Origin of the sequence: Paenirhodobacter hankyongi (assembly GCF_003664585.1) — a bacterium.
Classification (GTDB): Bacteria; Pseudomonadota; Alphaproteobacteria; order Rhodobacterales; family Rhodobacteraceae; genus Rhodobacter; species Rhodobacter hankyongi.
In genome coordinates, this window is the sequence record NZ_RCHI01000015.1 from 55,767 (window position 1) to 101,849 (window position 46,083).

The following is a 46,083-nucleotide window of genomic DNA, read 5'->3' on the forward strand; positions in this document are numbered from 1 at the left end:
GGCGGTGTCGCAAACGAGACGCGGGTTTCCGATAGTGGAGCGCGGCGGCCTGTCGCGGCGGCGCCCCCTTGCACCGGGGGGCCGTGCCGCCTACCTTCTTCGGGACGCGGGTGCATGGACCGCGATGGAGTGTGGATGTCGGAGATTGTGTGAGAGGCTCCCTGTCGGGGAGCCGTGACACGAAGCGGGGCGGCCTGAAGGCACGGCCCTGAAGTCTCACATCCAGTCTCAGGATTCCCATGAATATCTCGAAACTCGAACAGCGCGTGCTGCACGTGCTGGCTCAGGGCGGGCTGATCCGCCATGAACGCGGCGAGGGCCGCAAGATTTCCGCCGTCACCTGCTACACCCGCGACGGGCTGGTGCTGTCCGATTGCGATCTGACGCTGTTCCGGCGCCTCAGGGCGCGGCGGCTGATCGCCTCGGGCGGCGGTGCGCCCTACCGGATTTCGCGCCGCGGCCTTGCCGCTGTGCGCGGCCAACTCGACAACCAGTGAGGTCTGCCATGATCATCCGATCCGAAACCGGAACCGCGGCCGAGAGCGCCGCCCTTGCCACGCTCGTCACCCGGGCCTTCGCCACAGCCCCCGTCGCCTCGGGGACCGAGGCCGAGGTGCTGGCGCGGCTGCGCGCAAGCGGCGCGCTGAGCCTGTCGCTGGTCGCCGAGGAGGCGGGGCAGCTGATCGGCCAGATCGCCGCCTCGCCCGCGACGATCGGCGGGGCGGGGGGCTGGGCCTGTCTCGGCCCGCTGGCCGTCGCGCCCGAGGCGCAGGGGCGGGGCATCGGCGGCGCCTTGATGCGCGCGGCGCTGGACCGGCTTGCGGCGCGCGGTGCGGCGGGTGCGGTGCTGGTGGGCGAGCCCGCCTATTACGGCCGCTTCGGCTTTGTCGCCGATCCGGCGGTGGTGCTGGCGGGGGTGCCGGCGCGCTATGTGCTGGTGAAGCCGCTCGCCGGCCCCGCCCCCGCCGGGGCGCTCGTCTGTGCGCCGGCGCTGATGCCCTGAAATGCCGAAGGGCCGCCCCGACGGGCGGCCCTTCTGGGAACGCGGAGACGCGCTCAGATCTGCTTTTCGGGGATATGCACCACCAGCCCGTCTATCTCGGGGGTGACCTTGATCTGGCAGGTCAGGCGCGATTTCACCGGATCGGGATGCCAGGCGAAATCGAGCATGTCCTCTTCCATCGACTCCTTCGCCGGCAGCCGGTCGACCCAGGTCTCGTCGATGTAGACATGGCAGGTCGAGCAGGCGCAGGCGCCGCCGCAATCGGCGTCGATGCCCGGGATGCCGTTGTCGCGCGCGCCTTCCATGACCGTCATGCCCGGCTTCACATCCACCACATGCTCGGTGCCGTTGAATTCGATATAGGTGATCTTCGCCATCGTCTGTATCCCATCCGCTGGCCGCCCGCGCGGCCGTCCGAACCGATGTAGGACATGCCGCAGGCCTTGACCAGAGCCGCGGTGCCGCATCCCTTTTCGCGCCTGCCGCAATCGGCTAGGGTCGCGCAGGAATTCGGCAAAGAGCCCCGGCGATGACCATTTCTGCGCGACTGATCCTGCTGTGCTGTGCCCTCGGCCTTGGCCCGGCCGTGGCCCGTGCCGCCGACGCGGCCGGGCCCGAGCCGGTCGAGCAGAGCCTGGCCGGCGAATGGCGCGACACGCCGCCGCAGCCGGGCGAGGCGGGCTGCTTCGCCCGTCAGACCCGGCCTGCGGTGATCGAGACAGTGACCGAGCAGGAACTGGTCTCGCCCGAGGTCCGCGACCGCGCGACCGGGCAGGTGACGCGACCCGCGACCTATCGCAGCGCCACGCATCAGCGCATCGTCGAGGGCCGGGCAGACATGTGGTTCCCCGCGCCCTGTCCCGAGGCGATGAGTGCGGAGTTCGTCGCCTCGCTGCAGCGCGCGCTGCAGGTGCGCGGGCTTTATGCCGGGCCGGTCAACGGCGTGCTCGACATCCCGACCCATGCCGCGATCCGCGCCTATCAGGCGCCGCGCGGGCTTGCCTCGGCGACGCTCTCGATCCGCGCAGCGCAGGAGATGGGGCTGTTGCCCTGGCTCGAAGACGTGAAGTGAGGCCGTGGCCGAACGGCGGCGCCGGTCAGTCCGCGGCGGCCAGCACCGACGCGCTGTCGATGACCCGCGCGAAATCGGCCTCGAGATGGGCGAGGGTGACATCGAAGATCACCTGCGCGCAGAGGCCTGCCGCCGGCAGGTCGAAGCCGATCACCGCATCGCGGACGACGGTCATGTCAAAGCCCAGATCCGCGCCATGCCGGACCGTGCTGTTGACACAGAACCCGGCCACGGCACCCGTCACCACCAGTTCGGTGATGCCGCGCGCCTGCAGATGCGCCGCCAGATCGGTCGAGGCGAAGGCCGATGAGGTCCGTTTCACGAAAATCGCCTCGCCCTCCAGCGCTTCGGCGCAAGCCATCGGCGGATAGCCCGCGGCCGCCGGATGCAGGGGGGAGTGCGCGGCGTCGTCCCGGTGGCGGACATGCAGCACGGGCCACCCGTTTTGGCGGAAGCCCGCCGCAAGCGCCGCGATCCGCTCGGGCGCCCCGGCGTTCACGCAGTCGCGGCCAGCCGCGATGCGATGCTGCATTTCCATCTGCATGTCGATGATGACGAGGGCTCTCACGCACGGCACTCCCTGAACCTGTGCCGTCGGGATAGCCCGGATGCCGGGCCGACGCAAAGGGCCCGGAGCGGTGATCGCGCTCCGGGCCACTCGTCGTTCCTGTCCGCGCCGCTCGCGCGGCAGCGGGGTGCGGCTCAGCCGTTCACCGGCAGCGCCACGAAGCGCGGTTCGCCGCCACGGCGGATCAGCAGCAGCACCGACTTGCGTCCGGCATCCTTGGCTTCCTTCACCCGGTCCTCGAGGTCGCTCAGCTGCGCCACCGGCTGCTGGCCGGCCTCGGTGATCAGGTCGCCTTCGCGCAGGCCCTGGTCATAGGCGGCCGAGTTCTCGTCGATCGACTTGATGACAAGGCCCTGGGTGCCGGGCTGCAGACCCATCTCCTGGATCAGCGCATCGGTGAGCGGCATCACCGTCATGCCAAGCACCTGCGCCTCGCTCTCGGTGCCGGTCTGGTCCGGCGTCGCAGCGGGGACGGCGTCGCCCTCGGCGGTCTCGCGCCGGCCGAGCGTGACGAGCAGGGTCTGTTCCTTGCCGCCGCGCACCACGATGACACGCACCGCCTGGCCCACCGGTGCATCGGCGACGCGGCGCACGAGGTCCCGGCTGTTCTTCACCTCGCCGCCGTCGAAGTTGACGATGACATCGCCCGCCTGCATGCCCGCGGCCTTCGCCGGGCCTTCCGGCACCTCGGAGACAAGCGCGCCCTCGGGTTTCGCCAGGCCCATGGCATCGGCCATGTCCGGGGTGATTTCCTGGATCTTCACGCCAAGCCAGCCGCGGCGGGTCTCGCCGAACTGCTTGAGCTGGTCGACGACCTTCTTCACCACGTTCGAGGCCATCGAGAAGCCGATGCCGATCGAGCCGCCGTTCGGCGACAGGATCGCGGTGTTCACGCCGACGACCTGACCGTCCATGTTGAACAGCGGCCCGCCCGAGTTGCCGCGGTTGATCGCCGCGTCGGTCTGCAGGTAGTCGTCATAGGTGCCCGAAAGCTCGCGGTTGCGCGCCGAGACGATGCCGGCCGAGACCGAGAAGCCCTGGCCGAGCGGGTTGCCCATGGCCATCACCCAATCGCCGACCCGGGTCTGGTCACTGTCGGCGAAGGTGACGAAGGGCAACGGCTTGTCGCTTTCGACCTTGAGCAGCGCGATATCGGTCTTCGGGTCGGTGCCGACCAGCTTCGCGTCCATCGTCTTGCCGCCATAGAACTCGATCTGGATCTCGTCGGCACCCTCGATGACGTGGTTGTTGGTGACGATGTAGCCGTCTTCCGAGATCACGAAGCCCGAGCCGAGCGCGTTGGAGCGCTGCGGATGGGTCGGGCCGTTCGGGCCGTTCGGCATCTGCTGGAACGGGAAGTCCTTGAACAGGTCCGAGAACGGCGAGCCGTCGGGGAAGACCGGGCCCTGATCGTTCGGCACGGCGACGGTGGTGGTGGTGGTGATCATCACCACCGCCGGGCTCACCTTTTCGGCCAGATCGGCGAAGCTGTCCGGGGCGGCGCGGGCATAGGCCGGCGCGATCGGCGTGAAGGCCAGCGCCGTCGAGATCATCGCGGCCCCCAGGACACCCTTCACAAGCCGGGGCGCACGGATCAGCGCCTTGCGGGTGAACGGGGTTAGGTCGTGTTTCGTCATGCGTCGCTCCCGAAAATCCTCGAGCCGGGCCTGCCGGCGTCTCCCTTGTTAAAACCCCAGGGGACGGGACGTTCAAATGAAAGACCGTCGCGCCGTCTCAATTCGGTGTGAAAGGGGCGAGAGGATCTCGCCTGCTCCGGGCGCCGGGGTCAATGGCTGAAATGTCGCAAGAGCCACAAAAGCACCACGCCGGCGGCGATCGCGGCAAGGCCAAGCTGCCGCCGTCGCTCGCGCCCCATTGCGGCAAGCAGGGCCAGCACCTCCTCGATACGGGAAGGGGCCAGCGCAAGCGCCAGCCCCTCGATCACCAGGACGAGCGCGAGGCCCGTCAGAAGCATCGCCATCACTGACCCGCGGTGGGCGCGGGGCTCTCGCCCGTCGGCACCGCCTCGACCGGACCCAGGCTTTTGACGAAGCGGTCATAGTCGAAGTAGAGGCTCGAGGGTTCGGTCACCAGAGACGAGGTGCCGGGCTTCAGGCTTTCCGCATAGAACTGCAGCGAGCGGGTGAAGGCGAAGAAGGACGGGTCCTTGCCATAGGCCTCGGCATAGATCGCGTTGCGCGCGGCATCGGCCTCGCCGCGGATGATCTCGGCCTGCTTGCGCGCCTCCGAGGTCAGCTCGATCACGGTGCGGTCGGCCGCCGCCCGCACGCGCTGTGCCGCCTCGCCGCCGCGCGCCCGCTCGTCCGCCGCCTCGCGCTCGCGCTCGGCCCGCATCCGGGCATAGGTCGCGGCCAGGTTCTGGTCGGGCAGGTCGGTACGGGTCAGCCGCACGTCGATCACGTCGACGCCAAGCGCCGCAGCTTCGCGCCGGGCGATGTCGCGGATCTGGTTCATCATCGCGGTGCGGTCGTCCGACAGCACCGCGGTCGAGGGAACCGAGCCCATGACCTCGCGGATGGCGTTGTTCAGGATGCCGTCAAGCCGGCTCTTGGCGAAGGTCTCGCCGCCGGTCGACACCGCCTCGCGGAACTTCACCGCGTTGGTGATGCGCCAGCGCGCGAAGGCGTCGACCACCAGACGGCGATCGTCGAGCGGCGTCACCTCGAGCGGCTGGGTCATCAGGCTGAGGATGCGGTCGTCATACTTCACCACCTGCTGGATCAGCGGGATCTTGAGACCCAGGCCGGGCTCGGTGCGCACCGTCTTCACCTCGCCGAACTGCAGCACCAGTGCCTTTTCGCGCTCGTCCACCGTGTAGACCGAGGACAGGCCGAGGGCGATCGCGATCACCCCCACCGGGATCAGGAATTGCGCGCGCATCAGTTGGCCCCCCCGTTCGTCGCAGGCGTGGTCTTGCGAAGCTGGTCAAGCGGCAGATAGGGCTGGACGCCCGACTGCCCGTCGACCACCACCTTGTCGACATCGCCAAGGATGCGGCCCATCGTTTCGTAGAACATCCGTCGCTTCGTCACCTCGGGCGCCTTGCGGTATTCCTCGTAGACCGAGAGGAAGCGTGCCGCCTCGCCCTGCGAGTCGTTCACCACCTGGGCACGATAGGCCTCGGCCTGCTCCTGCAGCTGCGCGGCCTGACCGCGGGCACCGGCGGTCGCCTTGTTCGAATAGGCATCCGCCTCCTTCTCGAGCTTGTCGCGCTCCTGTTGCGCGGCCTGCACGTCGCGGAAGCTGTCGATGACCTCCTTCGGCGGATCGGCGCGGTTGAAGTTCACCCGCACGATGTTGATGCCCACGTCATAGCTGTCGAGCGTCGCCTGCACCGCCGCGCGCAGATCGACCCCGATCGCGCCGCGGTCGCGGTTCAGGATCGGCGCGAGTTCCGAACGCGCAATGATGTCGCGCATCGCGGATTCCGAGACGGCGCGGATCGTGTCTTCGGGATCGGCGAGGTTGAACAGGTATTTCGTCGGGTCCGAGATGTTCCAGACCACCTGGAACTCGATGTCGACGATGTTCTGGTCGCGGGTCAGCATCAGACCGGAATCCATCGAACCGCCGCGCCCGGTGCCCAGTTCCGTGGTGCGTTCGTCGGTGACCGGGATCACCTCGGCCGTCACCACCGGCCAGGGCGCGAAATTGAGCCCCGGGTTGCCGGTCGCGTAATACTTGCCGAACATCAGCTCGATCGAGCGCTCGTTCTGCTGCACCGTGTAGAACGACCCCCAGGCCCAGAGTGCCGCCGCGGCCAGCGCCACGAGGCCGATCGTGCCGCCGGTCATCGCCGGCCCCCTGGGTAGCCCGCCGCCCGGCCGTCCGCCGCCCGAGCCGCCACGCCCGCCCATCAGCACCTTCAGGTGTTCCGAGCCTTTCTTCATGAGATCTTCGATCTCGGGGATCGCGGGCGGCTCGCCTGGCCGCCGCTGTCCGGGCCGTCGATTGTCGTCGCGGTCGTCGCCGTTGCCGCCGCCCGTCCCCCAGGGACCTCCGTTGCTCATTTTCCCTCGCCTTTCATTGTTGTCCCGTCCGAGGTGGGGACTGATTGGTCGATGTCAAGCGTGCCGGACGGGCTTGCGCATCGTCACCAGCTCTTCCGCCATCGTCGGGTGCACCGCGCAGGTCGCGTCGAACTGCTCCTTGGTGGCGCCCATCTTCATCGCGATCGCCGCCAGCTGGATCATCTCGCCCGCCTCCGGTGCGACGATATGACAGCCCAGCACCCGCCGCGTCGCCTTCGACACGACGAGCTTCATCAGCACCTTCTCGTCGCCGCCGGCAAAGGCCGAGCGCATCGGGCGGAAGGCCGAGACATAGACCTCGACCGGCTCGATCTCGCGCGCCGCTTCCTCGCTCAGGCCGCAGGTGCCGAACTCGGGCCGGGTGAAGACGGCCGAGGCGACAAGCTCGTGGTCGGCCTGGCGCGGCGTGGCGCCGAAGACGGTGTCGGCAAAGGCGTGGCCCTCGCGGATCGCGACCGGGGTCAGGGCGATGCGGTCGGTGACGTCGCCCACGGCATAGATCGAGGGCACGTTGGTCTGCGACCAGGCATCGACCGTCACGGCGCCGTTCGGGGCGAGCGTCACGCCCGCCTCGGTCAGACCCAGCCCCGCGGTGTTCGGCACCCGGCCGGTGGCGTAAAGCACGGCGTCGAAGGTCTCGCTGCGGCCGTCGCCGGCGGTGACGACAAGCCCCGCCTCGGTCTTCTTGATGTGCTGCACCACAAGGCCGGTGTGGATCGCGATGCCGCGCGCCGCCATCTTCTCGACGATCAGGTCGCGGCATTCGGCGTCGAAGCCGCGCAGCAGCGGCGAGCGGTTCCACAGCGTCACGCCGGTGCCCAGCCCCTCGAGGATGCAGGCGAATTCGCAGGCGATATAGCCGCCGCCGACGATCAGGATGCGCTTCGGCAGCGCCTCCATCTTGAAGATCTCGTTGGAGGTCATCACGTGTTCGCGGCCGTCGAATTCGGGCACGAAGGGGGTGCCGCCGGTGGCGATCAGGATGTGCTTGGCGCTGACCACCTGGCCATCTGCAAGGCGCACCTCGTGGGGCGAGGCGACGGTGGCGCGCTGATCGAAGACGGTGACGCCGGCGCCCGACTGGCCGCGGCGATAGATCGCCTCGAGACGGTCGAGCTCGGCATCGAGCCTGGCGCGGAAGCCGGTCCAGTCGAAGGCGCCGAGCTCGGCCTGCCAGCCATAGGCGCGCGCCTCTTCCACCGCCGTCGGCATCGACGAGGCAAAGACCATCAGCTTCTTCGGCACGCACCCGCGGATCACGCAGGTGCCGCCCATCCGGTATTCCTCGGCAAGCGCCACCTTCGCGCCATGCTCGGCCGCCGCAATGCGCGCGGCGCGCACCCCGCCCGAACCGCCGCCGATCACGAAGAGGTCGTAGTCGAAGCTCATCTGTCGCCCTTCCGTTTCCTGCCGCATCGCGGCACCGTTGCACAGGACTTAGCGGCGCGGGCCCCGCGGGGCAAGCCGCGGGGTGCGGATTGGCGTCGGGAGCTGTCTGCCGGAACGAAAACGGCCCGGCGTCATGCGCCGGGCCGGGATCGCTCTTCGGGGTCTCTCAGGCGCGGTGCCTCAGTCGAGGTCGGAGAAGATGTTGGCCTCGTCGGCGAAGTCGATGCGCTCATGCGCCACCGTGCCCTCGTTGATGTCGCGGATCTCGACCTTGCCATCGGCGCCGCCGATGATGACGCGGTCGCAGATGTCGATGAACAGGCCGTTCTCGACCACGCCCGGGATCTGGTTCAGCACCAGGCTCAGCTGGCGGGCGTTGGCGATGCGGTTCAGGTGCAGGTCGACGATGTAATTGCCCTCGTCGGTGACGAAGGGCTGCGTGCCGTTCAGCCGCAGCGTGGTCTGCCGGCCCAGCACCTCCATCGAGATCAGCATCTCCTCGATCAGCGCGCGGGTGGTCTGCCAGCCGAAGGGCACCACCTCGACCGGCAGCGGGAAGGCGCCAAGGGCCGCCACTTCCTTCGCCGCATCGGCGATGACGATCATCTGGTCCGAGGCGGTGGCGACGATCTTCTCCTGAAGCAGGGCACCGCCGCCGCCCTTGATCAGGTTGAGCTGGGCGTCGAACTCGTCCGCGCCATCGATCGTCAGATCGAGCCATTTCGCCTCGTCGAGGCCGATCACCTCGATCCCCACCTGGCGCGCCAGATCGGCGGTGCGCGACGAGGTCGGCACGCCGGTGATCCTGAGCCCGTCCTCGCGCACCATCTCGCCCAGACAGCGCACCATCCAGGCCGCGGTCGAGCCGGTGCCGAGGCCGACCTTCATCCCGTCCTCGACATAGTCGACGGCACGGCGGGCGGCGGCGAATTTGGCCTTGTCGATCGGGGAGAGTTCGGCGGGCATGGGCGGGTCTCCTGAAAGCGTCTCGGCCCGCTTATAGACAAGCGCCCCCGCCTGCGCGAGGGCGAATCGTCCCGCCGGCGCGGGCACAGCGCCTTTGCGACGCAAAGTGTCGCTTTCCCGCTGTCCGCCGCGCCCACCCGTGGCAGGATGCGCCGAACAGGGAGACCGGGCGATGTTTCTGAGCGTTTTCGATATCTTCAAGGTCGGGGTCGGGCCGTCCTCCTCGCACACGATGGGGCCGATGGTGGCGGGGGCGCGGTTTCTGGCCCGGCTGCGCGCCTCGCCCTTCGAGGCGCGGGGGCTGCGCGCGCGGCTCTACGGCTCGCTTGCCTTCACCGGCAAGGGGCACGCCACCGACCGCGCCACGATCCTCGGCCTTGCCGGGTTCGAACCCGAAAGCTACGCGGCCGACGCCGCCGAGGCGGCCCTGGCCGCGAACCGCGCGACGCATCTGCTGACCCCGCCGGGCCTTGCGCCGCTGGTCTTCGATCCCGAGCGCGATCTGGTCTTCGACTTCGGCCCGGCGCTTTCGGGCCACGCGAACGGCATGGTGATCGAGGCGCTCGACGCCGAGGGCGATGTGCTGCTGCAGGAGACCTATTATTCGATCGGGGGCGGCTTCGTGCGCACCGCGGCCGAGCTTGCCGCCGTCGACGCGAAGACCCTCGCCGAGCCGTCGCCCGTGCCCTTTCCCTTCCGCACCGCCGAGGAGATGCTGGCGATGGCGCGCGCCTCGGGGCTGACGATCGCGCAGATGAAGCGGCGCAACGAGCGGCGCTTTCGTGACGAGGCGGCGATCGAGGCGGGGCTCGGGCGGATCTGGTCGGTGATGGCCGAGTGCCTCGCGCGCGGGCTGGCGAGCGAGGGGATCCTGCCGGGCGGGCTGAAGGTGAAACGGCGCGCGAAGGCGATCCACGAGGCGCTGCTCGCCGAGCGCGGCCTGAACCTTGCCCCGCCGCATACGGTGAACGACTGGATCTCGTGCTACGCGATGGCGGTGAACGAGGAGAACGCCGCGGGCGGTCAGGTGGTCACGGCGCCGACGAACGGCGCGGCGGGCGTGGTGCCGGCGGTGATCCGCTACTGGCTCGACCATGTGCCGGGCGCCACCGCGGCGCGGGTGGGCGAGTTCCTCCTCACCGCCGCGGCCGTGGGTGGGCTGATCAAGACCAATGCCTCGATCTCGGGAGCCGAATGCGGCTGCCAGGCCGAGGTCGGCTCGGCCGCCGCGATGGCCGCGGCGGGGCTCGCCGCGGTTCTGGGCGGGTCCCCCGAGCAGATCGAGAACGCCGCCGAGATCGCGCTCGAACATCATCTGGGCATGACATGCGATCCGGTGAAGGGGCTGGTGCAGGTGCCCTGCATCGAACGGAACGGCCTTGGCGCGATCAAGGCGATCTCGGCCGCGAGCCTGGCGCTGCGTGGCGACGGCACGCATCTGGTGCCGCTTGATGCCGCGATCGAGACGATGCGCCAGACCGGCCGCGACATGCACGAGCATTACAAGGAGACAAGTCTCGGCGGGCTGGCGGTGAACGTGCCGAACTGCTGAGCGGGGCGCGGGTGGCTGCCGGGGCAGGGGGCTTTGCCCTCACCCCCGGGGACCTTTGAGGCGATTGGAAGCAGAAGACCCTTCGCGCTTTCTCCTTGCCGGAAATACCTCGGGGGTGAATTGGCGCAGCCAAGAGGGGGCAGCGCCCCCTCCCTTTCTCACAGAAGGATCGGTTCCATCACCTCGGGCTCGATCACCTCGGCCTTCGGCAACCCGGCCTTCAGCGCCGCGGCGGTCTGCTCGAGCAGCGGGAAGGTGCGGTAGTGGCAGGGGATCACGGTGCGGAAGTCGAAGTATTTCCGCGCGGCCCAGGCGGCGGCCTTCATGTCCATGGTGAAATGGCCGCCGGCGCAGAGGATGCCGATGTCGGGGCGGTGGTAGTCCGCCATCCATTCCATGTCGGCCATGATCGTGGTGTCGCCCGAGACATAAACGACATGGCCCTCGCCCGCGATCATGTAGCCCGACTCGGTGCCGGCATAGACCGGCCCCTGCGGCCCGGACAGCGACGAGGAATGCGAGGCGGGCACCATCGTCACATGCGCGCCGCCCAGGTTGACCGTGCCGCCCTTGTTGAAGCCGATGCCCTCGATCCCCTCGCGTTCCTGCCACCAGGCGACGGTGTCGTAGATCCCGACGACGGGGATGTTCAGCTCCTTCGCAATCGCCAGCGTGTCGGCCGAATGATCGCCGTGGCCGTGGGTGAGCAGGATATGCGTCGCCCCGGCGATCGCCTCGGCGCGGCGGGCGGCGGGGAACATCGGGTTGCCGGTGATCCAGGGGTCGATCAGGATCACCGCCTTCTCGATCTCCATGCGGAAGCCGGAATGGCCAAGCCAGGTCAGTTTCATCGGGACACCTCCATCGGTTCCGCCCGAGTCTAGCGCGCCCGGCGGCGAAGGGAAGCCACGCTTGCAGCCCGGGCGCATGGGCGCTAAACCCGGGCCAAGACAATCGGAGAGTTTCATGTCCATCGACATCGATACCGCCCGCAAGGTGGCGCATCTGGCGCGCATTGCCGTGGCCGAGGAAAACCTGCCCAAGCTCGCGCAGGATCTGAGCGGCATCCTGACCTTCATGGAACAGCTGAACGAGGTCGACGTCGAGGGCATCGAGCCGATGACCTCGGTCACGCCGATGCGGCTCAAGCGCCGCGAGGACGTGGTCACCGACGGTGGCTATGCCGAGAAGATCCTGAAAAACGCCCCCGATGCCCGCGAGGGCTTCTTTGCCGTGCCGAAGGTGGTCGAATGAGCCTGAACCAGCTGACGATTTCCGCCGCCCGCGACGCGCTGCGCAAGGGCGAGGTCACCTCGGTCGAGATCACCGAAAGCTGCCTTGCCGCGATCGACGGCGCCGATGCTCTGAACGCCTGGTGCGCCAAGACCCCCGAGATCGCGCTGGCGCAGGCGAAGGCCGCGGATGCGCGGATCAAGGCGGGCGATGCGCCCGGCATGTGCGGCATTCCGCTGGGCATCAAGGATCTCTTCTGCACCAGGGGCGTCGCCACCCAGGCCGCCTCGCGCATTCTCGCGGGCTTCAAGCCCGAGTATGAATCGACCGTCACCCAGAACCTGTGGGATGCCGGCGCGGTGATGCTGGGCAAGGTGTCGATGGACGAGTTCGCCATGGGCTCCTCGACCGAGACCGCCTGCTATGGCCCCGCGGTGAACCCCTGGAAGATCGACGACCGGCAGCTGACGCCGGGCGGCTCCTCGGGCGGGTCGGCCGCGGCCGTTGCCGCCGATCTGTGCCTTGCCGCGACCGGCACCGACACCGGCGGCTCGATCCGCCAGCCGGCCGCCTTCACCGGCATCGTCGGCATCAAGCCGACCTATGGCCGCGTGAGCCGCTGGGGCGTCGTCGCCTTCGCCTCGAGCCTCGATCAGGCCGGGCCGATGACCAAGACCGTGCGCGATGCGGCGATCATGCTGCAGGCGATGGCTTCGGTCGACCCGAAGGATTCGACCTCGGCCGAGATCCCGGTGCCCGATTTCGAGGCGGCGCTGACCGGCGACATCCGCGGCAAGAAGATCGGCATTCCGCGCGAATACCGGATCGAGGGCATGCCCGAGGAGATCGGCAAGCTCTGGGACGAGGGCACCGCGATGCTGCGCGACGCGGGCGCCGAGATCGTCGATATCTCGCTGCCGCACACGAAATACGCGCTGCCCGCCTATTACGTGATCGCCCCGGCCGAGGCCTCGTCGAACCTCGCGCGCTATGACGGTGTGCGCTATGGCTATCGCGCCAAGCTCGGTGCCGGCGACGGCATCGTCGAGATGTACGAGAAGACCCGCGCCGAGGGCTTCGGCCCCGAGGTGCAACGCCGCATCATGATCGGCACCTATGTGCTGTCAGCGGGCTTCTACGACGCCTATTACAACCGCGCCCGCCGGGTCCGCGCGCTGATCAAGCGCGACTTCGAGCAGGTCTTCGCGGCCGGTGTCGACGCAATCCTGACGCCGGCAACGCCGTCCTCGGCCTTTGGGCTCGGCGAGATGGCCGATGCCTCGCCGGTCGAGATGTATCTCAACGACGTCTTCACCGTGACGGTGAACCTGGCCGGCCTGCCGGGGATCTCGGTGCCGGTCGGACTCGACGCCAAGGGGCTGCCGATGGGGCTGCAACTGATCGGCCGGCCCTGGGGCGAGGGCGATCTGCTCAATCATGCTCTTGTCTTGGAGCGCGCGGCAGGGTTCACTCACAAACCGTCGAAGTGGTGGTAAGAGGAGAGACCGATGCGCAAGGCGCCGCTGCTCGTTCTGGCCGGAATGCTGCTGGCGGGCTGCCAGCCCGATGTGCCGAATTCGGCAGGCGGGGTCGGTTTCGGCACCTATGAAGACTATCTGCACCAGCGCGAGAGCCAGCTGAAGGGCTCGGGCGCGCAGGCGTCGTCTGCCACGCCGGCGGATGGCGGCTATGGCGCCTCGGGCTATGGTGCGACGCCGGTGACCTCGGCCGCCGGCATGGCGGCGCAGGGGGCGACCGGCGCCGATGCGACCGCGACCGGCGGCACCGGCTCGATCGGGGCGGACACGCTGGCCGCCCTGCGCGCCACCGCGCCCGCGGGCGACAGCGGCCCGGCCGAGAGCTCGGCGCCGGCCGCCGCCACCGGCGGCGTCGGCGCCCCGCTCAACGCGATGTCGCAGGCCGCGGTGCCGACGACGGGGGGCGCCGGCCCGAACCTGGCCGCCTATGCGCTCTCGGCGACCAATGCGCCCGGTCAGTCGGTCTGGCCGCGCGGCGGGATCCGGTTGAGCTCGTCGGAAAAGGCCTGTGCGAAATACATCTCGCCCGATCTGGCGCAGATGGCCTTCCTGAAGAAGGGCGGGCCGCAGAAGGACCCGCTCAACCTCGACCCGGATGGCGACGGCTTTGCCTGCGGCTGGGATCCGCGCCCGTTCCAGGCGGCGCGGCAGTAGCCCCGTGTTGCCCTCGCCCAATTTCGGCGAGCGGCGCGGGGGGGCGCGCCCCGAGCTGATCGTGATCCATTACACCGGCATGCAAAGCTGTGCTGCGGCGCGCGCGCGGCTGTGCGATCCGGCGGCCGAGGTCTCGGCGCATTGGCTGGTGGCCGAGGACGGCGGGGCCGAGGCGCTGGTGCCCGAGGCGGCGCGCGCCTGGCACGCGGGCGTCGGCAGCTGGCAGGGGCGCGACGACGTCAATTCCCGCTCGATCGGGATCGAGCTGGCCAATCCCGGCGACCGGCCCTTCCCCGAGCCGCAGATGGCGGCGCTCGAGACGCTTCTCGGCGCCATCATGGCCCGCTGGGGGATCGGCCCCGAGGCGGTGATCGGCCATTCCGACATGGCCCCCGACCGCAAGATCGACCCCGGCCCGCGCTTCGACTGGCGCCGCCTTGCGCGCGGCGGGCTGGCGGTCTGGCCCGCCCCCGTCCCGCAGATTGCGCCCTCGCACGAGGCCTTCACCGCGCTCGCCCGCGCCTTCGGCTATCCCGAGGCGCCGCCCGCGGTGCTGCTTGCGGCCTTCCGGCTGCGCTTCCGGCCGCGCCACGACGGGCCGCTCGATGGCATCGACATGGCGCTTGTGGCCGATCTCGCCGCGCGCTTCGGCGCGGATGGCGGCAGCTGGCGCAGCGCCTGAGGCAGGGGGCGCTGCCCCCTCGGCCTTCGGCCTCACCCCCGAGGTCTTTCCGGCAAGGAGAAAGCCCGGGGTCTGTCTCTTCCAATTGCCCGAATTATCCCGGGGGTGAATTGGCCGCAGGCCAAGAGGGGGCAGCGCCCCCTTCGCACCGGCTTGACGCGCGCGCGCGGGCAGCCTATGCCGCCCGAGCGCGGATGGCCGGATGACCGCGGCGCCCCATAGCTCCGTTTCGCGGACAGCTGGGGGGCCGAGGAAAGTCCGGACTCCATGAAGCAACGGTGCCGGGTAACGCCCGGCGGGGGCAACCCCAGGGAAAGCGCCACAGAGAAGAGACCGCCGCAGTCCGCTGCGGCAAGGGTGAAACGGTGGGGTAAGAGCCCACCGCGGGACTGGCAACAGGACCGGCACGGCAAGCCCCACCGGGAGCAACGCCGAATAGGGATCGCGCGCCGCGCGCCCCGGCAACGGGGCCCGGCAGGGGAGCTTCGCCCCGAGCGGTCCGGGTTGGCGGCTTGAGGCTGCGCGCGAGCGCAGACCCAGAGGAATGGTCATCCAGGGGGCAACCCCGGACAGAATCCGGCTTACAGGCCATCCGCGCAAATTTCCGCTCTCCCCCTTGATCGGCCCGGCCCGGGGCCCGACCTTCTGGAGGGACCCCGCCCCGAGGCGAGAAAACCATTGGCGTCCGGCCGCTTCCGGCGCAGCATGGGCGCAATCAGGAGAGGAGAGGACGAATGAGCTTCGTGAAAACTCTGGCGACGCTGGCCGTGGGCTTTGCCGCGGCGCGCGGCGTCGACACCTTCCGCAAGATGGGCGGCGTCGCGGGCATGAAGGAGGCGCTGCGCGGTGCTGCCGAGCCCGGCGGTGTGGCCGACAAGATGGGCGAATTCGCCGAGAAGATGGGCGTGCCCGGCGGCGGCCAGGCGATGCGCGACCTTGTCTCGAAGATGAGCGCGCAGGCGGTCTCGACCACCGAGGCGACCGAGGCCGGGCTCGACAGCCTGCTCGGCGCGATGAGCGCGGCCGCGGCGAGCGGAGCGAAGGGCGTGGGCGACATGCTGCAGGCGGTGAGTGCCGCCACCCCGGCGCATGCGCTGATGGAAGAGAACGCCAAGCTGATGATCCGCGCGATGATCCAGGCGGCGAAGGCCGATGGCGAGATCGACGCCGAGGAGCGGGCGAAGATCATGGATCATCTGGGCGATGCCTCGGACGAGGAGCTTGCCTTCGTCAATGCCGCGCTCGATGCGCCGGTCGACGTCGCCGCGCTCGCCTCCGAGGTCGGGGCGCACGCCAAGGCGCAGGTCTATTCCGCTGCGCTGATGGCGATCACCGTCGACACGCCGGCCGAGAAGCAATTCATCGCGAATCTCGCCGCGGCGCTCGGGCTCGAGGCGTCGAAGGTGCTGGAAATCCACAACACGATGGGCAAGCCCGCGCCGTGAGGGCGAATATTTTGCGTCCCCGCCGCTTTGCCTGTTGACTCCCGGGGGCGCCTCGGTAAAAGGCAGGCCTCAAAGGAATTCGCGGGCGCGGTCGGTTCAGGACGGCTCCCGACTGCAGGAGAACGAAAATGGCGAAGCCGACGACGATCAAGATCCGTCTGAACTCGACGGCGGGCACCGGGCACTTCTACGTGACCAAGAAGAATGCCCGCACCATGACCGAAAAGATGACCGTGAACAAATACGATCCGGTCGTCCGCAAGCATGTCGAGTACAAGGAAGGCAAGATCAAGTAAGATCTTCCCGACCTGCCCTATCGGAAAGCCGCGCCCCGTGCGCGGCTTTTTCCGTTTCAGCCCACCAGTGCCGCGAGCAGGACGAGCGCGGCGAAAACTGCTGCGGCCGCGACCCAGAGCGTGGCCGGCGGCAGGGCTGCTTGCATCGGGGCCACCGGGACGGGCAGCAGGCGCGGGTCCGGCGGCGGGGGCTCGGCGCGCGGACGTGCGCCCCGAGGTTCTGCGCGGGGCGTGGGGGCGCCGGCCGGGGGCGGGAGGGGCTGCGCCGCCTCGTTGCGAAGATCGCTCTGTGGCGCCGCTCCGGGCTGCGGGAAGGCGGGGTGTTCCTCGCTGCGTGCCGCCGGGGAGGCGGCCGGCCGTCCGGGCGCGGGGGGCTCGGCCGCCATCTGCGCGATCAGCATCTGCGCGACGAGCGTCTGTGCCGGCGGTGCGGGCGCGGGCAGGGGGGCGGGCTGCGCCGGCGGCGCGGCGGTGGTCTCGCCCCCGCTCAGGGCGGGGCGCAGCGGCTCATGGCCCGCGGCAGGCGGTTCGTCAGGGGGCGGGGCGGTTGCGGGCAGCGGCAGAGCCGCGGAGAAACCGGCCGGTGGCGGCTGTGGCGGGCCGGAGCCAGCGGGGGTGGGGCTGTTGGATGTGCCCGGCTGTGCCGCCCCTTCGGGCAGCGGCAGGCGGGGCAGGGCGGGCAGGAGCGACGGGGGAATCATCGGCGGGCTCGCGGGAACGGGCCCCTATCCTGCGCCCCGGCCCTTGCCGGGAGGTTAAGAAAATACCCGATTTAAAAAATCAGGTTTACAAAGCAGACAAAACAAGTCAGCTATTGGCCGACCGCGCCGCCTGCCGGCCGAGACGACACGAAAGGACCTTGCGATGAAACCGACCCTGATGGCGCTGGCCACCACGGCCCTTGTTCCCGTTCTTGCCGCTCCGGCGCTGGCTGGCGCGCCGACCGAGGCGGCGGTGATCTCGACCTATGCCGATCTGGCCGAGGCGGGCTATGCCGACAGCCTCGCGACCGCGCAGGGGCTGCAAAAGGCCGTCGACGCGCTGATCGCGGCGCCCTCCGAGGCGACGCTGGCCGCGGCCAAGGCTGCCTGGGTCGCGGCGCGCGTGCCCTATCAGCAGACCGAGGCCTTCCGCTTCGGCAACCCGATCGTCGACGACTGGGAGGGCAAGGTGAACGCCTGGCCGCTCGACGAGGGGCTGATCGACTATGTCGACCCCGACTCGGCGGCGGTGAACGAGGAGAACGACCTCGCCCTTGCCAATGTCATCGCCAATCCGAAGCTGACGATCGGCGGCGCCGAGGTCGACGCGACCGAGATCACCCCGGCGCTGCTCGAGACCCTGCACGAGGCCGAGGGGATCGAGGCGAATGTGGCGACCGGCTATCACGCCATCGAGTTCCTGCTCTGGGGGCAGGACCTGAACGGCACCGGCCCCGGCGCGGGCGCGCGGCCCTATACCGACTACCTGCAGGGCGACGGCTGCACCCATGGCAATTGCGACCGCCGCGGCGCCTATCTGAAGGCCGCGACCGCGCTTCTGGTGAGTGACCTGACCGAGATGGCGGGGAACTGGACTGCGGATGGCGAGGCGCGCAAGGTGCTCGAGGCCGACCCGGCCAAGGGCATCTCGGCGATCCTGACCGGGCTTGGCTCGCTCTCCTATGGCGAGCTCGCGGGCGAGCGGATCAAGCTCGGCCTGATGCTGCACGATCCCGAGGAAGAGCATGACTGCTTCTCGGACATGACCCATCTGAGCCACTATTACGACGGCATCGGCATCCGCAACGTCTATACCGGCCATTACGTGCGGGTCGACGGCGCGGTGGTCTCGGGCCCCTCGGTGAGCGATCTCGTCAAGGCGAAGGACGCGGGCGTCGATACCCAGCTGCGTGCCGATCTCGACGCGACGGTCGGCAAGCTGACCGAGATGAAGGCCGCGGCCGAGGGTGGCATGGCCTTCGACCAGATGCTTGCCATGGGCAATGACAAGGGCGCGGCGCTCATCACCGGCGTCGTCGAGGCGCTGGTCACCCAGACCCGCGAGATCGAGCGTGCGGTGGCGGTGCTCGGCACCTCGATCTCGGTCGAGGGCTCGGACAGCCTCGACAACCCCTCGGCGGTCTTCCAGTGAGGTCCGGGGCCTCGGCCCCGTCGCGATGATCCGTCTGCCCGTCCTTCTGACCAGCCTTGCCCTCGCCGCGCCTGCCGTGGCGGGGGATCTGGCGTCGGCCTATGGCCCGGACGCGGCGCGCGTCGCCGCGGTGGTGGCGCCGGCTGCCGACTTCGCCGCGCCCGAGCCCTTCGAGGCGCGCCCGCTGGGCGCCGCCACCGCGATCGGCCGCGCGCCCGGGGCCTTGCTGCCCAATCTCTCGCCCGAGGCGCGGATGCAGGCGACGCTGGGCGAGGCGGTCTTCGAAAAGCTCTGGGTGCCGGCGCCGACGGCGACGCGGGCCTCGGACGGGCTTGGCCCGCTTTACAACGCGCGCGCCTGCGCGGGCTGTCACGAGACGGGCGGGCGCGGCCGTGCGCCGGTGCTGAAGCTCGGCCGGCCCGGTGCGGAAGGGGGCGGGGTGGCGCCCGGCATCGCCGGCTGGCATCCCGTTGCCCCGGATCCCGGCCTTGGCCGGCAGCTGCAGGATTTCGCTGTCACCGGGCTTGCGGCCGAGGGCCAGCTGGCGATCGACTGGCATGCGGTCGAGCTGCCGCTCTCGGGCGGCGAGGTCGCGCATCTGCGCCGCCCGGTGCCGCGCGTCACCCCGGCGCTCGCCCCCGCCACGCGCACATCGCTGCGGATGCCGCCGGCGCTTTACGGGCTGGGCCTGATCGAGGCGATCCCCGAGGCCGCGATCCGGGCGGGCGCCGACCCCGACGACGCCGACGGCGACGGCATCTCTGGCCGGGTGGCCGAGGTGCCCTCGGCGTCCGCAGGCGGTGTGCGGCTCGGGCGCTATGGCCACAAGGCGGGGGCCGCAACGCTTGCCGACATGGTGGCCGGCGCGTTCTCGACCGACATGGGGCTGTCGACCACGCTTGTCCCCGACCCCTGGGGCGATTGCACCGCGGCGCAGACGGCCTGCCGTGCGCTGCCCTCGGGCGAGGATGCGGGGCTGCGCGACGGGCGCGAAGTGGGCGGCGAGGCGCTGACCGCGGTTGCCGATTACGTCGCGGCCCTTGCGCTGCCCGGGCGCAGGGATGTCGCCGCGCCCGAGGTTCTGGCCGGCAAGGCGGTCTTCGCCGCCGCGGGCTGCCCGGCCTGCCACCGGCCGAAATTCGTCACCGTCCGCACCGCCGCCGACCCCGCCCGCAGCTTTCAGCTGATCTGGCCATTTTCGGATTTCCTGCTCCATGACATGGGGCCGGATCTGGCCGCGACCCTGCCCGAGGGCGTGGCCACCGGCGCAGAGTGGCGCACCGCGCCGCTTTGGGGGATCGGCACCACCGGGCGCACCAGCTTCCTGCACGATGGCCGCGCCCGCTCGCCCCTCGAGGCGGTGTTGTGGCATGGTGGGGAAGCCGCTGCCGCGCAGGCGCGCGTGGTGGCGATGCCGCCCGCCGACCGCGCCGCCCTGATCCTCTATCTGGAGAGCCTCTGATGCGCCGCACTGCCCTTTCCCTTGTCCTTGCCCCGGCGGCTGTCGCGCTGGCCCTTGCGGCGCCCGCACGTGCCGATGTGCCCGAGACCGTCGCCAAGGTGATCCTGCCGGGCTATGCGGGCTTTGCCCGCGCGACGCAGGACCTCGCCACCACGGCGGCGACCGATTGCACGCCCGAGGCACTGCGCGCGCCCTGGAACGCCGCCTTCGACGCCTGGCTGGGCGTGCAGCATGTCCACATCGGCCCGGCCGAGGAAGACGGCCGCGCGCTTGCCATCGCATTCTGGCCCGATCCGAAGAACATCGGCGGCCGGCAGACCGAGGCGATGCTGCAAGGCGCCGACCCGGCGCTGGTCACCCCCGAGGGGGCGGCGCAGCTCTCGGTCGCGGCGCGCGGGCTCTTCGGGCTCGAGCGGCTGCTTTATGGCCCCGCTTCTGACACCAATCCCGCCTATGCCTGCGATCTGCGCCGGGCGCTAGCCACCGACCTTGCCCGCATGGCGCAGACGATCGAGGCGGGCTGGAAGGATGGCTTTGCCGAAACCGTGCTGAGCGCGGGCGCCCCGGGCAACACCACCTATCTGAGCGCGGCCGAGGCGCGGCAGGCGCTCTTCACCCAGCTGATCGCCGGGCTCGAATTCAACGCCGACACCCGCATCGGCCGGCCGCTGGGCAGCTTTGACCACCCGCGCCCCGAACGCGCCGAGGCCCGCGCCTCGGGCCGCTCGCTGCGCGATGTGGCGCTGTCGCTGAAGGCGCTGCGGGCCTATGCCGGGGCGCTGGTGCAGGGCCTCGGTCCGATCCCAGCTACCGAGGCGGCCTTCGACCGCGCCGAGACGCTGGCGGCGAAGCTGGACGATTCGGTCTTCGCGGGCGTCGCCGATCCCGGCAGGCGGCTGAAGGTCGAGATCCTGCAACAGGCGATCAAGGCCACGCGCGAGACGGCCGAGACCGAGATCGGCGCGCTTCTTGGGGTGCGCTCGGGCTTCAACTCCGCCGATGGCGACTGAGAAGGGACATCCGATGAAACGCCGCGCTTTCCTTGCCTCGCTGGCTGCCGCGACCGCCGTGCCGCGGCTGAGCTGGGCCGATGCGGGCAGCCCTGCCTATCTGGCCGCCGCGCAGGAGCCCTCGGGCGCGCATGCGCTCTATGGTCTGTCGGCCACCGGCGCGCGGCTCTTCTCGCAGCCGATGCCGGCGCGCGGGCATGCCGCGACCGCCCATCCGACCCGGCCCGAGGCCGTGGCCTTCGCCCGCCGCCCGGGCACCTTCGCGCTGGTGATCGATTGCGTCACCGGCGCCACCACGGCGCGGCTGACCCCGCCCGAGGGCCGGCAGTTCAACGGCCACGGCGCCTATTCGCTCGATGGCGCGGTGCTCTACACGTCCGAAGTGGTGGCCGAGGGCTCGGCCGGCCGGATCGGGATCTGGGACGCAGCGCGCGGCTACAGGCGGGTGGGCGAGTTCGCCTCGAACGGCATCGGCCCGCACGAGATCCGCCGCCTGCCGGGCTCGGACGATCTGGTGATCGCGAACGGCGGGATCGAGACCGATCCTTCGGACCGCACGCCGCTGAACCTCGACCGCATGCGCCCGAACCTGAGCTATCTCAGCCCAGAGGGCGCGGTGCTCGAGGTCGTCGAGCTGCCCGAGATGGCGCAGAACTCGATCCGCCATCTGGCGCTGAAATCGGACGGGCTCGTCGCCTTCGCCATGCAATGGCAGGGCGATCTGGCCGAGCCGGTGCCGCTTCTGGGCCTGCACCGGCGCGGCGGGGCGGTGGTGCTGGCCGAACCGAAGGACAGCGAGATGTTCGCGATGAAGGGCTATGCCGGCTCGGTCGCCTTTGCGCCGGGCGGTGGCGAGGTGGCGATCACCTCGCCCCGTGGCGGCCGGATCGAGGCCTATTCGGTCGAGGGCGCACCGCTGTGGTCGGTGGCGCGCGCCGATGTCTGCGGCCTTGGCCCCTGCGCCGCGGGCGGCTTTGTCGCGACGGACGGGCAGGGGGCGGTGATGCGGGTGCAGGCGGGCGTGCTCGAGCCGCTCGGCACCGCGCCGCTCGCCTGGGACAACCACCTGATCGCGCTGTAAACCTCAGTAGCCGCGGGCGCGGTCGACGCGGTGCAGGAAGGGCTCGCCCGCCTCGCCGCGGCGGAGGTTCTCGGCGATCACCTTCGCGGCCGAGGCCGGGCGGGTTTCGGCCGCGACATGGGGGCTGACCGTCACCCGCGGGTGGCGCCAATAGGGGTGATCGGCGGGCAGCGGCTCGGTGCGGAAGACATCGAGCGTCGCCTGCGCCACCTGACCCGCATCCAGCGCCGCCAGAAGCGCCTCGTCGTCGATCAGGTTGCCCCGGCCCGGGTTCAGGATCACCGCGCCACGCGGCAGCAGGGCGAGCGTGCGGGCATTCAGCAGACCCGTCGTCTCGGGCGTGTTCGGCAGGATCGTCACCAGGATCTCGGCGCGGGCCAGCGCGGCCTCGAGCCCCTCGGCGCCGCTGAGACAGGTCGCCCCGTCGATCGCCTTCGGCGAGCGGCTCCAGCCCGTCACCCGGAAGCCGAGCGTGACCAGCATCCGCACCGCCGCCGCCCCAAGCGCGCCAAGGCCCAGCACCACGACCGAGCGCTCGGGCGCGAGCGGCGGCGCCACCTGCTCCCAATGCGGCTCATGCCGGCCGATGAAACGGTCAAGCCCGAGATGGGCGCGCAGCACCTGTCCCGCCACCCATTCGACCATGCCGCGTTCGAGCCCCTCGTCGACCATCCGGCACAGGGGCTGGGTCAGCGTCGGGTTGCCCACCACCCGCTCGACCCCGGCCCAGAGGCCAAGGACGGCCTTCGCCCGGGTGTAGGGGGAGAAGTCGGTGACCGGGCCGGAGGGGGCATAGACGATGTACTCGACCGCCTCGGGCGCCACATCGCCCGGCCGCACCAGATCGACCGCCAGTCCCGCCTCGGCAAAGGCCTTGGCCAGCGCCGGCATCCAGACATCGGCCGTCGCGACGGCCCCGGCATAAAGCGCAACGACCATCAGCGCGGCCGGTGCACGTTGGCGCTTTGGACAAGGCCAAAGGCGCTGAGCAGGATCATCATCTGTGTTCCCCCGTAGCTGACGAGCGGCAAGGGCACGCCGACGACCGGCATCAGCCCCATCACCATCGCCATGTTGATCGCGAAGAAGAAGAAGAAGGTGCCGGCAACGCCCAGTGTCAGCAGGCTCGAGAACCGGTCCTTGTTGATCAGCGCGGAATAGATGCTGAAACCGATGATCGCGGCATAGAGCATCAAGAGGCCGAAGGCGCCGACGAAGCCGAACTCCTCGGCCAGCGTGGTGAAGATGAAGTCGGTGTGCTTCTCGGGCAGGAAGTTCAGCCGCGACTGCGTGCCCTGCATGAAGCCGCGTCCCGCCCATCCGCCCGAGCCGAGCGCGATCTGTGCCTGGGTGATGTTGTAGCCCGCGCCGAGCGGGTCCTCGGTCGGGTCAAGGAAGGTGTCGATGCGCTTGAACTGATAGTCGTGCAGCAGCTGCCAGTCGGTGCCACGGCTTTCGAGCACGCCGAAGACGAGGGCGACGACGAGGGCGATCACCGTGCCGAAATACCACAGGCTGACGCCGGCCGCGAACATCACGAAGCCGCCGCCCAGCACCAGCATCACCGCGGTGCCGAGGTCGGGCTGTTCGAGCACGAGCCCGACCGGGGCAAGGATGATCACCACCGGCACCAGCACCCAAAGCGGGCGCGACACCTTTTCGACCGGCAGCCAGTCGTAATAGGCGGCGAGCAGCATCACCATGGCGATCTTCATCAGCTCGGAGGGTTGCAGCCGGATCGGGCCAAGCTCCAGCCAGCGCTGTGCGCCCATGCCGATCGCGCCGAAGAGGTCGACCGCGACGAGCAGCAGCAGCGCGACCAGATAGGCGACGCCCGAGATGTTGCGCCAGAACCAGATCGGCGTGAATCCGACCACCAGCATGGCAAGCATCCCGAAGGCGAAGCGCTTCATCTGTGGCTCGGCCCAGGTGGTCAGGTCGCCGCCGGCGACGGAATAGAGCATCAGGAAGCCCGCGCAGGACACCGCGGTCAGCAGGATGATCAGCGGATAGTTCAGGTAAAGCACCTTGCGCAGCCCGGTGGGCACGGTCTTCAGATTGCTTTCGAGATAGCTCATGGCGCCTCCTCAGGCCCGGCTCTTGGCGCCGGCGCCGATCGTCTCCGGATCGACGAGGTCGAGCGCGTCGAAGCGGCTTTGGACTTCCTTGCGCTGGCTCGACGGATAGGCCTCGAGCGGCGGCAGCCCGTCGTTCAGCGCGAACAGGAGGATGTCGCGGGCGATCGGCGCGGCGGTGGTCGAGCCGCCCGAGCCGTGCTCGACGATCAGGCTGACGGCGTATTTCGGGGTGTCGGCCGGGGCGAAGCAGACGAACAGCGCGTGGTCGCGCCGGTTCCAGGGCAGCTGGTTGTTCGAGATCACGCCGCGCGCACGCTCTGCGGCCGAGATGTTGCGCACCTGGCTGGTGCCGGTCTTGCCGGCCATCTTCCATTCCGACAGCACGATCTTCGCCTTGCCGGCGGTGCCGTGGGTGCCATTCACCACCGCGATCATGCCCTTGCGCACGTGGTCGAGCCAGGCCTCTTGCAGGCCGAGCGGCTCGGTCTCGGGCACCGGCACCTCGACCCCGTCCATCGAGCGGATCAGCCGCGGCTTGACCGCCTTGCCCGAGGCGAGCCGCGACACCATCACCGCAAGCTGCAGCGGCGAGGCGAGCACATAGCCCTGCCCGATCGAGGAGTTGATCGTGTCGCCGATGCGCCAGTCCTTGCCGTAGCGCTCCTGCTTCCAGGCCTTGGTGGGGGCGACCCCCTCGGCCACGGCCGACATCGGCAGGTCGTGGCGCACGCCAACGCCCATGCGCCTGGCCATCTCCGAGATCTTGTCGATGCCGACCCGCTGCGCGACCTCGTAATAGAAGACGTCGCAGCTCTGCTCGAGGCTCTGGATCACGTTCACCCGGCCATGGCCAGAATGCTTCCAGCAGTGGAAGCGCCGGCCGCCGACCTCGATATAGCCCGGGCAGCGCACCGTGTCCTCGGGGCCGATCACGCCCGCCTCGAGCGCCGCAAGCGCGGTGACGATCTTGTAGGTCGAGCCCGGCGGGTAAAGCCCCTGCACCGACTTGTCGGCGAGCGGCCGGTGGTCGTCCTCCATCAGCGCGCGATAGTCGGTCGAGGAGATGCCGCGCACGAAGAGGTTCGGATCGAAGGAGGGAACCGAGGTGATGGCGAGGATGTCGCCATTCGTCACGTCCATCACCACCGCGGCGGCGCTTTCGCCCTTCAGCCGTTCATGGGCGAAGTTCTGCAACCGGGTGTCGAGGGTGAGCTGCAGGTTCACACCGGGCTCGCCTTCCTTGCGGCCGAGCTCGCGCATCTCGCGCCCGGCCGAGTTCACCTCGACCCGGCGCTGGCCCGAGCGGCCGCGCAGCACGTCCTCCATCTTTGCCTCGACCCCGGTCTTGCCGATCTGGAACTTCGGGATGCGCAGCAGCGGATCGGGGTTCTCGATCTGGCTGAGGTCGTAATCCGAGACCGGGCCGACATAGCCCAGAACATGGGCGAAATCGATGCCATGCGGATAGTTGCGCGACAGCCCGACCTCGGGCGAGACGCCGGGGAGCGCCGGAGCGTTCACCGCGACGCGGGAGAATTCCTCCCAGCTCAGCCGGTCGGCGACCGTCACCGGCGCATGCGGCGGCTGGCGGCGGATCTCGGTCATCACATCGGCCGCGTCGCCGTCGCTGACCGGGATCAGCCGGCGCAGATCGGCCAGAACGGTATCGACATCGCCCGCATCCTCGCGGGTGATGGTGACGCGGTAATTCTGTTCGTTGCCGGCCAGCAGCACGCCATTGCGGTCATAGATCAGCCCGCGGGCGGGCGGGATGAGCCGGATCTTGACAGAGTTGCCCTCGGCCAGAAGCCGATAGTCGTCGGCCTGCTCGAGCTGCATCTTGCGCATCCGCATCGCCAGCACGCCGATGATGCCCGCCTGCGCCACGCCCAGCATCAGCCCGCGCCGGGTGATCGACGAGCGGCTTGCGCGGACGTTCTTTTCGGTCTTCTTCATGCCGGCCTCCTGTCCGCGCGGCTCACAGCGGGTGCCCGAAGGCGTCGACCTCGCCGGGCGCGGCGCGGCGCAACCCGAAGGCCAGACGCGACAGCGCGACGACGAAAGGATAGGCGAGAAGCGTCATCAGGTAACGCAGAAGTTCAAGCCCGAGCGGCGGCTGATCGACCATCGCCAGCGCCAGCACCAGCCGGTTGGCGAGCAGCATGGCCAGCATCACGCCGCTGACCAGCAGCATCTCGAGCACGAAGGGCATGCCGCGGGCCGCGGACTGGCGCGCGCGCAGGAACTCGGTGCCGGCGAGCAGGATCAGCGGCCACAGCCCGATCGGGCGCCAGAACATCAGATCCTCGACGAAGGCCACGGCGACGATTAGCAGCGCGGGGACGAAATCGGGCCGGCGCAGCACCCAGGCAAGGGTGAAGGCGAGCATCAGGTCGGGCCCGGGGATGCCATGCGCCATCGGGTTCACCGGCAGCAGGCGCAGGAACAGGATCACCGCCGCCAGCGCCACGTAGAGCGCGCGATGCGCAAGCCGGCGCGTGGTGAGCGGGTCAACCATCCTTGCCCCCCTTTGCCTCCTCCTCGAGCTCCTGCGGTGGCGGCGGGATCAGGGGGCCCGCGTCCTTCAGCTGCTCGGCCGGGTGCGAGCGCAGCACGCGCAGGAAATCGAGCCGTTCGTAATCGGCTGACAGCCGCACCCGCAGCCGCCGGTCCTGGCCCTGCAGCACCTGTCCGACCAGAAGCCCGGCCGGGAACACCCCGCCATCGCCCGAGGACACGACCCGGTCGCCCGGCCGCACCGCATCGGCATTCTCGAGGAAGTCGATCAGCGGAAAGGCGGTGTTGTCGCCGCTCAGGATCGCCTTCTGCCCCGAGGGCTGGATGGTGACGGGCACGCGGCTCGAGCTGTCGGTCAGCAGCACGACGCGGCTGGTGGTGTGACCGACGCCCGAGATCCGCCCGACAAGGCCGAGCCCGTCCATCGTCGCCCAGCCGTCGACGATGCCGTCGCGCGAGCCGACGTTGAGCAGCACCGACTGCCGGAACGGCGAGCCGCTGTCGGCGAGCACCACGCCCGAGACCGAGGTCAGCTTGGGGTCAAGGCGCACCTGGTTCTGCGCCAGAAGCTTGGCGTTCTGCTGCTCGAGCTGCACCGCCGCTTCCTTCCAGGCCTTCATCTGCTGCAGCTCGCGCCGCAGCTCCTGGTTCTGTTCGTAGATCCGGACATAGGACTGGAAGCCCTCGACCATGCCGAGGAATTTCGTCACCGGCACCATCGCCCAGTCGAAGGTCGGCACGAAGCGGTCGATGAAGGCCGAGCGGAAGCGCTCGACCCGCGGGCTGTCGATGCGCCAGGCCAGAAAGCTGACGGCCAGAACCAGCGCCAGAATCGCGATGGCGATCCGACGCAGCGGCCCTGCGTAATCTTCGTCGCGGTCTTTCGCCACGTCTGCCTCCGGTTGCAGCCCCGACGCCCGTCAGGGGCCGGCCTCAGCTGTCGTAGTCGATCACGTGGCGCAGCTGCTTTTCGTATTCGAGCGCCTTGCCGGTGCCGAGCGCCACGCAGTTCAGCGACTGGTCGGCGATCGAGATCGACAGCCCGGTCTGTTCGCGCAGGCTCAGGTCCAGCTCGCCCAGCAGCGCGCCGCCGCCGGTCAGCATCACGCCACGGTCGACGATGTCGGCGGCCAGATCGGGCGGGGTCGCCTCGAGCGCCTGCATCACCGCGTCGCAGATCTGCTGCACGGGTTCCGACAGCGCCTCGGCGATCTGCGCCTGATTGACTTCGACTTCCTTCGGCACGCCGTTCAGCAGGTCGCGCCCGCGCACCAGCAGGCTCGCGCCGCGGCCGTCGTCGGGCATGCGCGCGGTGCCGATCGTGGTCTTGATCCGCTCCGCCGTGCTTTCGCCGACGAGCAGGTTCATGTTGCGCCGCAGGTAGGAGATCACCGCCTCGTCCATGCGGTCACCGCCGACGCGGACCGAGCGCGCATAGACGATGTCGCCAAGCGACAGCACGGCCACCTCGGTGGTGCCGCCGCCGATGTCGACCACCATCGAGCCGGTGGGATCGGTGATCGGCATGCCGGCGCCGATCGCCGCGGCGATCGGTTCGGCGATGAGGCCGGCGCGACGCGCGCCCGCCGACAGCACCGACTGCCGGATCGCACGCTTCTCGACCGGGGTCGCGCCATGCGGCACACAGACGATGATCTTCGGCTTCGACAGCGTCGAGCGCTTGTGCACCTTGCGGATGAAGTGCTTGATCATCTCCTCGGCGCTGTCGAAATCGGCGATGACGCCGTCGCGCATCGGGCGGATCGCCTCGATCGAGCCGGGGGTGCGGCCCAGCATCAGCTTGGCATCCTCGCCGACGGCGAGGACCTGCTTCTTGCCGTCCTTGACGTGATAGGCGACCACCGAGGGCTCGTTCAGCACGATGCCCTTGCCCTTGACGTAGACCAGCGTGTTCGCCGTGCCGAGGTCAATCGCCATGTCCGAGGAAAAAATCCCGCCCAGTCCCGCCATTTCCGCTTCCCAATGAGTGACAGCCCGCGACTCGCCCCCGAGTACGGTTTCCGCCCATATAGGCAAAGCCTCGAAAATGCGGAAGCGGATTCCCCTCACGCCCCGGTCACAGCCGCGGCATTCCGCCGGCCGGGGGAGGGTGAATTGCAGAAATCGAACATCGGATCCGGCCAGGCGGCCGCATCAGGGTTCGAAATGTTCAATCCGCAACTTCTCACGAAATCGTGTGATTTTGCGGTGGAAAATCGGCTCTGCCGGGCTTGCGCGGGATGGAAAGGGGCGCCGGACGATGCCGGCGCCCCCGATCCCTGTCGCGGCCCGCTCAGAGCTTGTAGCTGACCGTCTTCATGTCGGCGTCGGGCGCGGTCTTCTGGCTGCGCACGCGCAGCCGGTTCAGCGCCCCGACATAGGCCTTGACCGAGGCGAGGATGGTGTCGGTGTCGGCGGCCGAGCCGGTGACAATGCGCCCGTCCTCTTCCATCCGCACGCTCACCGTCGCCTGCGCGTCGGTGCCCTGGGTCACCGCCTGCACCTGATAGACCTTCAGCTTCGCCTTGGTCGGGTAGATCGCCTTCACCGCCTTGAAGCAGGCGTCAACCGGGCCGTCGCCGGCGCAGGTCGCGGTTTTCTCGACGCCGTCGACCAGCATCTTCAGCTCGGCCTCCTGACCGTCCGAACCGCAGACCACGCGCAGCCATTTCACCTGCAGATAGTCGTTCTCGGTGTTGGCGGCGCTGTCCGACATCAGCGCGATCAGGTCTTCGTCGTAGATCTCCTTCTTGCGGTCGGCGAGCGCCTTGAACCGCACGAAGACATCGTTGAGCTGGTTCTCGGCCATGTCGAAGCCCAGATCCTTCAGCTTCGAGCGCAGCGCGGCGCGGCCCGAATGCTTGCCCATGGCGATGTTGGTCTCGGTGATGCCGATATCGGCCGGCTTCATGATCTCGAAAGTCTCGACGTTCTTCAGCACGCCGTCCTGGTGGATGCCCGACTCGTGCAGGAAGGCGTTCTTGCCGACGATCGCCTTGTTGAACTGCACCGGGAAGCCCGAGACCTGGCTGACGCGGCGCGACAGGTTCATGATCTTGGTGGTGTCGATGCCGGTGCTGTAGGGCATCAGATCCCGACGCACCTTCATCGCCATCACCACCTCCTCGAGCGCGGTGTTGCCAGCGCGTTCACCGAGCCCGTTGATCGTGCACTCGATCTGGCGCGCGCCCGCGGCGACGGCGGCGAGCGCATTCGCCGTCGCCATGCCGAGGTCGTTGTGGCAATGGGTGGCGAAGATGATCTCGTCGGCGCCCGGCACCTTCTCGAGCAGCATCGCGATGATCTCGGCCGATTCCTGCGGCAGGGTGTAGCCGACGGTATCGGGAATGTTGATCGTCGTGGCGCCGGCCTTGATCGCGGTCTCGACCACGCGGCACAGATAATCGCGCTCGGTGCGGATCGCGTCCATCGCCGACCATTGCACGTCCTCGCACAGGTTGCGGGCGTGGTTCACGGTGTCGGCGATGCGCTCGATCATCTGGTCCTGATCGAGGTTGGTGATGCCGCGGTGGCTCGGCGAGGTGCCGATGAAGGTGTGGATGCGGGCGCGCGGCGCGTGTTTCACCGCCTCCCAGCAGCGGTCGATGTCCTTGTAATTTGCGCGGGCGAGGCCGCAGATCACCGAGTTCCTGGCGTTCTTCGCGATGTCGGACACCGCCTCGAAATCGCCTTCCGAGGCGATCGGGAAGCCGGCCTCGATGATGTCGACGCCCATCTCGTCGAGCAGCTGGGCAATCTCCAGCTTCTCGTCATGGGTCATCGTCGCGCCGGGCGACTGTTCGCCGTCACGCAGGGTGGTGTCGAAAATCAGGACACGGGATTTGTCGGTCATGTTCGCAGCCATGGAAATGTCTCCTCGGGGTCTTCCTTAGCGTCAGGGAAACCCGAAGGCCAGCGCTCGCTTGGGCTTCGGGCAGGTCGGGCGCTGGATACCCCTGAGCGGTCGCGCCCGAAGGCACGCTCAGAGGCTGCTAAGAAGAAGGAGACCACGGACGGACAGGCCGGAGGCGAAGGCCCCGGGACGGTTCGTCGAAATGTTCAGCATCCGTGTCATGGCCGCGACTATACCGGCCCGGTCGCGTTTGAAAAGCGGAATCTGCATGCGGTGCGGGGATGCACCGGATGCAGGGCTCCCTTGCACGCGGGGCCGGGTTGAGAACCGCGCCCGCGCATGCCACATCCCGGGGCAGGGGAGAGACCGAAAGGACGAGAGATGAGCGAGATGAATACCCCCGAGGGGATGGAGCTGACGCTGCGGACGCTGGCGATGCCCGCTGACACCAACGCGGCGGGCGACATCTTCGGTGGCTGGGTGATGTCGCAGATGGACCTTGCCGCCGCGATCCGCGCGAACGAGCGCTGCAACGGCCGCACGGTGACGATCGCGGCGAACGAGATCGTGTTCAAGCAGCCGGTGAAGGTGGGCGACACCCTGTGCGTCTATACCGCGGTCGATCAGGTCGGCCGCACCTCGATGGTGATCCGGATCGAGGTCTGGGCCCGGCGCGCCTATACCGCGCTGCGCGAGAAGGTGACCGAGGCGCGTTTCACCATGGTCGCGGTCGATGCCGACGGCAAGCCGCGCGCGGTGGACCTGCCCGCGGTCTGACGGATTTCCCTGTCCGCTGCCGGGCGGGCAGGGTCAGTTCGCGGCGGGGGCGGACGCGTCCGGGGCGGGCACCGCTGTCGCCGCCGGGGCATCGCCGGCCGGCGGTTCGGGCACCGGCGCTTCCTCGGTCAGAACGTTCTCGTTCCAGGTGCCCGAGGCGACCTCGCCCGATTTGTAGCGCATCACGCCCTTGCCCTGACGCTTGCCCATCACGAAGGTGCCCTCGTAGCTGTCGCCGTTCGCATAGGTCGCCTTGCCCTGACCGTCGATCTCGCCATTGTGCCAGCCGCCCTCGTAGACGAAGCCGTCGGGCATGGTGATCCGGCCCCGGCCCGAGCGCTGTCCGGCCTCGAAGCCGCCCTCGTAGACGGTGCCGTCGGCATAGGTGGCCTTGCCCTGACCCTGGCGCTGGCCATCGGCCCAGTCCCCCTCGTAGACATAGCCGTCGGGGTAGGTCATCTTGCCCTTGCCGTGGTTGCGCGCGGCCAGGAACTGCCCCTCGTAGACGAGCCCGTTCGCATAGCGCGCGATGCCGGTGCCCTCGATCACGCCGGCCGACCAGTCGCCCTCATAGCTTGACCCGTCGGGATAGGTGATCTTGCCCTTGCCCTCGGGCAGGTCGTTCCTGAACGCGCCCTCGTAGACCGAGCCGTCGGGATAGGTGACCTTACCCGCGCCCTCGATCCGGCCCTCGGTCCAGTCGCCGTCATAGACATAGCCGTCGGTGCCGCGGAACACGCCCCGGCCCGAGCGCGCGTCGCCGGCAAAGCTGCCCTCGTAGGTGTCGCCGTTCGCGTAGGTCACCTTGCCCTGGCCCTGGCGCTTGCCGTCGACCATCTCGCCTTCGTAGATGTCGCCGTTCGGCTGCACCAGCCGGCCGGTGCCGTTCATCTGGCCGGCGGCCCAGAGCCCCTCGTAGACCAGCCCGTTCGCCATCGTCAGCCGGCCGTGGCCCGCGCGGGCGCCGGCCAGCATGTCGCCCTCGTAGACCGAGCGGTCGGGATAGGTGATCTTGCCCTGTCCCTGCTTCACCCCCTGCACCCAGTCCCCTTCATAGCGATAGCCGTCGGGGCCGGTCAGCACGCCATGGCCCTGATGCAGGGCGTTGACGAAGCTGCCCTCGTAGGTGGTGCCGTTCGCGTAATGGGCGATGCCGTTGCCGGTGATCTCGCCCTGCACCCAGTCCCCCTCGTAGGTGCCGCCGTCGGCGAAGGTGATCTTGCCCTTGCCGTCGGGCTTGCCGCGCGAGAAATGCCCGACATAGACCGAGCCGTTCGGGAATTTCGCCGTGCCCTCGCCGACGATCTCGCCCATCACCCAATCGCCCTCGTATTCATAGCCCGAGGGCAGGCGGTAGATGCCGTGGCCGTGCTGCTTGCCGTCCTTGAACGTGCCTTCGTAGATGCCGCCGTCCTCGTATTGCTTGGTGGCGACCTCCTGGGCCGCGGCGGCGCCTGCCGCCAGCGACACTGCCAGTCCGATTGCGAGAATCCGTGTGCGCGCCATGTTTCCCCCTGACTCGGCTGCCCGAAGGCCGGGCAAATCTAGAGCGCGGGGGCAGATCGCACAAGCATCGCGGCCGCCTGACGCTGCATCGCGGCACCGATCGGCGCGGGTTTTCGCCCCCTGCGGCTTTCCACCGCTGCATCAAGAGGCTACATCGGGGGCAGACGAACGAGGAGCCCCGCATGGCCGACAGATTCCGCCTCACGCTCGCCCAGCTCAACGCCACGGTCGGCGATCTCGCCGGCAATGCGGCGAAGGCGCTTGCCGCCTGGGAGGAGGGCCGCGCCGCGGGCGCCGACATGGTGGCGCTGCCCGAGATGTTCCTGACCGGCTATCAGACCCAGGATCTGGTGCTGAAGCCCGCCTTCGTCGCCGATGCGATGGCGGCGATGGAGGAGCTCGCCACCAGGATCACCGATGGCCCGGCACTTGGCATCGGCGGCCCGTGGTGGGACGAGAGCGGCCATTACAACGCCTGGTGGGTGCTGGAAAACGGCCGCGTCGCCGCGCGCATCCTCAAGCATCACCTGCCGCATGTCGATCTGTTCGACGAGCTGCGCGTCTTCGACAGCGGCCCGATCTCCGGCCCCTATCGGGTCGGCCCGCTGGTGATCGGCTCGCCGATCTGCGAGGATTCGTGGCACGTGGACGTCGCCGAGACGCTGGCCGAGACCGGGGCCGAGATCCTGCTGGTGCCGAACGGCTCGCCTTACTATCGCAACAAGCTCGAGCTGCGGATGAACCTGATGGTCTCGCGCGTGGTCGAGACCGGGCTGCCGCTTGTCTACCTGAACATGGTGGGCGGGCAGGACGATCAGCTGTTCGACGGGGCAAGTTTCGTGCTGAACCCGCATGGCGCGCTGGCCGCGCAGCTGCCGGTCTTCGAGGAGGCCGTGGTGCATGTCGACTTCGAGCGCGGCGCCGACGGCTGGCGGGCACTGCCCGGCCCGGTGACCGAGGCGCCGTCGGACTGGGAGCAGGATTACGCCGCGATGGTCACCGGCCTGCGCGACTATCTTCGCAAGTCGGGCTTCTCGAAGGTGGTGCTCGGGCTTTCGGGCGGGATCGACTCGGCACTGGTCGCCACGATCGCGGCCGATGCGATCGGGGCCGAAAATGTGCATTGCGTCATGCTGCCCTCGCGCTTCACCTCGCAGGGCTCGCTCGATGATGCGGCCGATCTGGCCCGCCGCCTCGGCACCCGGCTCGATACCGTGCAGATCGAGGGGCCGCGCGACGCGGTGGCGGGGGCGCTCGCCCATCTGATGGAGGGCACGAAACCCGACATCACCGAGGAGAACATCCAGTCGCGTCTGCGCGGCGTGATGCTGATGGCGATCTCGAACAAGTTCGGGGGGATGCTGCTGACCACCGGCAACAAGTCCGAGGTCGCGGTCGGCTATTGCACGATCTATGGCGACATGGCGGGCGGCTACAACCCGATCAAGGATCTCTACAAGACCCGCGTCTTCGAGACCTGCCGCTGGCGCAATGCGAACCACCGGCCGTGGATGCAGGGCCCGGCGGGCGAGGTGATCCCGCCCGCGATCATCGACAAGCCGCCAAGCGCCGAGCTGCGCGACAACCAGAAGGACGAGGACAGCCTGCCGCCCTACGAGGTGCTCGACGCGATCCTCGAGCGGCTGGTCGAGCGCGACCAGTCGGTGGCCGAGATCGTCGCGGCGGGGTTCGAGCGCGCCACGGTGAAGCGGGTCGAGCATCTGCTCTACATCTCGGAATGGAAGCGGTTCCAGTCGGCGCCCGGGCCGCGGCTGACGACGCGCGCCTTCTGGCTCGACCGCCGCTACCCGATGGTGAACCGCTGGCGCGACACGCGCTGAGGCCGCCCCCAGAAACGCCTCCCGAAATGCAAAAGCCCCGGCGTCTCCGCCGGGGCTTTGTGTTTCCGTGGCGCCGGGATCAGCCGAAGACGGCGGTCAGCGCGCCATCGACAGCATCGGTGATCGCGTCGATGTCATCGGGCGTCGCGATCAGCGCCGGGCTGAAGCACAGCGTGTTGTTGAAGCCGGTGAGCGAGCGGTTCGTCATGCCAAACATCACGCCGCGCTTCGCCCCCTCGGCCACCACGCGCGAGACCTCGGCCTCGGCCATCGGCTCTTTCGTCGCCCGGTCGGCGACCAGCTCGGCGCCCGCGAACAGGCCCGCGCCGCGCACGTCGCCGATCACCTTGTGCTTTTCCATCAGCGCATTGAGGTTCGCCATGATCCGCTCGCCCATCGCGACGGTATTGGCCAGCAGCCCCTCGTCCTCGATGATGCGCATGTTCTCGAGTGCCGCCGCCGGGCCCGCGGTGCAGCCGCCGAAGGTCGAGATGTCGCGGAAATAGCTCAGCTTGTCCGAGGCATCCTTGAACTGCTCGAACACCGCCTCGGTGGTCACGCAGCACGAGATCGCCGCATAGCCCGAGGCCACGCCCTTCGCCATCGTCACGAAGTCGGGCTGGATGCCGTAGTTCTGATAGCCGAACCAGGTGCCTGTGCGGCCCATGCCGCAGACGACCTCGTCGATGTGCAGCAAGATGTCGTATTTCTTGCAGATCTCCTGCACCCGCTGCCAGTAGCCCTTCGGCGGCACGATCACGCCACCACCCGCGGTGACGGGCTCGAGGCACAGAAGGCCGACGGTGTCCGGGCCCTCGCGCAGGATCACCTCCTCGATCGCATCCGCCGCGCGTTCGCCGTAGTTCTCGACATCCCATTGCGCGCGGTATTCAAGGCAATGCGGCACCGCGACGAAGCCGTCGGGGAAGGGGCCATACTGCATCGCGCGCTCTTCCTGACCGCAGGCCGCGAGCGTGCCGATCGTCGCGCCGTGATAGTCGCGTTCGCGATAGAGGATCTTCGACTTCTTGCCGCCATGCAGCCGCGCCGAGATCTGGCGCACCATCTTGAAGACCTTCTCGTTCGCTTCCGAGCCCGAGTTCGCGTAATAGACGCGGCTCAGCCCCGGCATCTTGGTCAGCAGCTTTTCCGAGAACAGCGCGCCCGGGATGGTGCCGCCGCTGCCCGCCCAATAGGGCAGCTCGATCAGCTGGTCGCGGATCGCGTTCGCGATGCTCTCGCGGCCATAGCCGACGTTCACCGTCCAGACCCCGCCCGAGACCGCGTCGATGAACTCGGCGCCGTGCTGGTCCCAGATCCGCAGGCCCAGGCCCTTGACGATGATGCGCGGGTCGGTGGTCTCGAGCGACTTGTGCTGCAGCAGGTGGTGCCAGACGTTGGCGCGGTCGGCCTCGGTGACGTGGGAAAGGTCGTTGGTGAGCTTGTTCATGGGACTCGGTCCGTGATTTCGGGGAAAGCTGTCTGCCTGCAAGGAAGCCACTTTCCGGTGCCTGCAACAATCCTTTTTCCGCTGCATCCAAGTCCTTGATTTTGCGCGTTCGTTCGTTGATGTTTTGCGAATGTCGAACAAGCGGAACGGGGCGGGGCGATGGATGTGGACGTCGGGGGCAGATTGCGCGCCTTGCGCGCCGCGCGCGGGCTGTCGCAGCGCGAGCTGGCGCGCCGGGTGGGCGTGCCGAATTCGACGATCTCGCTGATCGAATCGGGGCGCGCCAACCCCTCGGTCGGGGCGCTCAAGCGCATTCTCGACGGGCTGCCGATCGGGCTTGCGGAATTCTTCGCCTTCACCCCGGAAACGGAACGGCGCTTCTTCTTCGCGGCCGAGGAGCTGGTCGAGATCGGCAAGGGCAAGATCTCCTACCGCCAGATCGGCGAGGCGGGGGCGGGGCGGCTGTTGCAGATGCTGCACGAGACCTACCAGCCCGGCGCCGACACCGGCAAGGTGGCGCTCAGCCATCAGGGCGAGGAGATCGGTATCATCCTGACCGGCCGGCTCGAGGTGACGGTCGACGGCGAACGCAAGATCCTCGGGCCGGGCGATGCCTATGCCTTTGCCAGCCCGCTGCCGCACCGCTTCCGCAACCCGGGGCGCGAGCCCTGTACCGTGGTCAGCGCCTGCACCCCGCCGAGCTTCTGAGCCGGGCGTGACCACGGCCCCGGTGTTCTCCTTGCCCGAAATACCTCGGGGGTGAGGCCCGAAGGGCCGAGGGGGCAGCGCCCCCTTCACCCGTGCCCGCTCAGATCTCGGTGAGCGTGGTCGAGCGCAACAGCCGCTTCACCGTGTGCAGCTCGCACAGGTCGGTGGCCTCGGTCATCACCGCCGCCGCCGCCGCCGCCGCGCCCCAGCGCAGCGCCTCGGGTTGCGGCAGGCCACGGGTGCGGGCGAGCGAGAAGGCCGCAACGAAGCTGTCGCCCGCGCCGACCTTCGAGACCACCTCGTCGGGGAAGGCCTGCGCCACCCAGCGGCCCGCGGCGGTGGCCAGCACATTGCCATCCGCGCCGCGCGCCACGATCACCGCATGGGCGATGCCGCGGTTCACCAGGCTTTCGGCGAAATCGGCGCTGTCGGCACGGGTGGGCAGCGGATGGCCGGCAAGCTCCTCGGCCTCCAGATCGTCCATGCGCAACACGTCGGCGGGCTTCGCGCCCGAGCTCAGCAGCGCATGCAGCGCCTTGCCCGAGGTGTCGAGGAAGAAGCGCGCCTGGGTGCGGGCGATGCGGGTGGCGAGCCTTGCCGGGAAATCCTCGGGCACGCCCGGCGGCTGGCTGCCCGAGAGCACGACGATGCCGCCCTCGGGCGCGGCCCGGCCGATCCGGTCGAGCACCTTGGTCACGTCGCGCTTCGACCATTCCGGCCCCGGCATGACGAAGCGGTATTGCTCGCCGGTCGAGGCGTCGGTCACCGTCAGGCTCTGCCGCGTCTCGCCGGGCGCGGGAAAGGGCGACAGCCCGATCCCCTGCTCGGCCAGCAGGTGCATCACCTTGTCCCCGGTCGGCCCGCCAAGCGCGACGAAGGCGGTCGAATGGCCGCCAAGCGCCGAGATCGCGCGGCTGACGTTGATGCCGCCGCCGCCCGGATCGGTATCGGGGCGCGAGCAGCGCAGCTTGCGCTCGGGCGCCACGTGATCGGCAGTGATCGCAATGTCGACCGTCGGGTTGAGCGTGATGGTCAGGATCGCGGGCATGCAATCTCTCCGGGTGTTTCGCGCAGGGGTTCCGCGGCGATCATGGCAGGTTCGCTGCCCTGTTCCAAGCGCTATCGCCGCGGTGCGGAAACTTGCCCCGATCGATCTGGTAGGTCACGAGAATGAAACGGAAACTGCCCTCCGCGGCGGCGAGGAACCCGGCGTCGGGGGAGGGCAGGTGATTGCCGGTGAAAGGGGATGCGCCGCGCCCTCGGGAAGGTGGGCATGCCATCTGCACGCGGCCCGCCCCGGCACGCCGGGCTCACTCCCACCAGCGGTCGATCGCGGCGATGTCGCTATCCGACCAGCCGAAGTGATGCGCGAGTTCGTGCACGAAGACATGGGCGACGAGCGCATCAAGCGCCACGTCGCCGCGCGCCACCCATTCGTCGAGGATCGCGCGGCGAAACAGCCAGATCACGTCGGGCCCGCCCGGATCCATCACCGATTTCTGCGTCATCGGGATGCCGTCATAAAGCCCGGTCAGCTCGAAGGCATCCTCGATCTCCAGCTCGTCGAGCAGATCGTCCGCGGCGAAATCCTCGATCCGCAGCACCACCGCCGCGGCCGGGCCGCGGAAGGCCTCGGGCAGGGCGGCGCGCGCGGCCTCCGCCATCGCCGCGATGTCGTCGAGCGAGGGTGCCTCGCAATCCTTCCAGCGTGCCGTCATCCTGTCCTCCACCGTGCCGGTCCTGCCCCCGATATGGACAAGAACGGCCGGGTGTGAAAGAGCAGGGGCCCACAGGAGGCCCCCGATGACCATCGTGACCCGTTTCGCCCCGTCGCCGACCGGCTACATCCATGTCGGCAACCTGCGCACCGCGCTGATGAACTATCTGCTCGCCCGCAAGGCCGGCGGCACCTTCATCCTGCGCATCGACGACACCGATCAGGAACGTTCGAAACAGGACTACATCGACGCGCTGAAGGCGGATCTCGAGTGGCTCGGCATCGAGTGGGACCGCGAGGAGGCGCAGTCGCGCCGGCTCGACCGTTACGCCGAGGTGGCCGATCAGCTGCGTGCGGCCGGGCGGCTCTATGAATGTTTCGAGACCCCGACCGAGCTCGACCTCAAGCGCAAGAAGCAGCTGAACATGGGCCGCCCGCCGGTCTATGACCGCGCCGCGCTGAAGCTAGCCGAGGCCGAGAAGGCCGCGCTGCGCGCCGAGGGGCGCGAGGGCTACTGGCGCTTTGCCCTCGATCAGGAGCGGATCGAATGGGAGGACGGCATCCTCGGCGCGATCTCGATCGACGCGGCCTCGGTCTCGGACCCGGTGCTGGTGAAGACCTCGGGGCAGGTGCTTTATACCTTCGCCTCGCCGGTCGATGACGCCGACATGGGGGTGACCCATATCGTGCGCGGCGCCGACCATGTGACGAATACCGCGACGCAGATCCAGATCATCCGTGCGCTCGGTGCCGAGCCGCCCGCCTTCGCGCATCACTCGCTGCTGACCGGGCCGCAGGGGGAGGAGCTGTCGAAGCGGCTGGGCGCGCTGTCGATCCGCGATTTGCGCGCACAGGGCATCGCGCCCGAGGCGCTGCTGTCGATGATGGCGCGGCTCGGCTCGAGCCAGCCGGTCGAGCTGAAGATGTCGCTTGATGAACTGGCCGAGGGGTTCGAGCTGAGCCAGTTCGGCGCGGCGCCGACGAAATTCGACGCGGCCGAGCTCATTGCGCTGACCCGCGCGCGCAATCAGCATCTGCCCTTCGCCGCGGTGGCCGAACGAATCGCGGGGCTGGGCATTCCCGCCGCCCAGGCCGAGGCCTTCTGGCGCGTCGCCTCGCACAACATCGACCGGCTCGACGATCTCGCGCATTGGGCGGATCTGTGCCTGAACGGCGCCGAGCCGGTGATCGAGCCGGAGGACGCCGAGTTCGTCGCGACGGCGCTCGCGCTTCTGCCCGAGCCGCCCTTCGGCCCCGAGACCTGGGGGGAGTGGACGGCGCAGGTGAAGGCCGCGACCGGGCGCAAGGGGCGGGGCCTCTTCATGCCGCTGCGCAAGGCGCTGACGGGGCAGGCGCATGGGCCCGAGATGGCCGATCTGCTGCCGCTGCTGCACCGGGTGCGGGCGAAGGGCTGAGGCCGCGCCGGGCCCCGGCCGGGGCAGGGGGCGCTGCCCCCTCGGACCCCCGAGGTATTTCGGGCAAGATGAAAGGGGCGCGGTCGGCGCCCCTTTTTTCATGGCATTTTTCCTGACAGGAATGTCGCTTTTTTCCGCAAAGCGTCGCATCCGTTTTCCTGCTTGCCAGATACGGGGGGCTTCGGCTATCGGGAGAGACGTCAGGAACGGGAGAAGCCGGCCACGCGCCGGTGCCGAAGGAGCAACCGCCCCGGTAAACTCTCAGGCAAAAGGACCGACCTGATCAACGACTCTGGAGAGAGGCGCCCGGACACGGGAGCCCGCCGAAGGGATAACGATCTCAGGCGCCCGGCAACGGGTTGGGACAGAGGGGGCATCGAGCGGGCCGAAAGGCCATGGGATTCGGTGCCGGGGCTTTTCCGGCTGAAAGAGAGTGTGACATGGCCAGTGAAACCGGCCTGAAGCGGACGCCGCTTTTCGATCTGCATCTGGAGCTTGGGGCGAAGATGGTGCCCTTTGCCGGCTGGGAGATGCCGGTGCAATATCCGATGGGGGTGCTGAAGGAGCATCTGCACACCCGCGCCGCCGCGGGGCTGTTCGACGTCAGCCACATGGGGCAGGTGATCGTGCCCGCGGGCGCCGTCGCCGCGCTCGAGGCGCTGGTGCCGGTCGATGTCGCGGGGCTCGGCCTGAACCGGCAGCGCTATGCGATGTTCACCGATGCCGCGGGCGGCATTCTCGATGACCTGATGGTGGCGAACCGGGGCGATCACCTGTTCCTCGTGGTGAATGCCGCCTGTGCCGATGCCGATATCGCGCATCTGCGCGCCCATGTGCCGGGCGTCGAGGTGATCGCCGACCGCGCGCTTCTGGCGCTGCAGGGGCCGGCGGCCGAGACGGCGCTGGCGCAGCTGGTGCCGGGTGTTGCGGCGATGCGCTTCATGGAGGTCGCGACGCTTGCCTGGGAGGGGGCCGAGCTCTGGATCTCGCGCTCGGGCTATACCGGCGAGGACGGGTTCGAGATCTCGCTGCCCGAGGGGCGCGCCGCGGATTTCGCCCGCGCCCTGCTGGCGATGGTCGAGGTCGCGCCGATCGGCCTTGGCGCGCGCGACAGCCTGCGGCTCGAGGCCGGGCTGTGCCTCTACGGCCATGACATCGACACCACCACCTCGCCCGTCGAGGCGGGGCTGGCCTGGGCGATCCAGAAGGCGCGCCGCGTGGGGGGCGCCCGCGCGGGCGGCTTCCCGGGGGCGGACCGGATCCTTGCCGAGCTGGCGCAGGGCACCTCCCGCCGCCGTGTCGGTCTGCGCCCCGAGGGCCGCGCCCCGATGCGCGAGGGCACCGAGATCTTCGCCGCGGAAAGTGGCGGCGAGGTGCTTGGCCGTGTCACCTCGGGCGGTTTCGGCCCCTCGATCAACGCGCCGATGGCGATGGCCTATCTGCCCGCCACGCTGACCGACGGCACGCTCGTCTATGGCGAGGTGCGCGGCAAGCGTCACCCCGCCCGCATCGCCCCGATGCCCTTCCATCCCCATTCCTACAAACGCTGAGGAGCCCCCGAGATGACCATCAAATTCACCGAAGAACACGAATGGCTGCGCGTCGAGGGCGACCTCGTGGTTGTCGGCATCACCGAACATGCCTCGGAACAGCTGGGCGACGTGGTCTTCGTCGAACTGCCCGAGCCCGAGACCAAGGTCGCCAAGGGTGACGAGATCTGCGTGATCGAATCGGTCAAGGCGGCCTCGGACATCCTCGCCCCGGTCGATGGCGAGATCGTCGCGGTGAACGAGGCGCTGTCCGACAACCCCGCCCTGGTCAACGAGGACCCGCTTGGCGCGTGGTTCTTCAAGATGAAGGTCGAGGACATGGAGCAGCTCGATGCCTTCATGTCGGAAGAGGACTACAAGGATTTCATCGGCTAATCCCATGTTCACGCCCACCTCCTACGATACCTACGATTTCGCCAACCGTCGCCACATCGGGCCGAGCCCGGCCGAGATGGCCGAGATGCTGAAGGCGGTGGGCGTGCCCTCGCTCGAGGCGCTGATCGACGAGACGGTGCCCGCCGCGATCCGCCAGACGCGGCCGCTCGGCTGGGCGCCGATGACCGAACACGCGCTGCTCGAGAAGCTGCGCGGCGTCGCCGCGAAGAACCGGGTGATGACCTCGCTGATCGGGCAGGGCTATTACGGCACGGTCACGCCGCCGGCGATCCAGCGCAACATCCTGGAAAACCCGGCCTGGTACACCGCCTATACCCCCTATCAGCCCGAGATCGCGCAGGGCCGGCTCGAGGCGTTGCTGAACTATCAGACGATGGTGGCGGATCTCACCGGCCTGCCGGTGGCGAATGCCTCGCTTCTTGACGAGGCGACGGCGGCGGCCGAGGCGATGACCATGGCCGAACGCGCGGCGAAATCGAAGGCGCGCGCCTTCTTCGTCGATGTGAACCTGCATCCGCAGACAATCGGCGTGATCGAGACCCGGGCGCTGCCCTTGGGCATCGAGATCATCAAGGGCGCGCCCGAGGCGCTGGTCCCCGAGCAGGTCTTCGGCGCGATCTTCCAGTATCCGGGCACCTATGGCCATGTCCGCGACTTCACCGACCTGATCGAAAAGCTCCACGCCGCCAAGGCTTTGGCGGTGGTCGCGACCGACCTTCTGGCGCTGTGCCTGCTGAAGGAGCCGGGCGCGATGGGGGCCGATATCGCCGTGGGCTCGGCGCAGCGCTTCGGCGTGCCGATGGGCTATGGCGGACCGCATGCGGCCTTCATGGCGACGCGCGACGAGCTGAAGCGGTCGATGCCCGGCCGCATCGTCGGCGTCTCGATCGACAGCCGCGGCAACAAGGCCTATCGGCTCAGCCTGCAGACCCGCGAACAGCACATCCGCCGCGAGAAGGCGACCTCGAACGTCTGCACCGCGCAGGCGCTGCTTGCGGTAATGGCGAGCTTCTACGCCGTCTTCCACGGGCCCGTCGGGCTGCGCGCGATCGCCGAACAGGTGCATCTGAACGCGGTGCGGCTGCGCGATGCGCTGGTCGCCGCCGGCGCCGAGGTCGCCCCCGAGGCCTTCTTCGACACGATCACCGTGAAGGTCGGCGTCGGCCAGCAGGGGATCATGGCGGCGGCGCGGCACCGCGGGCTGAACCTGCGCCGGGTCGGACGCGACCGGGTCGGCATCTCGGTCGACGAGTTGACCGACGCCGGCGTCATCGCCCGGCTTCTCGACGCCTTCGGCATCACCGATCCGGCGCCCGAGACCGTGGGCCTCGGCGTCCCCGAGACGATGCTGCGCGACAGCGCCTATCTCACCCACCCGGTCTTCCACATGAACCGGGCGGAAAGCGAGATGATGCGCTACATGCGCCGGCTCTCGGACCGCGACCTGGCGCTTGACCGCGCGATGATCCCGCTCGGCTCGTGCACGATGAAGCTCAACGCCGCGGCCGAGATGATGCCGATCTCCTGGCCCGAGTTCTCCTCGCTGCACCCCTTCGCGCCGTCGAACCAGGCCGAGGGCTATGCCGAGGTGATCGCCGATCTCGAGCAGAAACTGTGCGAGATCACCGGCTATGACGCCTTCTCGATGCAGCCGAACTCGGGCGCGCAGGGCGAATATGCCGGGCTGATGACGATTGCCGCATACCATCGCGCGCGGGGCGAGGGGCACCGGCGGGTGTGCCTGATCCCGGTCTCGGCGCATGGCACCAACCCGGCCTCGGCGCATATGGCGGGGATGCAGGTCATGGTGGTGAAGGCCGCGCCGAACGGCGACATCGACCTCGAGGATTTCGCGGCGAAGGCGGCCGAGGCTGGGAGCGATCTCGCGGCCTGCATGATCACCTATCCCTCGACCCATGGTGTCTTCGAGGAAACGGTGAAGCGGGTGTGCGAGATCACCCATGACCACGGCGGCCAGGTCTATATCGACGGCGCGAACATGAACGCGCTTGTGGGCCTGGTGAAGCCCGGAGAAATCGGCGGCGATGTCAGCCACCTCAACCTGCACAAGACCTTCGCCATCCCGCATGGCGGTGGTGGCCCGGGCATGGGCCCGATCGGGGTGAAGGCGCATCTCGCGCCGCATCTGCCGGGCCACCCGGAGGTCGGCGGCGTCGAGGGGCCGGTGAGTGCGGCCCCCTATGGTTCGGCCTCGATCCTGCTGATCTCCTGGGCCTATTGCCTGATGATGGGCGGCGCGGGGCTGACCCAGGCGACGCGGGTCGCGATCCTGAACGCGAATTACATCGCGGCGCGGCTGAAGCCGCTCTACCCGATCCTCTTCATGGGCAACCGGGGACGGGTGGCGCATGAGTGCATCCTCGACACCCGCGGCTTCGCCGAGGTGGGGGTGACGGTCGACGACATCGCGAAGCGGCTGGTCGACAACGGCTTCCACGCGCCGACGATGAGCTGGCCGGTTGCCGGCACGCTGATGGTCGAACCGACGGAATCGGAGACGAAGGCCGAGCTTGACCGCTTCATCACCGCGATGGAGGCGATCCGGGCCGAGATCGACGACGTCGCCGCGGGCCGGATCGGCGCCGAGGACAGCCCGCTGCGCCGCGCGCCGCACACGGTCGAGGATCTGGTGGCCGACTGGGACCGGCCCTACAGCCGCGAACAGGGCTGCTTCCCGCCCGGCGCCTTCCGCGAGGACAAGTACTGGCCGCCCGTCGGCCGGGTCGACAACGTCTATGGCGACCGGCATCTGGTGTGCACCTGCCCGCCGGTCGAGGACTGGATGTAGGACAACAGGCCGGGGGCGCGGCCCCCGGCGTCTTCCGCCAAGAAAAAGGGGGAGGGGAAACCCTCCCCTTCCCGCTTCCAATTGCCCCAAATATCCCGGGGGTGAATTGGCGCAGCCAAGAGGGGGCAGCGCCCCCTTCGCGCCCTCACTGCCGGCGCGGCGGCAGGTCTTCGGGCCCGAAGCTCACCCCCTGCGGGGCCAGCCATGCGGCGAAACGGGCGATCTTCTCGGCCATCTCGCAGGTGCTGCCCTGCCGCGCCATCTCTGCGGCATAGGCCGTGCGCAGCGCCTCCTGCCGTTCGGCCGGCTGTTCCCTGAACGGTGTCATCGGCTCTCCTTGCATTGGCTGGCCTTGCTTCCAATATATTCGGTAAATCGAATGCAACGGAGGCTCAACATGGCCGAATCGATGCGCGTGACCTGTCTCGAGTGCGGGCAGGCGAACCGGGTTCCCGCCGACCGGCTGGTCGCGGGGCCGAAATGCGGTGTCTGCGGCGCGCCGCTGATCTCGGGCAAGGTGACCGAGATCGAGACCGAGACCCTGATGAAGGCGGAAAAGGACGACCTGCCGCTGCTCGTCGACTTCTGGGCGCCCTGGTGCGGGCCCTGCCGGCAAATGGCGCCGCAGTTCCAGGCGGCGGCGGCAATGCTCGCGCCGCAGGTGCGGCTGGCGAAGATCAACACCGAGTCTCACCCGACGGTGGCGCAGCGCTACCGGATCCAGGGGATTCCGGCCTTCGTGCTGTTCCGCGGTGGCCGCGAGGTGGCGCGTGCGGCGGGCGCCCGGCCGGCCGCCGATCTTGCGGCCTTCGTGCGCGGCAAGCTTGGCGTCACGGCCTGAAAAAAGGGGTGTGGCGGGGGGCGAAAAGCCTCCGGACCCGGAAAATGAAAAATCTTTCAGTTCCGTGTTTTGGGGCGCTTGACATTCCCCCGCCAAAGGGCGAAAAGCCCCCCCACGGCGAGGGGCTGTAGCTCAGTTGGGAGAGCGCATCGTTCGCAATGATGAGGTCAGGGGTTCGATCCCCCTCAGCTCCACCAAGCCGTTCCACTTGTCATTGGACCATATGTATGCCGATTGGAAGCATATGCTTACCGATTGGCTGTCAACACGTTTGTTGACGCACCAATGATAGAGCGGCCTCCCGGATCTGTGCGATTAAGTGGGGCAGAGCCAAGTGCGCCCGTTTATGGGTGTGCGGGGCGAACTGGTGTCTCGAAAAGGGAGGGCGTGCTGCCATGTATCGACCCAGTGAAAACCTGCTCATGCTACAAGGGAGAACGTGGCAATGAGTATGACGATGGACGACAGCATCAAACGTTGGACGGCGAA

Annotated in this window: 43 protein-coding genes, 1 tRNA gene, 1 other RNA gene and 1 riboswitch; of the genes, 24 read left to right on the forward strand and 21 right to left on the reverse strand. The window is 68.9% G+C overall.

Features of this window, described 5'->3' with window-relative positions:
• The first annotated feature begins 239 nt into the window (after positions 1-239).
• Together DYS74_RS14365 and DYS74_RS14370 are read left to right on the forward strand one after the other, a co-directional pair.
• Positions 240-497, forward strand: coding sequence for a YjhX family toxin (locus DYS74_RS14365; protein WP_121534380.1), 258 nt, complete (start codon positions 240-242; stop codon positions 495-497).
• Positions 498-505: 8 nt separating this feature from the next.
• Positions 506-1,003: a GNAT family N-acetyltransferase gene (locus DYS74_RS14370; RefSeq protein WP_121534381.1), complete on the forward strand. Its 498-nt coding sequence runs from the start codon at positions 506-508 to the stop codon at positions 1,001-1,003.
• Between the two features lie 53 nt (positions 1,004-1,056).
• Here the strand turns inward: DYS74_RS14370 and DYS74_RS14375 are convergent, their stop codons facing one another.
• Positions 1,057-1,380, reverse strand: a complete 324-nt coding sequence (locus DYS74_RS14375) for a 2Fe-2S iron-sulfur cluster-binding protein (protein ID WP_121534382.1) — start codon at positions 1,378-1,380, stop codon at positions 1,057-1,059.
• Between the two features lie 152 nt (positions 1,381-1,532).
• Between DYS74_RS14375 and DYS74_RS14380 the strand changes: the two genes are divergently transcribed.
• On the forward strand, positions 1,533-2,075 hold the full coding sequence (locus DYS74_RS14380; RefSeq protein WP_245965291.1) for a peptidoglycan-binding domain-containing protein: 543 nt from the start codon (positions 1,533-1,535) through the stop codon (positions 2,073-2,075).
• Between the two features lie 25 nt (positions 2,076-2,100).
• Here DYS74_RS14380 and DYS74_RS14385 read toward each other — a convergent pair whose 3' ends face one another.
• From DYS74_RS14385 to rpiA, 7 genes are all read right to left on the reverse strand, one after another.
• Complete coding sequence (locus DYS74_RS14385; RefSeq protein WP_245965292.1) at positions 2,101-2,643, reverse strand: isochorismatase family protein; 543 nt, start codon at positions 2,641-2,643, stop codon at positions 2,101-2,103.
• Positions 2,644-2,777: 134 nt separating this feature from the next.
• Complete coding sequence (locus tag DYS74_RS14390; protein ID WP_121534384.1) at positions 2,778-4,280, reverse strand: DegQ family serine endoprotease; 1,503 nt, start codon at positions 4,278-4,280, stop codon at positions 2,778-2,780.
• A 149-nt stretch (positions 4,281-4,429) separates the two neighbouring features.
• On the reverse strand, positions 4,430-4,624 hold the full coding sequence (locus DYS74_RS14395; RefSeq protein WP_121534385.1) for a DUF2065 domain-containing protein: 195 nt from the start codon (positions 4,622-4,624) through the stop codon (positions 4,430-4,432).
• Positions 4,624-5,544, reverse strand: coding sequence for a protease modulator HflC (hflC, locus tag DYS74_RS14400; RefSeq protein WP_121534386.1), 921 nt, complete (start codon positions 5,542-5,544; stop codon positions 4,624-4,626). Before hflC ends, DYS74_RS14395 begins: the two co-directional genes overlap by 1 nt.
• The gene (hflK, locus tag DYS74_RS14405) at positions 5,544-6,674 is read right to left on the reverse strand and encodes an FtsH protease activity modulator HflK (RefSeq protein WP_121534387.1); all 1,131 of its coding nucleotides are present in this window, start codon (positions 6,672-6,674) and stop codon (positions 5,544-5,546) included. Before hflK ends, hflC begins: the two co-directional genes overlap by 1 nt.
• A 54-nt stretch (positions 6,675-6,728) precedes the next feature.
• Complete coding sequence (gene gorA / locus DYS74_RS14410; RefSeq protein ID WP_121534388.1) at positions 6,729-8,084, reverse strand: glutathione-disulfide reductase; 1,356 nt, start codon at positions 8,082-8,084, stop codon at positions 6,729-6,731.
• A gap of 180 nt (positions 8,085-8,264) precedes the next feature.
• Entirely contained in the window at positions 8,265-9,050 is a 786-nt protein-coding gene (rpiA, locus tag DYS74_RS14415) for a ribose-5-phosphate isomerase RpiA (protein ID WP_121534389.1), read from the reverse strand.
• Positions 9,051-9,222: 172 nt separating this feature from the next.
• On the opposite strand from rpiA, the gene DYS74_RS14420 reads away from it, so the two are divergent.
• Positions 9,223-10,602, forward strand: coding sequence for an L-serine ammonia-lyase (locus tag DYS74_RS14420; RefSeq protein ID WP_121534390.1), 1,380 nt, complete (start codon positions 9,223-9,225; stop codon positions 10,600-10,602).
• 158 nt (positions 10,603-10,760) lie between these two features.
• Here DYS74_RS14420 and DYS74_RS14425 read toward each other — a convergent pair whose 3' ends face one another.
• Entirely contained in the window at positions 10,761-11,453 is a 693-nt protein-coding gene (locus tag DYS74_RS14425) for a metal-dependent hydrolase (RefSeq protein ID WP_121534391.1), read from the reverse strand.
• 115 nt (positions 11,454-11,568) lie between these two features.
• Between DYS74_RS14425 and gatC the strand changes: the two genes are divergently transcribed.
• The 11 genes from gatC (at position 11,569) to DYS74_RS14485 (ending at position 22,136) form a co-directional block, all read left to right on the forward strand.
• On the forward strand, positions 11,569-11,856 hold the full coding sequence (gene gatC, locus DYS74_RS14430) for an Asp-tRNA(Asn)/Glu-tRNA(Gln) amidotransferase subunit GatC (protein WP_121534392.1): 288 nt from the start codon (positions 11,569-11,571) through the stop codon (positions 11,854-11,856).
• The gene (gene gatA / locus DYS74_RS14435; RefSeq protein WP_121534393.1) at positions 11,853-13,331 is read left to right on the forward strand and encodes an Asp-tRNA(Asn)/Glu-tRNA(Gln) amidotransferase subunit GatA; all 1,479 of its coding nucleotides are present in this window, start codon (positions 11,853-11,855) and stop codon (positions 13,329-13,331) included. The genes gatC and gatA overlap by 4 nt, the downstream gene beginning before the upstream one ends.
• Positions 13,332-13,343: 12 nt before the next feature.
• Positions 13,344-14,027, forward strand: coding sequence for a hypothetical protein (locus DYS74_RS14440; RefSeq protein ID WP_121534394.1), 684 nt, complete (start codon positions 13,344-13,346; stop codon positions 14,025-14,027).
• Positions 14,028-14,031: 4 nt separating this feature from the next.
• Positions 14,032-14,709, forward strand: coding sequence for an N-acetylmuramoyl-L-alanine amidase (locus DYS74_RS14445; RefSeq protein ID WP_121534395.1), 678 nt, complete (start codon positions 14,032-14,034; stop codon positions 14,707-14,709).
• Positions 14,710-14,899: 190 nt separating this feature from the next.
• Positions 14,900-15,309: RNase P RNA component class A (gene rnpB, locus DYS74_RS14450), an RNA gene on the forward strand.
• A gap of 134 nt (positions 15,310-15,443) precedes the next feature.
• Positions 15,444-16,154, forward strand: coding sequence for a DUF533 domain-containing protein (locus DYS74_RS14455; protein ID WP_121534396.1), 711 nt, complete (start codon positions 15,444-15,446; stop codon positions 16,152-16,154).
• A 128-nt stretch (positions 16,155-16,282) separates the two neighbouring features.
• Complete coding sequence (gene rpmG / locus DYS74_RS14460; protein WP_011750518.1) at positions 16,283-16,450, forward strand: 50S ribosomal protein L33; 168 nt, start codon at positions 16,283-16,285, stop codon at positions 16,448-16,450.
• 864 nt (positions 16,451-17,314) lie between these two features.
• A complete protein-coding gene (locus tag DYS74_RS14470; protein WP_121534398.1) occupies positions 17,315-18,583 on the forward strand; it encodes an imelysin family protein in 1,269 nt (422 codons plus the stop codon).
• A 25-nt stretch (positions 18,584-18,608) separates the two neighbouring features.
• On the forward strand, positions 18,609-20,045 hold the full coding sequence (locus DYS74_RS14475; protein WP_121534399.1) for a di-heme oxidoredictase family protein: 1,437 nt from the start codon (positions 18,609-18,611) through the stop codon (positions 20,043-20,045).
• Positions 20,045-21,055 carry an imelysin family protein gene (locus tag DYS74_RS14480; protein ID WP_121534400.1) on the forward strand — a complete coding sequence of 337 codons (1,011 nt, stop codon included), beginning with the start codon at positions 20,045-20,047 and terminating at the stop codon, positions 21,053-21,055. Before DYS74_RS14475 ends, DYS74_RS14480 begins: the two co-directional genes overlap by 1 nt.
• A 13-nt stretch (positions 21,056-21,068) precedes the next feature.
• Entirely contained in the window at positions 21,069-22,136 is a 1,068-nt protein-coding gene (locus tag DYS74_RS14485) for a DUF1513 domain-containing protein (RefSeq protein ID WP_121534401.1), read from the forward strand.
• Positions 22,137-22,139: 3 nt separating this feature from the next.
• Here DYS74_RS14485 and DYS74_RS14490 read toward each other — a convergent pair whose 3' ends face one another.
• The 7 genes from DYS74_RS14490 to DYS74_RS14520 all read right to left on the reverse strand — a co-directional run bounded on the left by DYS74_RS14490 (position 22,140) and on the right by DYS74_RS14520 (position 30,584).
• Positions 22,140-23,075: a 2-hydroxyacid dehydrogenase gene (locus tag DYS74_RS14490; RefSeq protein ID WP_121534402.1), complete on the reverse strand. Its 936-nt coding sequence runs from the start codon at positions 23,073-23,075 to the stop codon at positions 22,140-22,142.
• Entirely contained in the window at positions 23,075-24,214 is a 1,140-nt protein-coding gene (rodA, locus tag DYS74_RS14495) for a rod shape-determining protein RodA (RefSeq protein ID WP_121534403.1), read from the reverse strand. Before rodA ends, DYS74_RS14490 begins: the two co-directional genes overlap by 1 nt.
• A 9-nt stretch (positions 24,215-24,223) precedes the next feature.
• Complete coding sequence (gene mrdA / locus DYS74_RS14500) at positions 24,224-26,170, reverse strand: penicillin-binding protein 2 (RefSeq protein ID WP_121534404.1); 1,947 nt, start codon at positions 26,168-26,170, stop codon at positions 24,224-24,226.
• Positions 26,171-26,192: 22 nt separating this feature from the next.
• On the reverse strand, positions 26,193-26,732 hold the full coding sequence (locus DYS74_RS14505; RefSeq protein ID WP_121534405.1) for a rod shape-determining protein MreD: 540 nt from the start codon (positions 26,730-26,732) through the stop codon (positions 26,193-26,195).
• Positions 26,725-27,621 (reverse strand): rod shape-determining protein MreC, encoded by an 897-nt coding sequence (gene mreC / locus DYS74_RS14510; protein WP_121534406.1) that lies wholly within the window; start codon positions 27,619-27,621, stop codon positions 26,725-26,727. Before mreC ends, DYS74_RS14505 begins: the two co-directional genes overlap by 8 nt.
• 43 nt (positions 27,622-27,664) lie before the next feature.
• Positions 27,665-28,702: a rod shape-determining protein gene (locus tag DYS74_RS14515; protein WP_113900799.1), complete on the reverse strand. Its 1,038-nt coding sequence runs from the start codon at positions 28,700-28,702 to the stop codon at positions 27,665-27,667.
• A 322-nt stretch (positions 28,703-29,024) separates the two neighbouring features.
• Complete coding sequence (locus DYS74_RS14520) at positions 29,025-30,584, reverse strand: 2-isopropylmalate synthase (RefSeq protein ID WP_121534422.1); 1,560 nt, start codon at positions 30,582-30,584, stop codon at positions 29,025-29,027.
• Positions 30,585-30,965: 381 nt separating this feature from the next.
• On the opposite strand from DYS74_RS14520, the gene DYS74_RS14525 reads away from it, so the two are divergent.
• Positions 30,966-31,361, forward strand: a complete 396-nt coding sequence (locus DYS74_RS14525) for an acyl-CoA thioesterase (protein ID WP_220668854.1) — start codon at positions 30,966-30,968, stop codon at positions 31,359-31,361.
• A 33-nt stretch (positions 31,362-31,394) separates the two neighbouring features.
• Here the strand turns inward: DYS74_RS14525 and DYS74_RS14530 are convergent, their stop codons facing one another.
• Positions 31,395-32,867 (reverse strand): MORN repeat-containing protein, encoded by a 1,473-nt coding sequence (locus DYS74_RS14530; RefSeq protein ID WP_121534407.1) that lies wholly within the window; start codon positions 32,865-32,867, stop codon positions 31,395-31,397.
• 182 nt (positions 32,868-33,049) lie between these two features.
• On the opposite strand from DYS74_RS14530, the gene DYS74_RS14535 reads away from it, so the two are divergent.
• A complete protein-coding gene (locus tag DYS74_RS14535) occupies positions 33,050-34,708 on the forward strand; it encodes an NAD+ synthase (RefSeq protein ID WP_121534408.1) in 1,659 nt (552 codons plus the stop codon).
• A 79-nt stretch (positions 34,709-34,787) separates the two neighbouring features.
• Here DYS74_RS14535 and DYS74_RS14540 read toward each other — a convergent pair whose 3' ends face one another.
• Complete coding sequence (locus DYS74_RS14540) at positions 34,788-36,158, reverse strand: aminotransferase family protein (protein WP_121534409.1); 1,371 nt, start codon at positions 36,156-36,158, stop codon at positions 34,788-34,790.
• 159 nt (positions 36,159-36,317) lie between these two features.
• On the opposite strand from DYS74_RS14540, the gene DYS74_RS14545 reads away from it, so the two are divergent.
• Positions 36,318-36,866, forward strand: coding sequence for a cupin domain-containing protein (locus tag DYS74_RS14545; protein ID WP_121534410.1), 549 nt, complete (start codon positions 36,318-36,320; stop codon positions 36,864-36,866).
• A 100-nt stretch (positions 36,867-36,966) separates the two neighbouring features.
• Here DYS74_RS14545 and DYS74_RS14550 read toward each other — a convergent pair whose 3' ends face one another.
• Both DYS74_RS14550 and DYS74_RS14555 read right to left on the reverse strand, forming a co-directional pair.
• Positions 36,967-37,914 (reverse strand): 1-phosphofructokinase family hexose kinase, encoded by a 948-nt coding sequence (locus DYS74_RS14550; protein WP_121534411.1) that lies wholly within the window; start codon positions 37,912-37,914, stop codon positions 36,967-36,969.
• 262 nt (positions 37,915-38,176) lie between these two features.
• A complete protein-coding gene (locus DYS74_RS14555) occupies positions 38,177-38,584 on the reverse strand; it encodes a metallopeptidase family protein (RefSeq protein ID WP_121534412.1) in 408 nt (135 codons plus the stop codon).
• Positions 38,585-38,669: 85 nt separating this feature from the next.
• On the opposite strand from DYS74_RS14555, the gene gltX reads away from it, so the two are divergent.
• From gltX to gcvP, 4 genes are all read left to right on the forward strand, one after another.
• The gene (gene gltX, locus DYS74_RS14560; RefSeq protein WP_121534413.1) at positions 38,670-39,998 is read left to right on the forward strand and encodes a glutamate--tRNA ligase; all 1,329 of its coding nucleotides are present in this window, start codon (positions 38,670-38,672) and stop codon (positions 39,996-39,998) included.
• Positions 39,999-40,195: 197 nt separating this feature from the next.
• Positions 40,196-40,285: riboswitch (glycine riboswitch) on the forward strand.
• 153 nt (positions 40,286-40,438) lie between these two features.
• Positions 40,439-41,548: a glycine cleavage system aminomethyltransferase GcvT gene (gene gcvT / locus DYS74_RS14565; protein WP_121534414.1), complete on the forward strand. Its 1,110-nt coding sequence runs from the start codon at positions 40,439-40,441 to the stop codon at positions 41,546-41,548.
• A gap of 18 nt (positions 41,549-41,566) precedes the next feature.
• Positions 41,567-41,923, forward strand: a complete 357-nt coding sequence (gene gcvH / locus DYS74_RS14570) for a glycine cleavage system protein GcvH (protein WP_121534424.1) — start codon at positions 41,567-41,569, stop codon at positions 41,921-41,923.
• A 4-nt stretch (positions 41,924-41,927) separates the two neighbouring features.
• Positions 41,928-44,753 (forward strand): aminomethyl-transferring glycine dehydrogenase, encoded by a 2,826-nt coding sequence (gene gcvP / locus DYS74_RS14575; protein ID WP_121534415.1) that lies wholly within the window; start codon positions 41,928-41,930, stop codon positions 44,751-44,753.
• A 145-nt stretch (positions 44,754-44,898) separates the two neighbouring features.
• Here gcvP and DYS74_RS14580 read toward each other — a convergent pair whose 3' ends face one another.
• Entirely contained in the window at positions 44,899-45,081 is a 183-nt protein-coding gene (locus tag DYS74_RS14580; protein ID WP_121534416.1) for a hypothetical protein, read from the reverse strand.
• Positions 45,082-45,150: 69 nt separating this feature from the next.
• Between DYS74_RS14580 and trxC the strand changes: the two genes are divergently transcribed.
• Both trxC and DYS74_RS14590 read left to right on the forward strand, forming a co-directional pair.
• Entirely contained in the window at positions 45,151-45,594 is a 444-nt protein-coding gene (gene trxC, locus DYS74_RS14585; RefSeq protein WP_121534417.1) for a thioredoxin TrxC, read from the forward strand.
• Between the two features lie 121 nt (positions 45,595-45,715).
• Positions 45,716-45,791: transfer RNA gene (locus tag DYS74_RS14590), tRNA-Ala, on the forward strand.
• Positions 45,792-46,083 lie beyond the last annotated feature (292 nt).

Excerpts from the sequence above, each read along its gene's own strand:
- gcvP (WP_121534415.1), top strand. The coding sequence starts at position 41,928 with ATGTTCACGCCCACCTCCTACGATACCTACGATTTCGCCAACCGTCGC.
- hflC (WP_121534386.1), bottom strand. The coding sequence starts at position 5,544 with ATGCGCGCGCAATTCCTGATCCCGGTGGGGGTGATCGCGATCGCCCTC.
- gltX (WP_121534413.1), top strand. The coding sequence starts at position 38,670 with ATGACCATCGTGACCCGTTTCGCCCCGTCGCCGACCGGCTACATCCAT.
- DYS74_RS14485 (WP_121534401.1), top strand. The coding sequence starts at position 21,069 with ATGAAACGCCGCGCTTTCCTTGCCTCGCTGGCTGCCGCGACCGCCGTG.
- gatC (WP_121534392.1), top strand. The coding sequence starts at position 11,569 with ATGTCCATCGACATCGATACCGCCCGCAAGGTGGCGCATCTGGCGCGC.
- DYS74_RS14490 (WP_121534402.1), bottom strand. The coding sequence starts at position 23,075 with ATGGTCGTTGCGCTTTATGCCGGGGCCGTCGCGACGGCCGATGTCTGG.
- DYS74_RS14365 (WP_121534380.1), top strand. The coding sequence starts at position 240 with ATGAATATCTCGAAACTCGAACAGCGCGTGCTGCACGTGCTGGCTCAG.
- hflK (WP_121534387.1), bottom strand. The coding sequence starts at position 6,674 with ATGAGCAACGGAGGTCCCTGGGGGACGGGCGGCGGCAACGGCGACGAC.
- DYS74_RS14395 (WP_121534385.1), bottom strand. The coding sequence starts at position 4,624 with ATGGCGATGCTTCTGACGGGCCTCGCGCTCGTCCTGGTGATCGAGGGG.
- DYS74_RS14480 (WP_121534400.1), top strand. The coding sequence starts at position 20,045 with ATGCGCCGCACTGCCCTTTCCCTTGTCCTTGCCCCGGCGGCTGTCGCG.
- DYS74_RS14520 (WP_121534422.1), bottom strand. The coding sequence starts at position 30,584 with ATGACCGACAAATCCCGTGTCCTGATTTTCGACACCACCCTGCGTGAC.
- trxC (WP_121534417.1), top strand. The coding sequence starts at position 45,151 with ATGGCCGAATCGATGCGCGTGACCTGTCTCGAGTGCGGGCAGGCGAAC.
- DYS74_RS14475 (WP_121534399.1), top strand. The coding sequence starts at position 18,609 with ATGATCCGTCTGCCCGTCCTTCTGACCAGCCTTGCCCTCGCCGCGCCT.
- DYS74_RS14550 (WP_121534411.1), bottom strand. The coding sequence starts at position 37,914 with ATGCCCGCGATCCTGACCATCACGCTCAACCCGACGGTCGACATTGCG.
- DYS74_RS14515 (WP_113900799.1), bottom strand. The coding sequence starts at position 28,702 with ATGGCGGGACTGGGCGGGATTTTTTCCTCGGACATGGCGATTGACCTC.
- rpmG (WP_011750518.1), top strand. The coding sequence starts at position 16,283 with ATGGCGAAGCCGACGACGATCAAGATCCGTCTGAACTCGACGGCGGGC.
- DYS74_RS14380 (WP_245965291.1), top strand. The coding sequence starts at position 1,533 with ATGACCATTTCTGCGCGACTGATCCTGCTGTGCTGTGCCCTCGGCCTT.
- DYS74_RS14505 (WP_121534405.1), bottom strand. The coding sequence starts at position 26,732 with ATGGTTGACCCGCTCACCACGCGCCGGCTTGCGCATCGCGCGCTCTAC.
- DYS74_RS14540 (WP_121534409.1), bottom strand. The coding sequence starts at position 36,158 with ATGAACAAGCTCACCAACGACCTTTCCCACGTCACCGAGGCCGACCGC.
- DYS74_RS14580 (WP_121534416.1), bottom strand. The coding sequence starts at position 45,081 with ATGACACCGTTCAGGGAACAGCCGGCCGAACGGCAGGAGGCGCTGCGC.
- DYS74_RS14425 (WP_121534391.1), bottom strand. The coding sequence starts at position 11,453 with ATGAAACTGACCTGGCTTGGCCATTCCGGCTTCCGCATGGAGATCGAG.
- DYS74_RS14390 (WP_121534384.1), bottom strand. The coding sequence starts at position 4,280 with ATGACGAAACACGACCTAACCCCGTTCACCCGCAAGGCGCTGATCCGT.
- DYS74_RS14375 (WP_121534382.1), bottom strand. The coding sequence starts at position 1,380 with ATGGCGAAGATCACCTATATCGAATTCAACGGCACCGAGCATGTGGTG.
- DYS74_RS14525 (WP_220668854.1), top strand. The coding sequence starts at position 30,966 with ATGAGCGAGATGAATACCCCCGAGGGGATGGAGCTGACGCTGCGGACG.
- DYS74_RS14470 (WP_121534398.1), top strand. The coding sequence starts at position 17,315 with ATGAAACCGACCCTGATGGCGCTGGCCACCACGGCCCTTGTTCCCGTT.
- gorA (WP_121534388.1), bottom strand. The coding sequence starts at position 8,084 with ATGAGCTTCGACTACGACCTCTTCGTGATCGGCGGCGGTTCGGGCGGG.
- DYS74_RS14545 (WP_121534410.1), top strand. The coding sequence starts at position 36,318 with ATGGATGTGGACGTCGGGGGCAGATTGCGCGCCTTGCGCGCCGCGCGC.
- gcvT (WP_121534414.1), top strand. The coding sequence starts at position 40,439 with ATGGCCAGTGAAACCGGCCTGAAGCGGACGCCGCTTTTCGATCTGCAT.
- DYS74_RS14455 (WP_121534396.1), top strand. The coding sequence starts at position 15,444 with ATGAGCTTCGTGAAAACTCTGGCGACGCTGGCCGTGGGCTTTGCCGCG.
- DYS74_RS14555 (WP_121534412.1), bottom strand. The coding sequence starts at position 38,584 with ATGACGGCACGCTGGAAGGATTGCGAGGCACCCTCGCTCGACGACATC.
- mrdA (WP_121534404.1), bottom strand. The coding sequence starts at position 26,170 with ATGAAGAAGACCGAAAAGAACGTCCGCGCAAGCCGCTCGTCGATCACC.
- gatA (WP_121534393.1), top strand. The coding sequence starts at position 11,853 with ATGAGCCTGAACCAGCTGACGATTTCCGCCGCCCGCGACGCGCTGCGC.
- DYS74_RS14440 (WP_121534394.1), top strand. The coding sequence starts at position 13,344 with ATGCGCAAGGCGCCGCTGCTCGTTCTGGCCGGAATGCTGCTGGCGGGC.
- rpiA (WP_121534389.1), bottom strand. The coding sequence starts at position 9,050 with ATGCCCGCCGAACTCTCCCCGATCGACAAGGCCAAATTCGCCGCCGCC.
- DYS74_RS14535 (WP_121534408.1), top strand. The coding sequence starts at position 33,050 with ATGGCCGACAGATTCCGCCTCACGCTCGCCCAGCTCAACGCCACGGTC.
- DYS74_RS14420 (WP_121534390.1), top strand. The coding sequence starts at position 9,223 with ATGTTTCTGAGCGTTTTCGATATCTTCAAGGTCGGGGTCGGGCCGTCC.
- DYS74_RS14370 (WP_121534381.1), top strand. The coding sequence starts at position 506 with ATGATCATCCGATCCGAAACCGGAACCGCGGCCGAGAGCGCCGCCCTT.
- DYS74_RS14530 (WP_121534407.1), bottom strand. The coding sequence starts at position 32,867 with ATGGCGCGCACACGGATTCTCGCAATCGGACTGGCAGTGTCGCTGGCG.
- rodA (WP_121534403.1), bottom strand. The coding sequence starts at position 24,214 with ATGAGCTATCTCGAAAGCAATCTGAAGACCGTGCCCACCGGGCTGCGC.